Genomic DNA, 57,671 nt, shown 5'->3' with positions numbered 1-57,671 from the left:
GATTCCGCCTGATGCCCCTCGCCGAAACGGGCGGCGCGAACGCGCCCCTTGGCATCGATGAAATAATGCGCGGGCCAATATCGATTGTCGAAGCCGCGCCAGATCGCATAGCGATTGTCGAGCGCGACAGGATAGGTGATGCCCAGATCCTTGATCGCCTTCGCGACATTGTCCGGATCGCGCTCGAAGGCGAATTCGGGCGTATGAACACCGATAACGACCAGCCCCTTGTCGCGATACTTCGCCTCCCAAGCCTTTACATAAGGGATGGTGCGCAGACAGTTGATGCACGAATAGGTCCAGAAATCGATCAGCACCACCTTGCCGCGCAGCCCCTCGGCCGTCAGCGGCGGCGAATTCATCCAGCCGGTTGCGCCGGCCAGTGAGGGGAATGGCCCCATGTCCGCGAGCGTATCGCCGCCCGGCATGGCCTTCGGCATGGCGCCATCAGGGTGCAGACGTTCCAACAGCGATTGTTCGAAGCGCGCGGTACTGGCGAGCGACAGACGGGTCAACAATCCAGTGTCGAGGCCCAGCCCGATGGCGACGACCCCGGCCAGCACAGCCGCTCCCAACGCCTTGCGCACCCATTCGCCCGCCCGGATCGACCGCTTCATCGCCGCGAACACCCGTCCGCCGACCAGCAGTGCGAGCGCAAGCGACGTCGCTGCGCCGAGCGCATAGGCCAGCAACAGTAGCGACGTCTGGGCGCTCGCCCCCTGCAGCGCTGCGCCCGTCAGCAACAGGCCGAGCACCGGCCCTGCACAGGGGGCCCAGAGCAGCCCCGTAGCAACGCCGAGCAGCAGGGACGAGAGAAAGGAAGATCGCGCATGACCGCCCGAAGCGTTCTGCGACAGCCGCGACCCCAGCGCGACCAGCGGCCGCGTCGCACGGTCGGCAAGCGCTGGAAACAACAGCAGCAATCCGAACAGGCCCAGAATGACGAGTGCGGCCAGACGGCCATAATTATTGGCCTCGACAACCCATCCGCCACCGACCACCGCAAGCGTTGCGACGCCCGCGAACGTCACCGCCATCCCCAGGAGCATCGGTAGCCCGCTGCGCACGAACGGCTGATCCGCGCGCGCGAAGACGAAGGGTAGCACAGGCAGGATGCACGGGCTGACGATCGTCAGCGCGCCACCCAGATACGCAAGAAGAAACAGGATCATGATGCACCATATCCCCGCGGCAGGAACCGGCGCCTATGTTCCAGATGTAAGGCCGCTCGTCGAGAGGTCACCCGCACGCGCCTATTCGGCGCGCGACCGGCCTATTCCGCGCGCGTCGGGACGCCGTCCATGAGCTGGTGCAACTCGCCGGCCTCCCACATCTCCATCATGATGTCGCTGCCGCCGATGAATTCGCCCTTCACGTAAAGCTGGGGAATCGTCGGCCAGTCCGAAAACTCCTTGATCCCCTGACGGACCTCCATGTCCTGCAACACATCGACGGTGTCATATTCGATCCCCAGCCGGTCGAGCATCGCAATCGCGCGCGACGAAAAACCGCACTGCGGAAACAGCGGCGTGCCCTTCATGAAAAGCAGGACGGGATGGTCGCCGACGAGCTTGGCAATGCGGTCGTGGGTGGCAGGGTCGCTCATGTACAGTCTCCGGTGGCGCTGCGGCGCCGAACAAGGTTTGCATCTCGTTCCTATGAAGGAACGGCGGTGGTCAATTGCAAGGCATGAAGTTCGCCGCCCATGCGCCCGCCGAGCGCGGCATAGACCGCCTTGTGCTGCGCCACGCGGGCCATGCCGCGAAAGGATTCGCTGACGACATGCGCCGAATAATGCTCGTTGTCGCCGGCCAGATCGGTGATGGTCACGACCGCGTCCGGAAACGCCGCCTCGATCATCCCTTTCAGGTCCTGTTCGCGCATCCCCATGGCGGCAGCCTCAGTTCTGGCTGTCGATGAACTGCCGCCGCGCCTCGGCGGTTTTTTCGTTGAGAACGGCCCGAATTTCCGCATCGCTGATTTCAACCTGCGCAGCGGTGAGGTCGCCCGCCAGCTTGCGGATCACATCCTCGTCCCCCGCTTCCTCGAAATCGGCCTGGACGACCGCCTTTGCATAAGCGTCGGTTTCCTCGGGCGTCAGGCCCATACGCTGCGCCGCCCATTCACCGACAAGCCGGTTGCGGCGGGCCGTGATACGGAACTGGATGTCCTGATCGCGGGCATATTTCGCTTCAAAGGCCCGTTCACGATCGTCGAATGCGCTCATCTTTGTTCCTCGTCGGATATTAAGGGTCTGTCCCCAAATAGGTCGGGGCGCGGACGCGCGCAAGGCGCTGTGCCGCAGATCACTTCCCTTTTTCAAACGATGGGTTTAGGGTCCGCGCCGACGGGAATGGGTCGTACCGCAGCACTGTAAAGACTGCGCCATGCCGCCGGAATAGCGGACGTGGTGCCTTGAGGTTTGGCTTGGGGGATTGGTGATGACCGCTCGACGTCCGCATTTTCTGTCGGTTCTTGCCGCATTACCGCCCATGCTGGGTTTGGTTGCGCCGGGAACCGTACAGGCACAGGTCGGCGACCCGACGCTGCGCGACAGTTTCTCGATCGGCGATCAGGGCGGCTCGCTTTGCGAAGTGCAGGCGACGGTTCGCGATTCCGTGGTCAAGGGCATGTTCGATCGCGCCTGGACGATCGTCTGCCGCGATGCGAGTCAGCCGATCGGCTATGTCCGCGTCCTCCGCGCCCCGCCTGCCGAGGCGCGGGCGCGCATCGAGCAGGGCCGCGCCGGAACCATTCTGTGCGCCGCCGACGGCACCTGCACGGTCAAGGACAGCAATGTCGGCTGGACCACCCGGATCGAGGAGGCCGGCGATACTACTTACACCGCAGAGGGTTTCACCGCCTATGACGACGCGCTGAACCTTGCGCTCGAATCCATCCGCGATCACAAGGTCGCCTCCGGCCAGATCAGGGTCGCAACGACGTCCGTCGGCGGCAACGACGGGTTTGCGCGTACCCTCGCGGGAACGATCGACGTCGACAAGGCGCTGGCCGAGGGATATCGCCGCAACCACAGCGGCGATTACGCCGAAGCCGCCGAATTTTTCGAAGCGCTGTCGCGCCGCGCCGTCGAAGATCAGGCCGCTGGCGATCTCGATCCCACCGAATTCACTCTGAACCGCGCACTTCAGCGATCGAACCTCGGCGAATTTGCCGAAGCCGAACGGCTGTTCGCCGAGGTCGAGGCGATCCCGACCGGCGACCCGGTACAGCTTCGCCTCCGTCGCAATTTCCGGGCGATCCACGCACTCAATCAGCGCGACTATGACGGCGCGGCGGCGTTGCTCCAGACGCCGATCCCGCCACTGACGAACGCGGTGACGGTCGAAGCCGGCGCAGTGACGCTGACTCCCGAGATCGTGGCCGGCGTGAACAGCGGCAACAACGCCCGAGCCGTCCGCCAGACCGGCGACCGCGAGCGCTTGACCCCACTTGAACGCGCCCAGATCATCGATGCGCAGGCCGTTCACCTGCTCGGCACCGTCGAACGGCTGCGCGGTAATCCAGAGGCGGCAAAGGCCGCACAGATCAAGGGGCTGGCCGACGCAATCGCAGTGCGCGAAGGCCGTGTGACCTCGATCGTCCGGCTCCGCTCGCAAATGCTCGGCGAACTTGCGCTGGCCGAGGAGGCGGTCGGCGACACGGCCGCAGCCGACGCGCGCTTTCAGGAGTCGATCGGCGCGCTCGCGGTGGAATATCCCGAAACAAATGCCCTCGCCTCCGCGCGCGCACGCTATGCGGCATTCCTCACCCGCCACGGACAGGACGACAAGGCGCTCGGCATTTATCGCGACGTCGTCGCGGCGCTGGCGGGATCGCAACGTTCGACGACCGGAATGGCGAACATGATGGCGCCCTATTACCGGTTGCTCGCAAACCGCTCGGCGACAGATCCCACGGCGGTAAGCGACTTCTTCGTCGCCAGCCAGTTGCAGGTGCGCCCCGGCGTTGCCGACACGCAGGCGGTTCTCGCCCGCGAATTGTCGGCAGGCGACGGCGACGGCGCACGCCTGTTCCGGCAGGCGACGACGCTCAATCGCGATATCGAGCGCGCGCGGATCGAGGATGCTCGCCTCGCACAGCTTCCCGTCACGCCCGAGGTCAACGCGATGCGCGCCGACCTCAAGACCCAGATCGACAACCTGTCGTTTCAGCAGGCGGAAACGGTCGCGAAGCTGTCGGCCTATCCGCAATACCGCGTCGTCGCATCGGGCAAGCTCGATCTGGCCGAACTGCAACAGGTGTTGCGTCCCGACGAAGCCTATCTGAAGATGCTTGTCGTTGGCGATGCCGTCTATGCCATGTTGATCGACAGCAAAGCCGCACAATTGTGGCGCACCGACGTCAGCAATCAGGGCCTCGAAAACGCCGTCGACAGCATCCGGTCGACGATCTCGATCGTCGAAAACGGCAAGCGCGTTACCTATCCCTTCGACGCGATCACCGCGCGCAAACTCTATACGCAGCTCTTCGCCCCCGTCGCCGACCGGCTGCCCGGCGTTCCGCACCTGATCTTCGAACCCGATGGCGCAATGCTGCGATTGCCGATCAACCTGCTGATCACATCGGATACCGGACTTGCCGCCTATGAGCAGCGGGTCAACGATCCCAATGCCGATGCCTTCGACATGCGCCAGATCGCCTGGCTGGGCCGGGCAACGCGACCGAGCACCGCGGTTTCGGCGCTCTCGTTCCGCAATGCCCGCCAGACGCCGCCATCGAACGGCAGCCGCGAATATTTCGGGCTAGGTCAAAATCTACCCGTGGTCGGGGGCGTCTTGCCGTCGACCGGGACGCGCGGCGTGGCCGGGGGTGCGGCCGACGGCAGTTGCCAGTGGGACGTCACCCAGTGGAGCCGACCGATCTCGGCCGAGGAGCTTGTCACCGCGAGCAACACGATGGATCGCGGTGCGGCGACGCTGCTTACCGGCGGCGCCTTCACCGATACCGCCGTGAAAAACCGCGGCGACCTGTCCGACTATCGCATCATCCACTTCGCGACGCACGGCCTCGTCACAGCGCCCCACCCCTCGTGCCCCGCGCGTCCCGCGCTGGTGACCTCGTTCGGCGATCAGGATTCGGATGGCCTCCTTACCTTCCAGGAAATCTTCGACCTCAAGATCGATGCCGATCTGGTCATTCTGTCGGCCTGCGATACTGCCGGCGCGGCCTCGGTCGCCGCGACGCGCGAAGCCGGCGTCGCCAGCGGCGGCGGCAATGCCCTCGACGGACTGGTCCGCAGCTTCATCGGCGCGGGCGGCCGATCGATCATCGCAAGCCATTGGCCCGCGCCCGACGACTTCGATGCGACCAAGCGGCTGATCGGCGGACTCTTTGCCGCAAGGCAGGGAGAGAGCATCGCCGACGCGCTATGGGCGACGCAGGCAAAGCTGATGGACCAAAAGCAGACTTCGCACCCCTATTACTGGGCGGGCTTCGCCATCATCGGCGATGGCGGTCAGGCGTTGCTGCACGGCCCGACCTCCACCGCGCAAAACGGGGAGGCTGCAGGCCGCGGCGCCCGCTGATCCGATGACGACACCTGCGATCGAACCCGCGACGGAAGAGGCGCGCGCCGCGGCGGTGCCGCTCGGCAAGCGCATCCGTCGGCTGGTCATGGAACTCGGCCCGTCGCGGATGGTCGCCACGATGTTGTTCCTGATCGTCGCCACGCTGTTCGCGCGCTTCAGCTGGCAGATGCCGCTCGTCGGCGACGCCGAACGTGCGCTGTACGATGCGCGCGCGATGGTGATGGCGCCGCATGTCGAACAGGACAAGCGTATCGTCATGGTCACCTATAATGACGAAACCCTGTTCAACACCGGCATTCGATCGCCGCTCGACCGGACGCTGCTGGCGAACGCGCTCGCCAACCTCGACCAGATGGGCCCGAAGGCGATCGGTATCGATATCGTGTTCGATTCACCACGCCCCGACGACGACCTCCTGAAGGCGCAGCTCCGCGCGATGAAGACGCCGACATGGCTGGCCTATGCCGAGCAGGCGAGCAATCCGAACACAATCTTTTATGAGCAGCAGAAATATCTCGAATCCTATCTGGCCGACGTCACGACCGACAGGACGAAGCCGACCAGCGTGCTGTTCCGCACCGACGGCGACGGGGTCATCCGCAATTGGCCCGACCGGCCGAAGAACCTGCCGCCGCTGATGGCGAACGCGCTCGCGCCCGTCGATCCCGGACATGCCAACTATCGGGGCAATATTCGCTTTCTCGTGCCTGCCCGCGTCGCCAAGGGGCAGGAAGAGCCTGTATTCGCGAATATTCCGATCGACACCTTCGCGATGCCGATGGACGCTGAAACGCGCGCGGGTTTTGCGGAACTGGTCAAGGATCGCTATGTCCTGATCGGCGGCGACGTCATCGACAACGACCAGTTCAACATCCCGCTCAGCCGCTTCACCGATCCGATCACCGGCCAGCACGAAACGATGATCGGGTTGGAAGTGCATGCGCATATGCTGGCGCAGCAACTCGACAACGACTGGTCCAATCCCCTGCCCGGCGCCGCGCTGTGGGCGCTTGCCGTCCTCGTCGTCCTGGCCGGCGGGCTCACCAGCCTCGTCGACATGCGCGCGCGCTGGGTGGCCGTCGCCTTTCTGGGCCAGATGGCCTTCTTCGTCGCCTTCCCTTTCTGGCTGCAGGGTCATGGTGTCGATACGACGACCCTTCCCGCCTTCGGCTGGGCGCTCGGATGGCTGCTGGGTTATGCTGCAGTCGGCACCGCCGCGCGCACGATCGGGTCGCGTCAGCGCGCTTTCGCGCAATCGGCGCTCGGCAAATATCTGCCCGCCGACGTCGCGGCGCAGATCATGCGCGACCCCGACCAATTGTCGCTCCACGGGGAGCGCCGCAACATCTTCTGCGTATTCACCGATCTCGAAGGTTTCACGAAACTCAGTCATGCGGTGACGCCTGAAACCGTCGCGCGCCTGCTCAACGAATATCTCGACCGCCTGTCGGACGTCGTGCTCGAACATGGCGGGACGATCGACAAGTTCGTCGGCGACGCGGTCGTTGCCTTCTGGGGCGCCCCGCTCAGCCGCCCGAACGACGGACCGCAAGCTGCGGCTGCGGCGCTCGCCATGTACGAAGCGGGTGAAAAATTCCGCGTCGACCTGGCGGCCGAGGATGTCCCTCCGCTCGGCATGACGCGTGTCGGCCTGCACGTCGGCGACGCGATCGTCGGCAATTTTGGCGGCGAGGATCGAATCCAGTACACCGCGCTTGGCGACAGCATGAACACCGCCTCGCGCCTCGAATCGGCGAACAAGAGCCTCAAGACCGGCGTGCTGATTTCGGCGGAGGCCGCCGCGCGGGCCGACCGCGACGACCTTGTACCGATGGGCCGCGTCACGCTGCGCGGCCGCGCGCAGCCGGTCGATGCCTTGACCCCGCGTCCCGACCTGCCGCCCGCTCAGCGTGCGCGCATCGCCGAACTGGTCGCGGCGCACGCCGCCGGAGATAAAAACGCCTATGTGACCTGCGCCACAGCGCTGGTTCGCGAATTTAGTCAGGATCCATCCATAATGTTCCTGATAGAACGCCTGAACGAGACCGAAAGTGGAGAAAGCTATGTCCTTTCCTGATTTCTCGATGCGCCGCATCGGCCTGACTGCCGCCGCAGCCGTCGCGGCGATTGCCTTCGCCGGTACCGCTGCCGCCCAGTCGATGGTCGTCCGTTCGACGGGCCCGTCGGCCGGAAAATATCCGACTGGCACCAAACTCAAGTCGACCGACAAATTGTCGCTGGTCGCCGGCGACAAGGTCGTCCTGATGCAGTCGGGCAAGACCCGGACGCTGTCGGGGCCGGGTACGTTCGGCGCGACGGGCCAGATCCAGGCAAACCAGAACATGGGCGCCACGGTGACCCGCATGCTTTCGACCGGCCCGACGATGCGGTCGCGCGGCGGGTTCTCTCGCGGCGCCGAGACCGATACCCCGATCAACGTGCGGGCGCCGAACCTGTGGCTGCTCGATTATCGCGAGGCCGGCACCTTCTGTGTCGTCGATCCCGCAACGTTGATGCTGTGGCGCCCCAACATGGAAGGCGACACAGCACTCGAGATCGAAAGCGCTGGCAAGAAGGCGACGGTCGCGATCGTCGATGGCGCCAATTTCCGCAAATGGCCGACCGACACGCTGCCGGTGCAATATGGGGTGGATTATCGCCTGTCGGGCGCCGGCCTTGCCAGGCCCGTGACGGTCCGTTTCGCCGCGATGGGCACTGTCCCCGACACGGTCGAAGGGTCGGTCGACATGCTGATGGCCAAGGGTTGCTCACCGCAGTTAAACCGCCTTGTCGACACGATGTCAGAAACTGAAACAGCGGGTGGTTAACGGAATCCGGTTTGCATTGAACCGTTTCGGGCCATCTGATAACAATCGGACAAAAGCAACCGCAACAAAGCGGTAAGTCCTTTCCTTGGGTCGAAAATTCGCACTGCCGGACCAGCGGCGGGCACCGGAATTTTGGCGCGTCCGCCGCTCGCGGACGTGCGTGTACACAAGGGGTGGTAATGACCGACAAGGGGCCTTTCGACGCCATCGGATTCGCGGCGCGGGCGCGAACCGCCATGCACAGGACGCTAGCCTGTTCGGCTGGGCTGGCCGCTCTCTCAATCTCATTTGCAGCACAAGCGCAGATTGCGCCTTCGGTCCCGACGCGCGAAGAAATCCAGCGCCCGAACCTGCCCCCCGCGACCCCGCCCGGCGAACAGGTGGTGACGGCGGACGACAATATCGAACGCGCGCCCTGCCCGCTCGCCAACCCCGAATTCGCCAATGTCCGCGTGACGGTGCGCGACGTACAGTTTTCTCAGGTCGAGGGCATCGACTCCGCGATGCTCGATGCAAGCTGGCGCGACAAGGTCGGGCAGGACCTGCCGATTGCGGTCGTTTGCGACATTCGCGACCGCGCGGCCACCATCCTGCGCGCCAAGGGCTATCTTGCCGCCGTCCGCGTCCCGCCGCAGACGATCGGCAACGACGGCGTCGTGCGGCTGGACATTCTGTCGGCACGCATGACGCGGATCGAGGTACGCGGCGATGCCGGCGCCAACGAGGGACTGCTGCAACGATACCTGTCGCGACTGGACGACCAGCCGGTGTTCAACATCGTCGATGCCGAACGCTACCTGCTGCTTGCCCGTGACATTCCGGGCATGGATGCGCGCCTCACGCTGCGTCCGGGTGCGGTGCCAGGCGAGGTCGTTGGCGAAGTTACCGTCAATCGCACCCCGATCCTGCTCGATGCCAATATCCAGAACTTCGGATCGAAGGATGTCGGCCGCTGGGGCGGTGTCGCGCGGGTCCGCTTCGCGGGCCTGACCGGGATGGGCGACCTCTCCACCGCGAGCTTTTATTCGACCCCTGACTTCGACGAACAGAATGTGCTGCAACTCGCACATGAATTCCGCGTTGGCGGCGAAGGTCTGCGCCTCGGCGCCAGCTATACCTATGCCTGGACCCGGCCCGATCTAGCCAATTTCCCGGTGAAATCGACGACCCAGATCGTCAGCCTCTTTGCATCTTATCCGCTTGTCCTGACGCAAGCGCGGCGCGTCACGCTGGGCGGCGGACTCGATATCATCGACCAGGACATCGGCCTCGGCGGCATACCGCTGAACCGCGACCGCATCCGCGTTTTCAACCTGCGCGCCGACGCGAACTGGGTGGACCCCGCTTCGGTAGCCGGCAAGAGCGGCTATAGCCCATCCGAACCACATTGGGGCATAGCAACCTCGATCGAGGCACGGCAGGGCGTCAATTTCCTGGGTGCGAGCGATGACTGCGGCCCCGGCGGCGCCACCTGCTTCCTGCCCGGCGCGGTGCCCCTCACTCGCGTCGAAGCTAAGCCCGACGCCTTTCTGCTCCGCGCTACGGCGCAGGCCGAATGGCGCCCGCACAAGCTGTTCACGCTGGCCGTTTCGCCGCGCGCGCAATGGTCCAGCGATCCGCTCGTCGCCTATGAAGAATTTTCGGGCGGCAACTTCACCGTCGGACGCGGCTTCGATCCCGGCACGATCATCGGCGACAGCGGCGTCGCGGTTGCGGTCGAGGCTCGCTATGGTTCGTTCGTCCCGGCCAACACCCAAAGCTTCGCTGTTCAGCCCTTCGCCTTCTTCGACGCTGCCTGGGTGTGGAACAAGGACACGGCGTTTAACGGACTCGACCCGCAAAAGCTCTATTCGGCAGGCGGCGGTGTGCGGGTCGCCTATGGCGATGTCGCGCGGGTGGACATGACGCTTGCCGTGCCGCTCAACCGCGGCGGCTTTCTGGCCCAGAAGCCCGATCCGCGCTTCCTGATTTCATTGACGACCCAATTCGGCGTGAAGGCGCGCTGAGCCATGACGTTTGCATCGAGGACCCATGCCATGCGTGCCACTGTCACCCCCTCGCCCATCCGCAAGGGCAAGCGCCGCCTGCTGAGCAGTTGCGCGATCGCTGCGGGAATAGTGGCGCTGGCCCATGGCGGGCCGGCGTTGGCGCAGGTCGCCGGTTCCGGCACGATCACGCCCCTTCCCAGCGGCCCCACGTCCAATACAGGCGTGAACCCGTCAACAGTAAACGTCAGCGGCGCGCAGACCATCATCGACTGGACACCGTCCAATTCGCCAGTCAGCGGTGTTATCGATTTCCTGCCCACAACCAATTCGCTGACGTTCGTCGGCAACACCCCCGATTACATCGTTCTCAACCGCTTTGTCGGCACGGGGAGCAACCAGGTCGGGATCAATGGCGAAGTTAACAGCTTCCTGAACGTCCCTGGGGTCGGCAACCGGCAGGAAGGCAATATCTGGTTCTACAACGCGGGCGGCATCCTGATCGGCCCCGATGCGGTGTTCAATGTCGGCAGCCTCGTTCTGACCAGCAATGCCATTGATACCACCGACGGCCTTCTTGGCCCCGGAAATACGATCCGATTCAGAGGGGTATCTGGCAATGTGGCGCCCGTAACGGTCCTCGGTACGATCAATGCGGACAATGTGGCGAACCCCGGCACAAGTTATGTAGCGCTCGTCGCGCCGCGCGTCGTGCAGGCAGGCAACGTCGGTGTCTATGGCTCGGCCGCTTATGTGGGCGCCGAACAGGCCGATATCCGTATCAATGGTGGCCTCTTCGACATCAATGTGCTGGTCGGTGCCGAGGGCGGCAACGTCATCACGCATACCGGCACGACGACCGGCCCCGAACAGCAGGCAGGCTCGACCGCGCCGGCACAGCGCATCTATATGGTCGCCATCCCGAAAAATGTCGCCGTCGGCATGCTGGTATCGGGTCAGGTCGGCTATCAGGACGGCGCGATCACCGCGACCACCGATTCGGACGGCTCGGTCGTCCTGTCGGCGGGCTATAATGTTACCGAGGGCGTTATCAATGCGGCGCCCGTCAGCGCCGTCGGCGCCGACATCACCGTGAACGACGTCATCTTTCGCAGCAGCGTGACCGCTCATGCCAGCGGGGCCTTTCTCGGTCAGCCGCTGGCGACGCTGCCGACGCCGGGCGGCCCGGTCTCTGTCGTTCCGCCGCCACACCTCGGGCGCTTCCTTGTCGAGGGCGACGGCACCTTCATAGGCGATACGAGTTCGACGCTGAATATCAGCGGCAATCGCATTGCCGGCGCCACGGGAACACTCACGATCCAGTCGGACGGCAGCGGGACAAGCGTCGGGAACGCCGCCGTCAACGTCGACAATGGCGGCGGCATATTGACCGTCGGCGGCCTATCGGTCGTCGCGGGCGGCCCGGTCGACGCCGCGACGGGAAACCGCCGCGGGGGTAATGCTGCGGTCTCGATCACGTCCGGTGGCCGCGTACAGACGTCCGCGCTGCAGGTCTCGGCCGCGTCCACCGGCGCAATCGGCGCGTCGGGTGCGGGCGGCACCGGAACAGGCGGCACGGCCGGCCTGACGATCAGCGACGCCGGCTCGCAACTTGTTGCCGGAACGGTCAGCCTCGATGCCAGCGGTTTCGGAGGAGGCCTGTCGACCAACGCCAGTGGCGTGACATCCGCCGCAGACGCCTCCGGCAACGGCCAAGGCGGCACAGCGCTGCTGACCATAGGAAACGCAGGCAGCCTGATCACAAGCGCGGGAATCGATGTCAGCGCTTATGGCTTTGGCGAAATCGGCAACGTACAATCGGGAAGCGGCACCGGCGGCACGGCCCGTGTCTCTATCAACGGAACGCCGGGTCTCACCTCGACGGCCTTTCTCACGATCAATGCGGCCGGCTTCGGCGGCGGCATATCGCAGCGGTCGCCAAGCGAAATATATTCGGCGCGCGGAGGCAGTGGCAGAGGCGGCACCGCTGACCTGCTGATCACCGGCGGTGCCTATTCGGGGCTCAACCTCGGCGACGTCGGGCTGAACGCGGCGGCGAGCGGCGGCGGTGCCGGCAACTCCGAAAATACGATCGGTGGTAACGCGGCCGGCGGAACCATCAATGTAACGATCGATGGCGGGGCCACGCCGTTCATCAGCAACCTGTCGCTGAATAGTCGCGCCGATAGCGGCGGATCGACCAGCCCGACCGGTCTGACCGCGCTTTCGGGGAATGCGCAGGGCGGCAGTATCAACGTCACGGCCAGGGGCGGATCAGCCCTGCAAGTCGGCGGAAATGCGACGATCGACGTCGCGGGCCTGTCTGCGGCCAGCGAGAACATCGGGAGCGGTACTGGCGGCAACGTCACAGTGTCGGCGCTGAGCGGCGGCGCGATAACGTTTAGCGACGGCGTCAGCGTGAACGCCTTTGGCGGCAGCCTGTCGAGCGGCCTCCCGCAAACGGTTGGCAGCGGCACTGGCGGCACCGTGACTATTCTTGCCGACACCAGCGGCTCGATCGGTGCCGCCTACTACGACCTCGACGCGCGGGCCAATGTCGTCAACGCAAACGGAAACAACGGCATCGCACGCGGCGGGCGGATAACCATGACCGCGCTGAACGGCGGCCTGGTCGAATCGCTCAGCGACGGCCTCGACTTCATGGGCGTCAACGCTCAAACCGGCTATAGTCAGGGCGGCAGCTCGGCAACCGGCGGGGACATCACCCTGTTCGCGAACGAAGGGACGATCCGCCTTGCCAATCTCATCCTGAGCGCCAGCGGCTTATCGGGCGGCGCACTCGTCCCGGGTGAAGAGCAACCCGTCGGCCTGGGCGGCAATATCGTCATCCGGACCGGGTTCAGTTCGGCCAGTCAAATGAACATCGTGACCTTCAGCGGCAGCGCCGATGGACGCACGCTGGCCTTTGTCGAAGGCAGCGGTGGTGGAAATTTCGAGCCTTCCGGCGACGGCCAGGGCGGCACCATCGCCATTGAGGCGAACGGCGCCGATTTCACAATCTCGGGGGGAGCGAACCTGACGGCCAACGGCTACGGCGGCCTTGGCGGAACCAGCGCCACCGGTCGCGGAGGATCAGCGACCTTCACGCAGATCGCCGGGGACGTCAACGTCGGCAACATCCAGCTCAGCGCCAACGGCATTGGCGGCCAGATGGAAGGTCGCTCGGGCGAAGGCATCGGCGGCGACGCATCGATGATTTTCTCCGGCGGCGTCTTCACAGGCGGCGACGTCAGCGTGACGGCGAACGGGACGGGTGGATCCGCGTTCGACGGCGATGATTTCGATTCTTCCAACATCCTTGCGGCGGGAGCCGGCGGGGATGGACGCGGCGGCAATGCCCTGATCCGGGTCGAAAACGACGCCGTCGTCAACACGGCCGTGCTCGCCGCCTATGCAAGCGGCACCGGCGCCGCCGGCGGCGATTTCTATTCCTACAATGGTATCGCGGGTTCGGGCGCCGATGGCGGCAGCGGTCGTGGCGGCAATGCCGACATCAACCTTCTGTCGGGCGAGGTCAACAGCGACGCGATAGTTGCCGATGCCGGCGGTTTCGGTGGCAGCGGCGGCAGCCTGGTGGATTCCTCCAGTTCGGGTTCCCCAATCGGCGCCAGCGTGGGCGGAAAAGGCGGCGACGGTAATGGTGGCTTCGCCACGATCAACATCGGCTCCACGCTGCTCGACATCAGCGAAAGCCTGTCGAGCCGGGCATCAGGCGCCGGAGGAAACGGCGGCGACGGTTCGATCGGGGGCAGCGGGGGCGCCGGTACGGGAGGCCTCGCGCAGGCGATCGTCGATAATTATGATGCCGGCGACCTCGCACTGTTGCTCGACACATCGGCGCGCGGCGGCAATGGCGGCGATGGAAGCGACGGCAACGGCGGCAATGGCGGCGATGCGATCGGCGGGCGCTCGCGGATCGAAGCGACGGGCGAAGGCGCCTCGATCACCGTATCGCAGGCGAACTTCGAAAACAGCGCCGTCGGCGGCAATGGCGGTTCCGCAGGCACGGCATCCTCCTCGCGCCCCCGGACCGGCGCCACTGGCGGCAACGGCGGTTTCGGCATGGGCGGCGAAATCGAAATCGTCGCGACCGATCGCGGAACCGTGGGATTGGGCATCGGCCGTTCCGGCGGCAACCTGTTTACCAGTACCGGAACGGGTGGTGACGGCGGGCGCGGCGCCGACAATCCGGGCACGATAACGCTGCCCGGTGACGACCTTGTCCTCGGAACGCCGGACGACATCATCCAGGGATTGCAGGGTGGTAACGGAGGCATTGGCGGCGAAGGAAGCGGCGGGACCGTTCGCCTGTCTGCGGCCGGCGGAACAATCACGTCGGGAGGTGCAGCCGTCGAAATCTCGGTGGCCGGCATGTCGGGAGATGGCGGCGCCGGCGGTACTGGATCGGGCGGCGTCGGGAATTGTTGTTCGTCCTTTATCGATTTCGGCGGTCGCGTCATTTTCGAAACGCTGACGACCTCGGCCGGCGCGGGGCGGATTTCACTGGGTGACACGACGATCGAGGCGAGTGGCGGCGCGGCGGGACGCATCGAAATGCACGCCGGCGGCAACATCACGATGTCGAGCCTGGTCGCCGACACCTTCGGTTTTTCCTTCCCCACCAATAACAATACGAGTGAAATCGCACAGGGCATCTTTCTTGAGACCAACGGTGGGACGATCAGCACGACCGGCGAGATGACGCTGCGCGCCAGCGGATCCATCGGCGTTTACGGTCAGGACGGCGGGCTTGTGAGCGCCGGAGGAAACCTGACCATGGCGGCCGACGATCAGGTCGATCTGCGGGGTCAAACCGGGAATCCGACCGTGTCCACGGGCGGCGATTTCCTGATCACGGCGGGCAACAGCATCAGCGGCGCGGACGGCTCATCGCTGGATGCAGACGGAAGGCTTCAGCTGAACACCACAAACGCGAATGCCTATATCGACGTCGATCGCATAAAAGGCGGCGAAATCGTCATCAACACCGCCGGCCACGCGGACGTCGAACATGCCGAAGCAGACGACAGTCTTCGCGCCGAAGTCGGCAGCTTCCGCACAGGTCGCAACTCGATCATCACCGGCGGCGACATCCAGATTACGGCCGCCGGCGCGGTGAATCTCGGTAACTCGACCGCAGGCGGCTTCGTCTCTGTGATCGGCCAGTCGATCGACTTCACCAACATCGACGGAGGCTTCTTCATCGGTTTGACCGCGACAGGAACCAGCCCCGGTTTCGAGGGCATCCGTGGCGGGACGATAACAGGCGACGGCAATGTCTTGCTGAACGGGAACAGCATCGACATCGATTCGATCACCGCGGATGGATATCTGTCGGCCTTCGCGTCAGGCGGCAATGTAGCGATTGATCAGGCGAGCCTCGCGCAAAGCATCGACATACGGGCACAGGGTAACATCACAGGCGTCTATGCAGGGGGCGAAGACGTGTTCCTGCAAGCCGACGGCGACATCGTCGCGTCCGCCAGAGCCATCGGCGACGGCAGCAGCAGTAGCAGCGGCTCCCCCGTCGCGGCGAGCGTATACGCCGAAGCGGGTGGCAACATTTCGCTGACCGACAACCAGGCCTCGGGAATGTTCGGCGTCAACGCTGGCGGATCGGCCAGCATCGACGGCGCAACGGTCGGCGAGGATATGCTTGTCCTCGCGCAGGGCACGGCAACGCTGGCCAACGTCACGGTGGGCGATGACATCGACGTGCGGGCCGCCGGTAACATCCGGGCGACCAATGTGCGCGCGACGGGTCTCGGTCCCGACGGCTTCCAGCTCAACTACTCGCCTTCGAGTGGCTTCACCATCAACCAGGGCGAAGGATCTTCGACGCTGGATGGCGCCGATATCGACATTCGCTCCTCTGGCGGATCGATCAATGCGGCCGAACTATACGCCGGCGACGACATCTTCCTGTCCGCAGCGACGATTGCCCTGAACGGCGCGACGACGTTCGGCGTCGGCATCACGGGCGGCGACAGCAGCATCCGCACCACCGGCGGCGACACCAGCATTTCGGGATTGAACGCATTCAGTGACGTCCTGATCGATTCGACCGGTACGGCGGATGTCACGGGCACCGTCATCGCGGGCCGGAACGTCTCGATCAACGCCGACGCCGTGACCCTCGCCAATCTCGTGACGCCGGGAGGTCAGACCATCGACACGATCAGCGCCGGCGGCAACATCGGCGTTACGTCCGCGACCGACATCACAGGCGGCGCGCTGACGGCCGGGGGCAGCCTGACCCTGACCGCCGACGGCGCCATCGCCATCGATGAGGCCGCGAGCGGCGAAGACGCGGAATTGACGCTGACCGGCGTGGACGGCATCGATGCGAACATTTTGCGCAGCCGCGGCGTGATGACGTTGACCAGCGACGCAGGCGCCGTACGGGTCGGCAGCCTCAGCGTGCGCGATACCGTCAGCGTCGATGCCGACAGCCTGGACATCGGAACCAATGGCCCGGTCGAGTTCGCGAATATCGTGACCGACGTCGGCGACGCGGCGATCCGGGCAAACAACCGCCTGATCATCAACGCCGCCAATATTGCGGGCACGGCGCGCTTCAGCGACACTGGCGAGCATATCATCATTCGCGACCTCACTGCCGGAGCCGCCGATTTCGACGCCAACGAAATGCTGTCGATGACGAACGTCAGCGTGGTGGGCGATCTGGATGCCAACGCGGGAACTACCATCGCAATCGACGGCACCGTGACAGGCCTCGATATCTCGCTGGCGTCGGCCGACATCTCGATCGCCTCCAGCGGCCGCGTGGGGACCGCCGAACGAACGCGGAGCCTGGAAGTCGTCAACAACGACGATGAACAGCAGACCTTCGTCGGCGGTACCGGCAGCAAGAACGGCTATCATATCGATGCCGACGAACTGACGCGCCTGTTCGCCGCCGACATCCAGATCTTCGCGCCCGAGGTCAATACCGTGGGTGGCGGATCGGTCGGCAGCGCCGCTCCACCCGATGTCATCGTCGATACGTTCACGATGACCGGGGGCTCGCCGGGATCGAACATTGGCCCCGGCGGGTCATTGACGATCACCACGCCCGGCAAGATGCGCGTGCTCGGCAACGTCCGGTTGACCGGCCTGTCCGACTCCAATGCCCTGAATCTGGTCGCCAACGACGCGCTGGAGGTCATTCTGGGTCAAGGCACGGTCCGCCTGCTCGGCGCCAATGATGCGCCCGGCGGTATATTGCGCATGGTATCCGACGACGTCATCGTCGCCACGCCCGCCGCAATCACCGACGTCCGAAACGCGAACTCGATCGACGCGATCAGCGCGCGGCTCGCGCAGAATGACGGCATCGTCCTTGACGAGGGTGCGCTGCTCGCTCGCCGCATCGCTTTCGAAGTCGGCGGCGGAGCCTATGTCCAGAACAGTGGTTCAGGCACCGACTTCAGCCAGCGGCGGGGCCTCACGTTCGGCGCCGGAGGACTAGATGTCCTGCCGAGGGGAACACCGCGCATCGTGCTCAACGGCGTCCACCTTGGCGCGAACGGCCTCGTCACCGGACTCGACACCATCCAGTTGCTCACCATCGCCGGCTCGCCGGTCCCCAGCGGCGGCACGGCGAGCGGGCTGGGCTTCGATCCCCGATCGACGCTCAACGGCTGCTTCATCGCCAACACCGGGGCGTGTACGAGCGTCACGATCGAAATAGACCGGATGTTCCCCGTGCAGGATGTGATCGAGGACGAAGACGGCGACGGAAGCGACGGTGACGGCATCAGCCTGCCGACGGCGCTGATCACGATGCGCGATCTCGACCCGCTCTCTGGCGAGCCGCTGCTCGACGATCCAGTGACCGGCGCGGGCAACGACGACCTGTGGACGCCGGCGACCGACACGCAGCAGCCCTGAGCCTTTCGGTTGACGGCATGCATGAGAGCAAGGCATGGGCGCGGTCATGACCGACGTCCCTGCCCCTCTACGGCTGTTCAACAGCCTGACGCGCCAACTGGAAGACTTCCAGCCCGTCCACGCTGGCGAAGCGCGCGTCTATAGCTGTGGGCCCACCGTCTATAACTACCAGCATGTCGGCAACATGCGCGCTTATGTCTTTGCCGACACGCTAGGCCGCACGTTATCCTTCAAGGGTTACAAGCTGCGCCACATCATCAACATCACCGACGTCGGCCACCTGATCTCCGACGCCGATGCGGGCGACGACAAGATGGAAAAGGCCGCAGCGTCGCAGGGCAAGTCGGCGTGGGACATCGCCGCCTTCTACACCACCGAGTTCAAGCGCGACCTCGGCTGGCTGGGGGTCCGCGACCCCGCCAAATGGACCGTCGCGACCGACTATGTGCCGCGGATGATCGAATTCGCGAAGCGCATCGCAGACACCCACTGCTATGAACTCGATAGCGGCCTCTATTTCGACGTCTCGACCGTCGCCGATTACGGCCGCCTCGCGCGCGCCGTCACCGATGAGGGCGAAGCCCGGATCGAAGAGGTCGAAGGAAAGCGCCACGCCGCCGACTTCGCGATCTGGCGCAAGACCCCGCCGGGTGAGACGCGGCAGATGGAATGGGATTCACCCTGGGGGCGCGGCGCGCCCGGCTGGCATCTCGAATGTTCGGTGATGGGCGAAGCCGAACTTGGCATGCCATTCGACATCCATACCGGCGGCATCGATCATCGCGAGATCCATCATCCGAACGAGATCGCGCAGAACCAGGCGTATCACGGCTGCGGCAGCCTGGACTGTGCCGAGCACTCAGGCGCCCGGATGTGGATGCACAATAATTTCCTGATCGACCGCGGCGGCAAGATGTCGAAGAGTTCGGGCGAGTTTCTGCGCCTGCAGTTGCTGGTTGACCGTGGCTATCACCCCCTCGCCTATCGCATGATGTGTCTGCAAGCGCATTATCGGTCGGAACTGGAATTCAGTTGGGAAGGCCTCAATGCCACGCTGACGCGGCTGAAACGGCTGGTGATGACCGCAACGCCGGTGCGTGACGCCGCGGCAACCGAGGTTGCGGATCACCGGCTCACCGACCTGCTCGCGAAATTCGACGCCGCCATGTCGGACGATCTCAATACCGCCGTTGCGTTGACGCTGGTGGAAGAGGTCGCGGCCATGAAGAAGGTCGACGCCGGGCAAAAGCGCTCCGTGCTCGACACGATGGACGCCGTGTTGGGGTTGCAGTTGCTGACGGTGTCGCGCGAAAATCTCCGCGTCAGGCCGAAGGCAGCGACAATCGCGGAAGACGACATCGAAGCCACGCTCAAGCGCCGCAAAGACGCACGGGAAGCGAAGGATTTTGCGACCTCGGACGCTCTTCGCGATGACCTTGTCGCCGCTGGGATCGAGGTGATGGACGGCGACGCCCTCGGCTGGGAGTGGCGTCTTGATGGTTTTTAGGGCTTGTTGGCGAAGGACTTGGTGCTAGCTTCGTTGCATGTCGCAACTGATCTGCTGGCTTCTCCTTGCGCTGGTCCACCTGATCCCGGCGGTGGCTCTGGTCCGGCCGGCGCTCATCACGCGCCTTTACGGTCTGTCCGCTGACGACCCCCTGTTTCCTCTGATGCATCACCGCGCCGCGCTGTTCCTGGCTGTGCTCGTCGCCTGCGTGTGGGCCGCTTTCGATCCCACCGGTCGCCCGCTCGCAACCGTCGTTGCGGCAATCAGCATGCTGGGCTTCCTGCTGCTTTATGGCTTGTATGGACGTCCGGCTTCGCTGAGAAGTATCGCCATCGTCGACCTCGCCGGCCTGCTGCCGCTCGCCTGGGCGGGCTCGCACGCCTTTCAGCACTAGGAGTCCCATGACTGTCACCGTCCTGTCCGGCCTGATCCGTCCGCTTGTCGAGGGGAGATTGCCCGACTGGGTCGAACCGCGTTTCTTCCAGTCGAAGGAAGAGGCGATGAGCCTGGCGCCCGAGGCCGAGATCGGCTGGTTCGACATGTACGAAAAGCGCGACATGGCCGCGGCAATCACGGCGGCAGCGAAGCTCAAATGGTTGAACTCGATCTACGCCGGGATCGACGGCCTGCCGCTCGACCTCTTGCAGGAGCGCGGCACCGTCGTCACCAATGGCGCGGGGATCAACGCGATCACCATCGCCGAATATGTCGTGATGGGAATGCTGACGGTCGCCAAGGGCTATCGCGACGTCGTCCGCGCGCAGGAGCGGCGCGACTGGCTGATGGATTCGCCCGGAAAGGTCGAACTTTACGGGTCGAAGGCACTGCTGCTCGGCTATGGCGCGATCGGCAAGCTGATCGAAGAGCGGCTGAAGGCGTTCGCCGTCGACGTTACGGTCGTGCGGCGCTCGCCGGGACCCGATACACTGACGCCCGACCAATGGCGCGGTCGGCTGGGCGAATATGACTGGGTTATCCTTGCGGTTCCCGCGACCCCCGAAACCGACGGGATGATCGGAGCAGCCGAACTCGCGGCGATGAAGCCGACCGCGACGCTGGTCAACATCGCGCGCGGCGCCGTCGTCGATCAGGACGCGCTGGTCGCCGCGCTCGATGCAAAGCGGATCGGGTCGGCGTTCCTCGACGTGACCACGGTCGAGCCGCTGCCCGCCGACGACCCGCTGTGGAGCCTCGACAACGCGCACATCACGATGCACCTGTCGGGCCGGGCGCAGGACAAGATGTTCATCCGCTCCGCCGAGCGCTTCCTCGAAAATCTGGATCGCTGGCACAGGGGAGAACCGGTCGAACCGCGGGTCGACCTGACGCTCGGCTACTGACCCGGCCGCTCAGCTTTCAATTCGCGGACCAGCGGCTGGAGCCGTTCGTCATATTTGGCGAGCATCGTGTGCGCACCGGCGTGGTCGTAAAAACTCACAAGCTCGCGCCCGTTCCAGCGATGCAGGGCATAGGCGGGATCTTCGGCGACAATCATCGGTCGGTCGTCGGGCCGGTTTTCGTCGATCGGACGCAGGTCGAGCGACACCTGCGGCGCGGTCGAGGAGCAGATCGCGACTGTCCGCCCTTCCCACGCGACCGTGACGCTGCGATGCAGATGACCGCAGATAAGGCCGCGCACCTGCGGATGGCGCGAAATGACGTCGGTAAACACCGCGACCCACGGCTCATCGGGGTCGGTGTTCATCCACTCGATCCCGCTTTCGACCGGCGGATGGTGCATGACGACATAGGTCGGCTTCGCAGGATCTTTGGATAGCTCGGCGTCGAGCCACGCGGCGCGCTGTTCGCAGAAGGCGCCGCCGTGACGCCCCTCCTCCAGCGTGTCAATCGTCACCAGCCGCAATTCGGGCAGTTCGACCGTGTACTGGATAAAGCCGTTGCCGTCGTCGAAGCCCGGAAACTGGGCATGAAAATTGTCGCGGAGGTCGTGGTTCCCGACGCTTGGCCAGACCGGAAAGGGGCAGCGTGAAAAAGCGGTCGCGAGGCGCCGGTAACTGTCGGAGTCTCCACGATCGGTGATGTCGCCGGTTGCAAGCAGCAGGTCGGGCCGGTTCGGCCCCTCGATCAGCACATCGAGCACGTCGTCGAGCCGCTTGCGGTTATATTCGGCCGGATTATCCGGGTCGAAACCGATGTGGATATCGGTGATCTGGGCGATCAGCATGTCGGTTCCCTGCCCCTGCTCCGGCCACGTCTCCCCGACCGCCGTATCAAATCATCCACCCCGCCTTGCGGCCGCCAGCGCCGGTGTGCGCCAGGTCACATCATAAAGGCTTCGCCAATCCCCACCTGTGACCTGCGTCACACCATAGACGTTCCGGGGTGGACGATCGGTAACCGACGCGACATTTTTTTTGCGCTGTCGCTGCGGCATCCACGGTTTGCCGCCATCCGAATGATATTCATGACACATGGCGCAGGGCGATTCGGTCGCGGTTTCGACCTTGACCACCCGCGCGCCCGTCTCCCCGACATGGCAATCGCGGCACTGGCGCAGTCCGGGAACGAGCAGATCCGTCGCCGCCTTCGACGCCGGCGCAGCGGTGTGGCAGTCGGCGCAGTCGGTTTCCTTGTGCGCGTCGTGGTCGAACCAGCCCTTGGTCAGGAAGCGCGGCGTCTGGTCGACCGCCTGAACGCGCCACTTGTTGCCGGCCTGCGGGGCGAAGATGGTATGGCAGTCGTAACAGGCGCCGCCCTTTGAAAAGACAGCGCGCACCGCATCCTCTGCCCGGTTAGGGCGCATCGCAACTTCGCGGAAATAGATATTATACACCTGGCCTTGGGCATAGTCGCCGGGACGACGACGCTCCATGCCGCCGAGTTGCAGCGGACGCGACGGCGGTGTCGAGCGGTAATAGGCGGTGAGGTCGGCGACGACCTGATCGGGCTCGCCATGGCGCAGTGTGCGCGTGACCCCGCCGACGGTCTCGAACGCGAGGCTGTGGCACATCGCACAGTCGCGCTCCATCTCGACCGGCTTGATCCGCACCCCGTCGGCCTCGGGGCGATGGCAATTCCCGCACTCCAGCTTCTTGCCGAAGTCGTACCGGCCGCGGAAGCTTGCCGCCATGCGCGCGACGCCGCCGGTCGCCTGCAAATGTACGTCGTGCGGGAATTTCAGCCCGTCGAAATCGGTGAGCGCCCCCTTGCCCGGCATCGCGCGGACGGGCTTTGCACCCGGCGCCGTACGGACCATCGGGCGGAATTCGGGGTGACTGGTGCCAAAATCGGCGGCATCGGCCACCGTCGGCTTGAACCCCGCCTTCAGCAACCGCGCCGACATGCCGTCATGGCAATCGGCGCAGAATTTCTGCGGTGTCGCCAGCATCGGTCCGGCGCCTTCATGTTCGGTATGACAGGCGACGCAGCGCCCCTGCGGCTTGTTGAACGTCTTCGCGAAGCCCGCGAGAATGCGCTCACCCACCCCCGGCGGATGCCGCGCGGCGAGCAGCATCGCGGTCGGCGCGTTGGCGTGCGCCATGCTCATCGCCTTGTGTTCGCCGGTGTGGCAGCCGACGCACGCCTTGTCGGTCACCGCCACGAACGGCTCGACATGGCAGGATTGGCAATCATTCTTGAGACTGGCGTGCGCGCTCGACAGCGGTCCCGACATCCACGCCTTGTCGGCGTGATAGCCTTGGGGCCGTTCATCGACCGACTTGAAGCTGCTCCACGCCCAGATCGGTCCGATCAGGAAGGCCAGCAGCACCAATATTCCGAAAGCCCAGGCGCCCATGCGCTTGCCGGGCATCACCCCTTGCAGCGAGAAGGCCTTCGCTTCGTCAACATCCTTCGAAGATTGCGACAACTCGTCGATGCGCTCGACCAGCAGGATGACATTGTCGCCTTCGCGCGCGATCGTCAGGCGGTGCCCACCGAAACGCAGTTCGGCCCCGGCGGCGCTATCGACGTCCGCGACATCGACGGTACGCCCGTTGAAGTCGAAACCCAGCCCCTCGCTCGCCAGCACGCGGACATGTCGTCCATCAGCGCTGGTAATCGTCGCGTGTTGCGGGTTCACCGCCAGATCGGCGATATGGATCGTATTGCCGCCTTCGCGGCCAAGCGTGATCGTGTCGCCCGGCAGCGGCTGGTCGCGAACGATCTGCTTGCCCGTCTTCGTCGTCGAGATTCGGCGCAGGATGAAGCTCATGGTTCGCTCCCCGCCTTACCAGTAGAAAAAGACGCTGATGATGTGCGCCGACAGCGCCGCAATCAGCGCAAAGGTCAGCGGCACATGCACGTAAAGCCAGACTTCGAGCAGCGCCCGTATCTTGAGATGCTGGCGCAGGCGCGCAAGCGCCGCTTCCTTCTGTTTCAACAGCCCGACCACCTTATCGCGCGCGTCGGCGTTACTGCTCCGCGAAGTCGCAAGAGCGACGAGCGCGGCGGAAGTGGCGCAGCGCGGATAGCGTCCCGACAACCGCGCCGCGATTCCGCCCGCGAAAGGATCCTCGTCGAGCGCCGCCAGCACCGGTGCGGTATCTTCCGGCGTCAGCGGCTGTGCGGCAGCATGAAGCTGACGGTCGAAGGCCCGGATCGCCTCGAGCATCTGCATCTGCGTCATCTCGTCGCGATTGTTCGAAAGCGCGGCCGGCAGCGTCGCATAGGCGATCACGCCATATAGCCCCGACAGGATCACCAGCATCATCAGCACCCACGCGAGCGTGTGGACATTCCAGCCGAGCTGGAACCCCGTGTGCCAGGTACCGATGACGATCAGGCTGAGCCCCAGATACACATGCGCTGAGGTCCACGCCTTGAGCGACCAGTAATCGCTTGTCATCTTGCGCTTGCGATAACCAAGCGCGGTCAGCCACAGGATCAACAGGGCTCCGATCGTGCCGAGCGTATATCCGTACCAGCTTCCGCCGTTCGGGCGCGGCGTCACGTCGATCAGCGCATAGCTGACGATGATCAGCAGGCACAGCCCGCCCGAAATCTTTGCCCAGCGGAAATTGGCATAACGCAGGAAACCCTCGTGTCGCCGTTCGCGGACGCGCTCGGTCTGGGTCGCCTTCGACCGGCGGCTCAAGAGTCTTTTGGGAAACAGGCTCGCCATCAGCCCGCATCCTCCTGAAGCCGCGCGATCGACAGGAATTCCTCGGGCGACACGCGGATCGCGGCGCCGGTCGGACAGGCGCGCACGCATGCGGGGCCGCCGGCGATGCCCTTGCACATGTCGCACTTCACCGCGATCTTCTTGGGCTTTTCCTCACCCAATTGCTTCTTGGTCCATTTGGGCGACGGCTCGCCCGGGCCGGGCCCGAAGCCAGTGAGCAGCCAGCGCAGCAGGCTGGGTTTTTGCGGCGGCGCCGCCTCCATGCGGATGACACCATAGGGGCAATTGCGCATGCAATTGCCGCAACCGATGCACCCCGGTTCCATGAACACTTCGCCATCGGGGCCGCGGTGGATGACGTTGGGCGGACAGTCGGCCATGCAGTGCGGATGCTCGCAATGGCGGCAGCTTGTCGGTACGTGCAGGTGCGCGAAGGTCTTCCCCGCCTCGCGGTCGAGCCGCGACAGGCCTTCATGGCTGTCGGCACAGGCCTTTTCGCAATTGTCGCAGCCGACGCAGAGATTTTCGTCGATCAGCAGCGCGTCGGTCGCTTCGCCAAGGCCCTCCTTCATGATGAAGCCCGCGGTGTCGGAATAGAGGTCGACCGCGCTCGAATAGCTGGCCTTGCGCGATTCGATGAAGCTGTTCATCTGCGCGCGCTCCGCAACGGCGGCCTCGGTCGCCTCGCGCACCTTGGGCCGCGCCGCGAGCATCTTGCGGAAGCTTTCGCCGGTCAGTTTGATGACCTCGCTGCCGACCGCGGCCTTGACCGTCGCGTTGCGGGGCGCTCCGCTCAGCACGCCCATTTCGCCAAAGAAGCTGCCGGCGGGGAGGTAGCGGAGGAAGATCGACTTGCCGCCGATATCCTTCTCGACCACCATCGATCCCGATCGAATGACATAGACGTCATCGCCCTGCTCGCCCTCGGTCACCACCACCTTGCCGGCCGGGATGCGCTCAACCTCAGCGGTGTCGACGACCGGGCCCAGATCCTCGACGGTCAACCCACCCTTGAAGATCTGGAGCAATTGCCGCTCCAGCGAGATGCGGTTGATCACACGCTTCGCACCCGGAACCGCCGCCATCAGCTTGAGCGCAGCCGTCCGCGACACCTCGACAAAGATGCTGTCTTCGCCCGCGCGAATGGTCGCGCCGCGCTTGCGCCCCGAAATCAGGCCAACTTCGCCAAAGATCGATCCCTGCTCGATCGGCACGGTGACGTCGGGCGCCACCTCGACCTCCGCATGGCCGTCGGCGATGGCGAACAGCGACGATCCGGGCTCGCCCTTCTCGAACACCACATCGCCCTTGCGATAATAAGCGACCTTCGAATCGAGCATGAACTCGCGCATCTGCAGCGGCGATACATCGGCGAAGATGCGAACCCGCTCGCGCAGATATTCCAGCCATTCGCTGACCGACTTCTGCTGCGGCAGATTGGCGAAGATCGCCGCAAGGTCCTTTTCATCGGCGGGGGTCAGGCCGGTGTTGCCGTTGATGAACTCGACGACGTCATAGCCCTGGTTCATGCAATGCTTGATCAGCGGATAGCCCGCGAGAGCGCCGATCACGAAGATGCCGGGCACGGTCGATTCAAAGGTCGGCGACAGCTTTGGAAACGCTTCGCGGTCCGGGCCGGTGAATTCGATCCCCATCGATTCGACGAAGCCGCGCGGCGCGACCGAACCGAGGCGCGCGACAATGACATCGCACTGGATCTTTTCATCGCCCGTCGGCGTCTCCAGCGTCAGCCAGCCGGGTTCGACAAGTTTCGGCTGCGTTTCGGTCCGGATCGACATGAAGCCGTTCTCGCCGGCCTCCATCATGTCGGAGACATTCTTCGCCTTTGCGCGCGCAAAATCCTTTGAACGGTTGAGGATCGTAACGGTGTTTTCCAGCGCCTCTTCGGCAACGCCAAGCGCATTTTCGATCCCGGCATCACCCGATCCGACGACCGTGATGTGCTTGTCCTTGAAATCCTCGGGATCGTCGACCTGATAGATGATGTGCGGCAGGTCCGCGCCGCCACAGCGCATCCGGTTCGGATTGCCCTGCGTCCCGATCGCGAGGACGATGTTCTCCGCATGATAGACATCGCCGCTGGCGGTCTTGATTTCGAAAGCGCCCTTCTCGCCGGTCACCGCGGCGACTTCGGCATGTTTGACGACGTTGACCTTGTTGTTCGCCGCGTCCTCGTCCCAGTTGCCGAGGATATATTCGCGCGCGCCCTCCGCAAAACGGCAATCCGATCGAAGGTCGAGCCGTTCGGGCGTTGCCAGCACGCGCTTGCCCTTCTGGTATTTGAAGATGGTGTCGGACAGATGATCGGTCTTTTCGAGCAAGACATGGCTGAGCCCAAGCTGCCCCGCGCGCGAGGCCGCGCTGAGCCCCGCAGGACCCGAACCGATAATCGCAACCTTGACCGGCTCGCTCATGCGCGCGTGTCCCCGCAGCGCGTGCGCCTGTCTTCGGCCCTGATGCTGACGAACGCGCGAACGGGCATCCTATTCCCCCCAATCGCCTACCCCTAGGCGACCACAATATGGATGCGACCCGGACTTATGTCCTGGACGAAGAGCTATGCCCTTGAAAGCGGGAAAAGGTCAACCGGCGAGGCGGAGATTTCACCTGCTGCGAGACGTTCGCAATAGCGCGGATTTACGCCAGTTCGAACATCGCGGCGATGCGGTCCGAGGTCGCCGGCTCGAAACGCGACCAGCCGTCGGGGCCGAGCTTTTCAAGCGGACGAAAACGCGCCTTGTAGGCCATGCGGCTGGACCCTTCGATCCAGTATCCGAGATAGACGTATGGAAGGCCCGCCTTCGCGGCGCGGAGCACATGATCGGCTATGATGTAGGTGCCGAGGCCCTCGCGCAGCGGATGCGCGGCGTCGAAGAAGCTGTAGATCATCGACAGACCATCGCCCTGGCGGTCGGTCAGACAGCAACCGACGAGGCGGCCGCGGCTGCCGTCGGTCGTCGGCTCGCGATATTCGATCATGTAGCTATCGACCGGACTTTGTTCGACCATGTCGGCAAAATCCTGCTCGTCCATATCCGCCATGCCGCCATTGGGATGGCGCGAGCCGAGATAGGCGCGCAGCAGCGCATATTGCTCCTCGGTCGCCCAGGGCTTGCACGCGGTCGCCACCAGGTCACGGTTGCGACGGATCGTGCGCTTCTGCGAATTGCTCGCCGCAAACTCCCCCGCACAAACGCGCACCGATACGCAGGCTGAGCAATCGGCACAGCTTGGTCGATAGGCAACCGACTGGCTGCGGCGAAATCCGATGCGCCCCAATGCGTCGTTGAGTTCGGTCGCGTTGTTCCCGCTGAGTTCGGTAAACACCTTCCGTTCCGTCTTGCCCTCCAGATAGGGGCACGGCGCCGGGCTGGTTACAAAAAAGCGCGGAAAACGAAACGGTGCGGACACGCGAGAGGAACCTCCGGGTTGGCGAAGCGGAGCCCCCCGACGCGGGTCCGACGCGCTACATGCAGCGGTTATGCCGTCCTGCGTCAATGGTGCAAAGAGGATTTACCATTTTTGCGCGTCCCGATCTGACTCAGAAGTGGAATTTCCTGAATCGCCCGGTAACTTCTGTACCGTGCTGAATCAAAAAGCGCGCAGGGACGCCATCAGCTATAACCGCGCAGTTCGTCGCCGGTGAGGGTCGCGACGTGCAGCACGTTGGTCGATCCCGGTGTGCCGAAAGGGACCCCAGCCATCATGACCAGCTTCGCGCCCGCCCGCCCGATACCATGGCGCAGCGCCATGCGCTTGCCCTTTGCGATCATCTCTTCGAAGCTGCCGATATCCTTGGTCGGCACGGCATGCGCACCCCACAGCAAGCCCATACGCCGCGCGGCGTCGCGTTTCGGCGTCAACACCAGGAGCGGGGCGCCGGGGCGCTCGCGTGCGACGCGGCGTGCGGTCGAACCGGATGCGGTAAAACAGATGATCGCATCGGCGTCGATCGTCGTGATGATGCTGCCCGCCGCTTCGGCAAGTGCATCGGCCGTCGTAGCGTCGGGCGTCGTCTCGGTAAAATGCAGGCGGCGAAAATAGTCGGGGTCGCTTTCGACCGAGCGGGCGATCGAATCCATCATCGTTACCGCCTCGACCGGCCACGCGCCTGCTGCGGTTTCGGCCGACAGCATGATAGCGTCGGCCCCGTCATAGACGGCGGTGGCGACGTCGGACACTTCGGCGCGTGTGGGCGAAGGCGACACGATCATCGATTCGAGCATCTGCGTCGCGACGACCACCGGCTTGCCCATCGCCCGCGCCGTCGCGACGATGCGCTTCTGAAGCGGAGGGACCGCTTCGGGCGGCAATTCCACCCCAAGGTCGCCGCGAGCCACCATCGCGGCATCGGCGATCTCGAGGATCTCTTCGAGGCGTTGAACCCCCGACGGCTTTTCGAACTTGACGAGCAGTGCCGCCTTGCCCCCAATCAGCCGGCGGGCTTCGGCGACATCTTCGGGACGTTGGACGAACGACAGTGCGATCCAGTCGACATGTTGTTCGAGCGCGAACGCCAGGTCCTTGCGATCCTTTTCGGTCAGCGCTGCCAGCGGAACGACGACGTCGGGGACATTGACGCCCTTGCGGTCGGAAATCTTGCCGCCAACCTCGACAATCGTTTCGATGCGCCCGTCCGAGACGCTCTTCACGCGCAGCACCAGCTTGCCGTCGTCGATCAGCAACCGCGTTCCGGGTTCCAGCGCCGCGAACAGCTCCGGGTGGGGCAGGTGGACGCGCGTCGCATCGCCCGGCGCCTTGTCGGCATCGAGGACGAAAACCTTGCCCTTCACCAACTCGGCGGGTCCGTCCTTGAAGGTGCCGACGCGCAATTTCGGGCCTTGCAGATCGACGAGGATCGTCGTCGGGCGACCGGTTTCCTTTTCCAGCGCGCGGATCGCCGCGATCACTTTGGCGTGGCCGGCATGATCGCCATGGCTCATGTTGACGCGAAAGGCGTCCGCGCCGGCGCGATGAAGCGCGGCAATCATCTCGGGGTTGGCACTGGCAGGGCCAAGCGTCGCAAGAATGCGCACCTTGCGCTGGCGGGGAGTGAAACTCTGGACCACGGATGCTCCGCATGACTGGGGAATAGCTGACCGCTTGCCTAGGCGCACTGTCCGCGCCTAGGCAAGCGGCGTATAGCTATTCATAGCGCAGCCAAAGGAAAGCCGCCATGTCGTGCAGCGACGATCACGCCACCCCGAACGACGCCCTCGACGCGCTTGACGATGCGGTCGCCGCCACAGCCTTCCGCCGCCTCGTCCGGCTGCTCCAGCATCGCAGCGATGCCGCCAACATCGACCTGATGGGCCTCGCCGGATTTTGCCGCAACTGCCTCGGCGACTGGATCGCCGAAGCGGGCAGCATGGACAAGGAAACAGGCCGCGCGATCGTTCACGGCATGCCGACCGCGGACTGGAAAGCGCGCTTTCATGTCGCCGCCACGCCCGAACAACTGTCGCGGATGGAAGAAAGCATGGCCAAGAATCCCTGACCCCGCTAGGTGGGCGCCGAGGCGATTCTCGCCACGCAAATCCATTCTTCAGCGGAGTCCAAAATGAGCGAAGCCACCGTGTCCGACGAACAACTGCGCCTTTTCATCGAGCGCATCGAGCGGCTGGAAGAGGAAAAGAAAGGCATCGCCGACGACATTCGCGACGTCTATCTTGAATCGAAATCGCAGGGCTATGATCCCAAGATCATGCGTCAGATCGTTCGCCTGCGCAAAATGCCCATCCACGACCGCAAGGAAATGGAAGCGATCCTGGACGTTTACAAGTCGGCGCTCGGAATCGCCTGAGCCCGCCCGACAGGCCCGAGTTCCATCCGACAGGAGAATGACGATGTTCAGCACCACGACCAACACTGTCGAAGGCCGCCCGGTCCGCGAGTATCTGGGCATTGTTACCGGCGAGGTGATCGTCGGCGCCAACCTGTTCCGTGATCTTTTCGCCAGCATCACCGACATCGTCGGCGGCCGTTCGGGCAAATATGAGGACGTGCTCGCCCGCGCTCGCAAGGAGGCGATCCAGGAAATGGAAGCCGAGGCCGCGCGGCTTGGCGGCAACGCGGTGGTCGGGGTCGACCTCGATTATGAAGTGCTGGGTCAGAATGGCTCGATGCTGATGGTCAGCGCGTCGGGCACCGCTGTGGTTGTCTGACTCGCGGCACCGCGCTAGGGGCGGCGCCAGCTTTCAAAATTACCGATGGAGGGTGGCTTGGCCGGCCATAGCAAATTCAAGAACATCATGCACCGCAAGGGCGCGCAGGACAAAAAGCGCAGCGCGCTTTTTTCCAAGCTCGCGCGGGAAGTCACGGTTGCCGCGAAGATGGGCTTGCCCGATCCCGACGCCAACGCACGTCTGCGCGCAGCGGTCAACGCCGCCAAGGCGCAATCGATGCCAAAGGACAACATCCAGCGCGCGATCGACAAGGCGGCCGGCGGCGAAGGCGACAATTACGAAGAAATCCGCTATGAAGGCTATGGCCCCGGCGGCGTGTCGCTGATCGTCGAAGCACTGACCGACAACCGCAACCGCACGGCAACCAACGTCCGCACCGCGTTCAGCAAGAATGGCGGCAACCTCGGCACCTCGGGCAGCGTCAGCCACGGCTTCGACCGCCTCGGCCTGATCAATTACCCTGCCAAGGCCGGCGACGCCGACACCGTATTCGAGGCCGCGCTCGACGCCGGCGCCGACGACGTCGAATCGTCGGAGGACGGCCACGACATCTGGACCAGCGTCGATAGCCTGCACGAAGTCGCGAAAGCGCTGGAGAGCAAGCTGGGCGAAGCCGAAGGCGTGAAGCTGGCGTGGAAGCCCACGCTGAAGAGCGAAATTACCGACGAAGCGCTGGCGCAGACGCTGTTCAAGCTGATCGACACGCTCGACGACGACGACGACGTCCAGACCGTATGGGGCAATTACGAAATTCCCGACGCGGTGATGGAGAAACTGGGTTGAGCCAAATCCTCCCTGTCGCGCAGCGATGGGGAGGGGGACCGCCGGCGAAGCCGGTGGTGGAGGGGCCGGTGCGCCATCGCCCCTCCGTCAGCCCTGCGGGCTGCCACCTCCCCATGCCTGCGGCACAGGGAGGATCGGGAAGATGATCGTCCTCGGCCTCGATCCGTCGCTCAGTTGCACCGGCTGGGGAGTCATCCGCGTCGAGGGCAGTCGGATCAGCCATATCGCCAATGGGCAGGTAAAGACCGACGCCAAGGCCCCACTGCCCGACCGGCTTGCGCATCTCGACACGGTGCTGGCAGCCGTGATTGCCGATCACGCGCCGACCTGCGCGGCGGTTGAAGAGGTTTTCGTCAACGACAATCCGCAATCGACGCTCAAGCTGGCGCACGCCCGCGGGGTTGCGCTGCTCGCCTGCGCGCGCGGTGGGCTGACGGTCGCCGAATATGCCCCTCGCCTCGTCAAGAAAGCGATCGTCGGCACCGGCGGCGCGGCGAAGGAGCAGGTGCAGGCGATGCTCCGCGTGCTGCTCCCCGGCGCAAAGATCGCCGGGGCGGATGCGGCAGATGCGCTGGCGGTCGCGATCTGCCACGCAAACCATGGCGGCCGGGAAGATCGCCAGCGCTAGGGCCTCACATCGCCTTGCGCGCGAGCGCGATCGCCTGATCTTTCGCGGTTGCGTCGGGCGCGCTGGCGATGGTGATCATCACCATCCGGGCGTCGTCCAGATAGACGTTGAGCTGGTTGATTTTGGGAACGAAAAATGCCGCCTTGCCGACGCCGCCCACATCTTCGACCGGGCGATCGGTGAACGCCTTGACCGTTGCGGCGACGGTCGATCTGGCACCGCTGATCGCCTGATCAGTATTATCGTTGATCGGCGACCAGCGCGTCATCACGCTGGCCCGCCCGCCATCCTTAAAGACATAGGTGCATTCGGACGTGGCGGCATTGCTGCCCGCCGCTTCGTTGACCAGGCCAACCGTCGCCTCGGAAACCTCGGACTTCATCACCTCGGCCATTTCGGCACGGGTCACGATCGAACAGGCGTCGGTTGCGTCCCAGCCGGCGGGCGCGCCACCCGCGGCCGCCGATCCGGAGGCGGCCTTGTCATTGCGTCCGCCCTCGCCGCCGCCACTACACCCCGCCACCATGGGCAGGCACGCCAGCGCTGCAAAAATCATCGCCTTGTTCATGGATAAAACCCTCCCTCGTCCCGCCATGCTAACCCGCAGCACCGGCGATGGACAGATCAAAGAGGAAGATTCCCTTTTCGTTCCCGCTTCGCTATCACCCTCGCCATGATAGCGAAACTGACCGGACGGCTCGACAGCAGCACCGCAGGCCATGCGGTGATCGACGTGGGCGGCGTCGGTTATCTGGTCGAAGCATCGGCGCGCACGCTGGACGCGCTGGGCCCCATCGGCGGCGACGTCACCATCCATACCGAAATGCTCGTCGGCGAGGATTTCCTGCGCCTGCTCGGCTTTGCCAAGGCCGAGGAACGCGACTGGTTCCGCCTGCTCACCAGTGTGCAGGGCGTCGGCGCGAAGGTCGCGCTCGCGATCCTCTCGGCACTCGAGATCGGCGACCTGCAACGCGCGCTCGCCAGCGGCGACAGCGCGATGGTCGCGCGCGCCAACGGTGTCGGGCCTAAACTCGCGCAACGGATCACACACGAGCTGAAGGACAAGGCGGGCGCGCTGGGCGGTATCGCGGGCGGCGGACGTTCAGCACTGCCCGGAGCATCCGGCCCGCTCGCCGACGCTGTCGCCGCCCTCACCGGCCTGGGCTTCAAGCCCGGTGAAGCGAGTGCGGCGGTTGCGGCAGCCAGCGAGGATTTGGGCGCCGGGGCAAGCCTCGATGCTCTGGTGCGCGCGGCGCTCAAAAAGGCCGCGAAATGACGGACCGCGTCCGCAACGCCGCCTGCCGCTGCGGCCAGATTCGCGTCGCCTGTGTGGGCGAACCGATCCGCGTGTCGGTGTGCCATTGCCGCGAGTGCAAGGCGCGGAGCGGCAGCGCCTTTGCCGCGCAGGTTCGCTTTCCCGCCGAACAGGTCCGCATCGATGGCGGAGCGGAAGCGAAGATGTGGCAGTACACCGGTGACAGCGGCAATATCGCCGACTTTTTCTTTTGCGGTACCTGCGGTTCGGGCGTGTGGTATCGCGCGCGGCCCTATCATGACGCCTATGCGATACCGCTCGGCAATTTCGAACCCGGCCATAGCTTCGTGCCGGATTATTCGGTTTATGAGGGGCGCCAAGAGCCTTGGGTTTCGATCACCGGCGAGGCAATAGAGCATTATGACTGAGCCGGCCCTCACCACTCCCATCCGCACGCCCGAGGACGCCGATGCCGCGCTGCGGCCGAAGTCGCTCGCCGAATTTGTCGGACAGGCGGCGGCGCGCGAGAATCTGCGCATCTTCATCGAAGCGGCGAAGACCCGGTCGGATGCGCTCGACCATGTGCTCTTCTATGGTCCGCCCGGACTTGGCAAGACGACGCTGGCGCAGATCGTCGCGCGCGAGTTGGGCGTCGGGTTCCGCTCCACGTCGGGGCCGGTGATCGCCAAGGCCGGCGACCTCGCCGCCCTGCTCACCAACCTCGAGGACGGCGACGTCCTGTTCATCGACGAGATTCACCGCCTGTCGCCTGCGGTCGAGGAAATCCTCTATCCGGCGATGGAAGATCGCGCGCTCGACATCATGATTGGCGAAGGACCGTCGGCGCGCAGCGTCCGCATAGACCTGCCGAAATTCACCCTCGTCGGCGCCACGACACGGCAGGGATTGCTGACGACACCGCTGCGCGACCGCTTCGGCATTCCGGTGCGGCTCAATTTTTACACGCATGGCGAACTGGAACAGGTGATCACGCGCGCAGCCCGCCTGCTTTCGCTGCCCATCGCATCCGACGGCGCTTTGGAGATCGCCCGGCGGTCGCGCGGCACGCCGCGTATCGCCGGACGCCTGCTGCGCCGGGTGCGCGATTTCGCGACCGTCGCGGGGCATGATGTCGTCGATGCCAAGGCCGCCGATTCCGCGCTCAATCGACTGGAGGTCGATGCGCTGGGGCTCGACGCAATGGATCGCCGCTATCTGACGATGATCGCCGACATCTACCGCGGCGGCCCGGTCGGGGTCGAAACGCTCGCCGCGGGATTGTCGGAACCGCGCGATACGATCGAGGATGTGATCGAACCCTATCTGCTGCAGGCGGGCCTGATCGCGCGTACCGCGCGCGGACGCATGCTCAACGCGAGCGCATGGAAGCATCTGGGTCTCAATCCCCCCGCCGGAGTTCAGGACGGGCTATTCGACCAGGGCAAATAGCGCCTCGACGGGCCGCCCCAGCACGCGCGAAAGCTTCAGCGCGACCAGCGTCGACGGCATGAACACACCGTTCTCGATCGTGTTGATCGTCTTGCGACTGACACCGACGCGCTCCGCGAGCTCGGCCTGCGTCCAGCCGAGCCGATCGCGCTCCACACGCAGATTGTTTGACAGCCTGTCGCTCACCGTTGAACCCTAGTCGAACCCGCGTCGTTCCAGAAAACCGAACCGCAGCAGGGCCGCGACGATACCGCCACTGACGATCAGATGGATCGCCTCACGCAGTCCGGTCTCCGTCACTCCGGCAAAGACATACAGCAGGAGAGCCGTAGCCATCGCCACCAGAAAGCCGAGCGACATCGCCTCGGCCCGATTGGCGCGGACGGCATCATCGTTGAGCAGGGCGCGCACCGAACTGCGGTGGCGCCACATGCCGCCGGTCGCGAGAAAGGCGATGAGGACCACAGAAAGGCAAACCCACGCCCCTACCTTCACCTGATCGACCGGACGGGCAAGATGAACGGGCGGCGCGACGAAGAACACGGCCTGCTGAAGCAGAAAAATGACGGCCAGCGCCGATGTCATGCGCGCGCGCCGGCGCCCTGCCCGATCCGCGGCCTCGATATCGTCCGATGTCGTCATCTGCCTTCTCCGAATGTAACCTATAGGTTATATATGTAACTTATAGGTTACATATGTCAAACTCTTTTGCAGGCGAAGATTCGACCGAAAACCGGTATTTTTCTCCGCCAGCCGGCCGCAAGGTGCGACGAACCGTTGAAGAGGGGTTTGCGGCGAGTCCCCCACCCGCTATCGGTCTCAAGGATGGCTGATGTCCCCCCACCCTTCGTACCTGGCGCCTTCCTCGGGGCAGCGCACCATTATCGCGCGCGCGTCTATTTCGAGGACACCGACCTGTCGGGCATCGTCTATCACGCCAATTACCTGCGCTATATGGAGCGTGCGCGATCGGACATGCTGCGCCTTGCCGGCATCGACCAGCGCGCGGCGATGGGAGCCGGCGAAGGCGCCTGGGCGGTCACCGACCTGGCCATCAAATATCGCAGCCCTGCGAAACTCGACGACGACATCCTTGTCGTCAGCACCGTCGAGGCGGTCCGCGGCGCGAGCGTCATTATCGCACAGCGCATCCTTCGCGGTCAGGACGAGTTAACCGATGGGCGTGTTACCGCAGCCTTCCTGTCGCCCGAAGGCCGGCCTCGCCGCCAGCCTGTGGGCTGGGCCGAACGCTTTACCGCCATCATGAATGGAGAGACCATCCCTTGTTAGACAATATCAAGCTGGCCGCCGACGCGGCGACGCTGTCCCCCGTGGCGCTTTTCATCCAGGCCGACTGGATCGTGAGAGGCGTGATGATCGGGCTGCTGCTCGCATCGGTCTATGTCTGGGCGGTGATCTTTACGCACGGGCGCGGCGTCGGCAAGATGATGCGCGCGTCTGACCAGTTCGAGCGCGATTTCTGGCGCGCCGACAATATCGACAAATTCTATGACAAGAACAGCGGCGAAGACCTGCCCAGCGCCAAGGTGCTGGCCGCCGGAATCGGCGAATGGCGCCGTTCGACCAAGGGCAAGACCATCGATCGCGAGGGAACCCGCGAACGCCTGGGCATCGCGATGAATGCCGCGGCCGAGGGCGAAGTCGACCGACTTGCCGACAAGATCGGTACGCTGGCCACCATCGGTGCCGTCGCGCCCTTCGTCGGCCTGTTCGGAACCGTGTGGGGTATCATGCGCAGCTTCACCGCGATCGCGGCGGAAAATAACAGCAGCCTCGCCGTCGTCGCCCCCGGTATCGCGGAAGCCCTGTTCGCGACCGCGATCGGCCTGTTCGCCGCGATCCCCGCCGTCATTGCATACAACGCCTTTTCGCAGCGCCTGAATCGCCTCGAATCGCGGCTCGGCCGCTTTGCAGACGGACTTCATGCAACCTTCAGCCGCGAGCTGGAGGTCGACGCCTGATGGCGATGTCGGGCCCTTCCGGCGGCGCGGGCGGACGGCGGCGCGGGCGCGGCGGACGCCGCGCACCGATGGCCGACATAAACGTCACGCCGCTTGTCGACGTCATGCTGGTGCTGCTGATCATCTTCATGATCACGGCACCGCTGCTCGCTTCCGCTGTTCCGATCGACCTGCCTGAAAGCCGAGCGAAACCGGTCGAAACCGAAGAGCAGGAACCGGTACAGCTATCGATCAACGGCGACGATGCCATCTATATCGGCGACCAGATCGTGCCCGAGGCCGAACTGCCCGCGCGGCTCGATGCGATCGCGCGCGAGAATGAGGGGAAGGACAAGCCGCGCCAGATCATGCTGCGCGCCGACAAGGGGCTGGACTATGGCCGGGTGATGTCGGTGATGGGCGAGCTCAACCGCGCCGGCCTGACACGCATCGCACTCGTCACCACGGGAGCCGAAAGCGGCGCCGCAGCCGAAGCCGCGGTCACCGACGGTTCAGGCAGCGACCGATAGGCTCCGGATCATGGCTGCCACCACAGCATCCAGGGGGAACCAGAATGCCGGCATCGCGATCGCGGTGCTGTTGCATATTGCGGTGATCGGTCTGCTGTCGGTGCAATGGACCAGCGGCGACCGCCGCTTCGACAATCCGCCGATGGAGGTCGACCTGGTCGCGGAGACCGCGCCGCAATCATCAGCGCCGGTGATTACCGAAACGCCGCCGGCCGCGCGGTTGGGCGATGAATATTCTGATGATATCGCCGTGCCCGAGCCCGTGCCGACGCCCCCGGTGCCCGAACCGGTCGTACGCCCGACGCCGGCGCCAGCGCTCAAGCAGGTCGCGCGGCCGGTAGTGACCCCGAAGCAGACCCCGCCCGCCGCTCAGAAGGCAGCCCCCAAGGCGACACCAAAGGCAAACACGCCGCCGAAAAAGACGGCGACACGCCCGACCGGACGGCTCGACGGGATCGTCGATGGCCTCAGCAAGGCTCCGACCAAGTCGACCCAGACCAAGGGTGCCCCTGCGGCCGTAAGCGCTGCCGAGGTCAAACGATCGATCGACGTCGCGATAGACGGCAAGATTCTGCCTTATTGGCGGCGCAACGTGCCGTCAGGGGTCGATATCGACCAGTTGCGCGTTGTGCTGCGTATTCAGCTCAGCCGCGACGGGCGCGTAACCAGCGTCAACCAGGTTGGCGAGCTTACCGGCAAGACCGACAGCAATACCCCGCAGCAAAAGCTCTTTATCGAACGCGCGGAACGCTCCATCCGCCAGGCCTCGCCCTTCGATTTGCCCGACGAATATTATGATCAATGGAAGGTCTGGGACGTGACCTTCCGCGCGAAAGGAATGTGATGAAACCGCTGCCCCTCCGGATAGCCCTCGTCGCTTCGGCACTTGGCGCCGTTTCTGCGCTTCCCGCTGCGGCACAGACCCCACCCGCGACCGCGACCGAAGCGCCGCGGACCGCAGAAGTCGTGGCCGAGGTTTCGACCGAGCGCACCGTCATAGCCGTGCCCGCCTTTGCAACGCCCGCCGTCACCAATGTCGCGGGCCTCCGCACCGACACGCTTGGCCGCCAGGTCGCCGAAGTCATCGCCGCCGACCTTGAACGCAGCGGCCTTTACGCGCCGCTCGGCCCGGGCAGCGTCCGCGCGATCAGCATGACCGAAGTCCGGGCACCGAATTTTGCCGACTGGCAAGCAAAGAACGCCGACAATGTCGTCCATGGCTTCGTGCAGGCAAGCGGCACGGGTGGGCTGGTCGTCGGCTGCTACCTCTACGACACCGCGCTCGGTACCGAACTGGTCCGGCAAGGCTTCGAGATTCAGCCGGGCGACTGGCGCCGCGCCGCGCACAAGTGCGCCGACGCCATTTATTCTCGCCTGTCCGGGGAGTCGCCCTTCTTCGACAGCCGCGTCGCCTATATCGCCGAGAGCGGCCCCAAGGGAAATCGCATCAAGCGGCTTGCGATCATGGACAGCGACGGCGGCAATCACCGTTTCGTGACCAACGGTCAGGCGCTCGCGATCAGCCCGCGTTTCTCTCCCGACTACAAGAAGATCGTGTACGTCAGCTATTTGAACAACCGCGTTCGTGTCTTCATCTACGACGTGACGTCGGGCAGCCAGAAGCTCGTCACCGAAAGCGCCAACGCGACCTTTGCGCCCCGCTGGTCCCCCGACGGACGTCAGATCCTCTATTCGATGGCAGTAGGCGGCAACACCGACATCTATCGCATCTCGGCCGACGGCGGCACGCCCGTCCGGCTGACGAGCACGCCGGGTATCGACGTCGGCGGCAGCTTTTCGCCGGATGGCAAGAAGATCGTGTTCGAGAGCGATCGGTCGGGCAGCCAGCAGATATACACGATGAACATCGATGGATCGAACCAGCAGCGGATCAGCTTCGGCGGCGGGCGCTACGCAACCCCGGAATGGTCGCCACGCGGCGACCTGATCGCTTTCACCAAAATGGGCGGCGGCGAGTTCCGCATAGGGGTCATGACCCCGTCGGGCGGCGGCGCGCGCATGTTGACCAACAGCTGGCAGGATGAGGCACCGACATGGTCGCCGAACGGCCGCGTCATCCAATTCTTCCGCACCTCGCCCGGCAAGGACGGCAAATCGCAGCTCTGGCAGGTCGATCTGACCGGCGTGAACCTTCGCCGGCTACCCACACCGCAGGACGGATCGGATCCAAGCTGGGGTCCGATCCTTCCCTGAACGATGGTGAAACCAAAGGAAGTCCGCCGGGGTTCAACATAGGTTCATCCCGTACACGCACGACTGAAGACGCAACAACAAGAGGACAGAAACCATGACGATACGCAAAACAACCGCGATGATCGCGGCGATCACCATGCTGACTGTTGGGGCTTGTGCAAAGAAAGCACCCGATACGCTGCCGCCGGCCCCCGAAGGATCGGGCGGCGATACCGGCACCGGAACTGGAACCGGCGTCGTTCCCGGATCGCAGGAGGATTTCGTTGCCAACGTTTCGTCGGATCGCATCTTCTTCGATCTCGACCAATATAATGTCGACGCACAGGATCAGACGACGTTGCAGAGCCAGGCACAGTGGCTGGCACGCTATCCCGCCGTGCGCGTCACGCTGGAAGGCCATGCGGACGAACGCGGCACGCGCGATTATAACATCGCGCTGGGCGAGCGGCGCGCCAATGCAGCCAAGAATTACCTCGCTTCGCTGGGTGTGGATTCAAACCGGATTCAGGTGATCAGCTATGGCAAGGAACGCCCGGCGGCACTCGGGTCGAATGAAGAGGCCTGGGCCCAAAATCGCCGCGCGGTGACCGTCGTCATCTCGCGCTGATCAGCGGCCATAACGGCACCGCGGCCCATGCCGCAGTGCACAGGAAAAGACCGAAGGGGACCCGTCGCTCGCCGAGCGTCTGGTCCCCTTTTCGTTGGGCGGCGACCGCCCAGACGATCCCGCCAACACTGGCCAGCAACAGCATCAGCGGCAGCGCCTGCCATCCGATCCACGTCCCCACCGCCGCGACCAGTTTCGGATCGCCGCCACCCATTCCCTCGACCCCGCGCATTCGCCGGTAAATCCATGCGATCGCTGCGAGGATCGCTCCGCCCGCAAGCGCGCCGATCCAGCGGTCGATCAGCGGCGCCCCCAGCAAGGGCCCGGCGACCAAAATCCCCACGACCGCCAAGGCCGCGTTCAACCTGTCAGGCAGCCAGAAATGCCGTGCATCCAGCAGCGCCAGGGGAAGAAGCAGCCAGCCGAAGAGCGCCCAAAGCCAACCCGTTGTTCCTGGCAGCGTCGCCAGGGCGATGACGCCGACAAGGGCCGCTGCTGCTTCGACCCGCCAGTGAAACGGATCGATCTGCCCTCCGCATGACCGGCACGAACCGCGCGCGAGCAATGCCGACAGCAGCGGAATCAGATCGCGGATACGAAGCGTCCGGCCGCAGCCATCGCATTCCGACCGTCCGAGAACCGAACGCCCTACCGGCCAGCGCAGTACAAGCGTGGCGATAAAGCTGCCGGCGACAAGGCCGACCAGCCCGGCCAGACCGACGCCCGCGCCGATGGGCAAGGCGTCGAGGATCGTCACCTCAGAATCGGCCAGAGGTTGCCAACACGAACCCGCCCGCTCCCGGCTTGAAACCCAGCACCGCCAATGCGGCGGCCATGGTGGGGTCGCGATCGACATTGATCGCGAACAGCGCGCGATAATGACCCTTGCCGTCGAACGACAGCGTCAACCTCTCCATTCCCGACTGGCTCGCGAGCGCCGCCTGCGCGCGTCCGCCCGCGCAGCTCAGGGGCCCAGAAAGCCCCTGCGACAGATCCAGACCGGCGATCGGTGCCGCGACCGAGATCTGGACGCGCCCGGCCGCCGCAACGCATTTCCAACTTTCGTCAAAGCGCAGCGCAGCGCCTTCAAAGCGGATCACATCGGCAGGGATCGGGCCAAGTCCTGCGGTGAGGGACGCCGTGCCGGTAACGTCCGACATGCCGCGCGGACTGCTCCCATATAAACGTCCGGTCAACGCACCCAGCCGTTCGTCGGCGCGCTGAAAGTCAAGTTCGGTACCGCCACCAAGCAGGGCAAGCGGCGACAGGCCGGCGCGCACGGTCCCGAGCGGCAACGCGCCAAGCCGTGCATCGACCAAAGTTCCCGACCAGATCGACCCCCGAATTTCGCGGGCGGCAATGCCGGCCTCGGCGGCCCCCGATAGCGACAGCGCCAGACGCATCGGGAAAGTCGCGACGATCAGCAGCAACGCGAACAGCGCAACCGCGACGATCCAGCGTCGGCGTTCGGTCATCGCCCGCCCTTCCGGAGCTCGGCCGTCATTCCGACCGTGCCATCAGCGGCGGGGGTAATGGTGAGTTGATCGACAACGAAACCCTGATCTTCAAGCCCGGCGAGCCAGTCAGTCAGTACCGGCGCCTTGGCGGTGGCGATGGCGATCGTCACCTGCCGGTCACCCCGCGCCTCGTTACGGTCGAGCGTCAGTCCGATCTCGCTGGCCGACTGCGCGAGATACTGGTCGATCGCCACGGCATCGACCGCTGCCGCAACCGATTTCGCCGGACGCTGGGCCAGCAGCCGGACTTTGGCAGCGACGCGGCCTTCGCGTTCGACAGCGGCGCGGTGGCGGTCGTCGAGATCGGAGAGCCCGGAAAGCAACGGTTTGCCAGCCGCCCAGCCCAGTACTGCGGCGGCCAGAACAGCCGCAACGCCGACCAGCCAGCGCTCGCGCGTCGACAGCCCGCTCCACCAGCTTTTCAGACCCTCCATCATGGTACCGCCCGGATGGTTACATTGGCCATCTGCTGTCCGTCGGCGCCTGCCATCGGCTGCGCCGTAATGCGGTAACCGCGCGCTTGCAGAGCAAGCAGCACCTGATTGATATCATCAACGCGCGGCGCCGCGAGGGTGGTCGTCAGCGTGCCGTCGACCCGGTGCGCCAGCGTTTTCAACGACACGCCTGGCGCATCACGCATCGCATCATACAGCGCCGAAGCCGGCACGGAGAAAGCGAGCGGGCCGCCCCCCGCGCTGGCGAGGCGGCGGTCGAGTTCGGCTTCTGCCGTTCCCGCATCGCTGGCGATCACGCCGGCCTTTTTCGCGATCGCGACAGCGGCTTCGTCGGCACGCTTCGTGTCGGCCGCCAGGCGTACGGCATGGATGATCGGGATCAACAGGCTGACGATCACGAGCGCGACCAGCAAACGCTTCGCAAGACGCAGCAGCCCGGCATCGACCACCCAGCCATGCTTGGGCTTCCACGCGCCACTCAACAGGTCAAGCGGAGGCGCCGCAAGCGAAAGCAACAGTGAATCGCGCATCTGTGCCGCATCGAGCGGCGCGATCGACCGTTCGCCCGCGATCAGTCGGTCGATTTCGGGATCCGACAGGAAGGCGCGATCGGCGGTACGGACGATTGCCTCTCCGCCCACCTCGGCAACCCAAAGCGCTTCGGAATCAGGCGGTGGCACGATCGCCGCCGACGGAACGATCGCGGCAGCGGACAGTCCGCGCGTCGTCAGCCAGTCGGTCCACGCCGTCATGGCGGCGTGCGTCGTCACGGCGACAGGGACGGCCTGCCCGGCTACCGCAGGCTGGCCCGCGACGATATGCAGCGCCGCGGAGTCGCCAAGGCTATCCCTGATCGTATCGATGCGCGCCGCGGCGGCCGCCTGCGCTGGCGGCGCGTCGGGATAGTAACGCCAGTGCATCGGCACGTCGGCTGCGGGCGCCAGAGCAATCAGCCGGTTGTCGATATCGCCGCGTGACGTCTCCCACGTATCGACCCAACCGTCATCCTGCCCCGAATCGACGATCACGCCGTCATCGACGCGAAGCCATGCCGGACGCGCTTCCTCGTTACCCGAAAGCGCCGCCACGCGCGGCAGCCAGAGAAGCAAGACATGCCCCATGTCAGTCGACGTCGCCCCAATCGCGGCGGACGATCGCTGGTGCCGCCTGCCCGGCTCCGGCCGCGCCGCCTTGGGCGTCGATGAGCGATCTAGCCGTCAAAACCCCGTCCCCCATCGTCACGTTGGTCGTCAGCGCAAACCATCGGCTGTTCACGCCGGCCTGCTCGGCGACGTCCTGAGGGGGGTCGAGCCCTTCGAACGCCCGTCCCTCCCAGAATCGCACGCTGCTGCCATAGCCGCCCGCAGGCCGCACCGCCAGCGCCGCCCGCGCTGCGGAAAGGCTGATCTGTCCAGGCAGCAGCATCGCGATCAGCGGCGCCTGCTCGGGCGTCAGCGTATTGACGTTGAGCTTTACCGGCTCGGCGACGGGCAGCACGCATATCCATGGTTTGAGCTGCGCATAGATCTTCGGCGTCATCCCGCGAACGGCGCGAAGTTCGCTGACATCGACCATCTTGCGGTTGGCAGCGAGATAGCTTGCCGGCATTGCACGATAGACATCGTCTTCCGCGCCAAGCGGGCCATCGTTGCTGTCGCTGTCGATCCAGTCGGCGGCCGCTCCGGCAATCTGCTGCGCCTGTCCGTCGGCAACGCCGACCAGCTTCATCAATTCGACAAACTGGCCCACCGCCCCCGACCGCTGGCTGAATTTGCCCGGTGTCACTTCGGCGGCGAGGCTGTTGAGGTTGAAGCAATTGTTCGCATCGGTGAGCCGTGCCCGCCCCTGCCCGCCCGGCAGCGGCAGGATGAAATCCCGGCCCAGCCAGTCGCCGGTCAGCGTCAGCCGGGCGGTGTCGCGCGACACGAGGCTGGATACGCGGCGCAGCGCGATCTGTTCGGCCGCGAACGTATAAGCGCGCCCCTGATCGACCGTCGCCGCGCTGCCGGCGATCCGCGTCGCCAGCGTCAGCCGGTCGAGCGCCGTGGCCGCGATCACCGCCATCACCGCGACGAGGAGCAGCACGGTGAGCAGCGCCGCTCCGCGTTCGTTTTCACGCCGGCGCGTCATGGCTGCGGCCCGGCAGCAACCAACGGCGGCGGCGGCGGCGTCGGTCCGGTCAGAAACAGCATCGTCAGCGAGGCGCGGCCGGCGCGGGTCAATCGCACTTCGACGGCGCGCGGCAACCGGTCGCCCGGCTCGCTCGTCCAGCTTTCGGCCCAATCGCCCTTGTCGTCGCGGTAGCGCACCGCTGCGGCCGTTACGTCGCCAATCAGTCGGTCGCCATCGGGCAGCGCCGTGCCATCGAGCATCGGCTGCACCGCGCGGCGCCATTCGCCGCCGGTCATCGCATACCCGACACGCTCGACGGCGGGGCGCGGGTTGCCGTCGAAGGGCGCGGCACCGGCATGGACCAACGCAAAGCCGGTCGACGAGCCGACGAAGGCCGGAACCGGCTCGCCCGCCTGTCCGCGCGTCGAACGCTGCACTGCCTGTGCAAGATCATTGGCCATCACGGCCCGAAGACGATTGATCCCGCTCATGCCCTTGAGGCGCGCCTGCACGGCGTCCTGCGTATCGACGCTGGTGCGCAGCAGGGTAACGCCCATCGCGGCGATCACCGCGAAGATCGACAGCGCGACGAGCATTTCCACGAGAGTGAAGCCGCGCTCGTCCTTCATCGCGACGGCCTGATGATCGTGAGCGCGGCCTGCCCGTTTCCGCTCTCCGGACGGACAAGCAGATCGACACGCAGCAGGCTGTCATCGGCGGTCTTCGCCACCCGCTGCTCGATACGCCAATTGCGTCCGGCATTGGCGACGCTGCTCGCGCTGGCGCCGATGGTGGGCGGCGCCGGATCGGTCCAGAGTTCGACCGCGCGGTTCTGCGCGACGATTCCCGCCATCGTGCTTTCGTCAAGATCGCCCGCGGTGCGCACCGCATAGGCGTCGAGGCGGACGAGCGTCAGTGCCGCGATGCTGATGATGCTGAGCGCGACCAGCATTTCCAGCAGCGTGAAGCCGCCTTCGCGAGACCGGGGCGGGTCACTGCCCACGGCTGACCTCTCCCATCGCCGACACGCGCACGATCTCGCGCGCGTCGCCGCCCGACAGCACAAGGGTCTGCGGAGTCGCGGTTGTGCCGACGCGGTCGAAGAGGATGCGCGCCGCAGCCTGACCGTCGCCCGATACGAACCGAACGCCGCCCGGCCAGTTTCGCTGTTCGAAAGGGCGTCCGGGAAGCGGCTGCCATGCGCCTTCGACCCGGCGTTCGAACCCATATCCCGACGGCACGAAATTGACCGAAACGCTGCGTCCTTCGATCACCGCGATATCGCGCGCGGCGGCTAGGCGTGCCGCGAGCCGGTCCGCCTCGCTACGCACCGTCCGCTCCTCGCCGGGAATCGTGAGCACAACGACCGTCGCGGCAAGCGCCATGATCGCCAGCACGACCATCAGTTCGACGAGCGTGAAGCCGCGTTCGCCGAAGCGCCGCTCAACCCTCTCCGTGGATGTCGGCATTGTCGTCGGTTCCGCCCGGCGCCCCGTCAGCCCCCAGCGACCAGACGTCGAACGCCTTTCCGTTCGCAGCGGGAGCTTGATAATTATAGGGGCGCCCCCAGGGATCGCTCGGCAACTTCTTGATATAGCCACCGCGGCGATAGCGTTCGGGTTGCGCCAGCGCCGGCGGCGCGGTCACGAGCGCATTGAGCCCGTCGGTCGTCGCCGGATAGACGAGATTGTCGAGCCGATATTGTTCGAGCGCGCCCTCGAGCGTCGCGATATCGGTCTTCGCCTTGGTCACCAGCGCCTTGTCCTGCGCGGGCAGGACGTTGATCATCACCACGGTGGCGAGCAGCCCGATAATGAAGATGACGACCATCAGTTCGGTCAGCGTGAAACCCCGCTCGTCGCGTTTGCGACGCGCCCCGGTGGGACGCGAAGGGTCGAGGATCAGGCGAAGGAAGAGCTGCATAAGCGACATGATATTATAGACCTGCAAGGTTCTGCAACTGGAGGATCGGAAGCAGGATCGAGAGAATGATAAGCGCGACGCACGACCCCATAACGACAATTATGACAGGTTCGAGAAGCGCCATCGATGCGGCGGTAAAACGGTCGAATTCGCGTTCGAGATAATCGGCCGCACGCTCAAGCATCTGTTCGAGCCGCCCCGCGCTTTCGCCGCTCGCGGTCATATAGACCAGCAGCGGCGGAAAGACGCCCGCATCGCGGAGCGCGGCCGACAGGCTGCCGCCTGCGCGCACCTGATCGACAATACCTGCGGTTGCTGACGCCAATGCCGCGTTTCGGATCGTCGGGAGCGTCAGGCGAAGCCCCTCGACCAGCGGCAGTCGGCTCGACACCATCGTCGAAAGGGTGCGCGCAAAGCGGGCGGCGTAGAGGTCGCGAAGCAGGCGGCCGAAGAGCGGCAGGCGTAGCAGCCGGGCATCGACCGCGGCCTTGAATGCCGGACGGCGCATCGCCGTGACCCATCCGAAGGTGGTGGCGGCCAAGAATAAGCCGATCAACCACCACCAGCCCGCCGCAAAGCCCGATATTGCGATGACGGCGCGGGTCAGGAACGGCAGTTGCTGCCCGACATCGGTGAACTGCTCGACGACGCGCGGTACGACAAAGATCATCAGGGCGGTCACCACACCGATCGCGACGACCGCGAGCACAATCGGGTAAGCAAGCGCGGCGATCAGCTTGCCGCGCACCTCGGCCTGCCGCTCGAGCAGGTCAGCCAGACGGGCCAGGATCGTCGTCAGGCTGCCGGTCGTTTCACCCGCCGCGACCATCGCGCGATAGAGCGGGGGAAAGCTGCCCGGCTGGCGCGCCATCGCATCGGCGAGCCGTCGGCCTTCGAGCAAACCCGCGTGTACGTCGCCGATGATCGCGCGTGCGCTCTCGGCCTCGCTCTGGCGCATCAGCGTGCGCAGCGCCTCTTCCAGCGGCGCCACCTCCACAAGCGTCGCGAGCTGGCGCGTGAACAGCGCGAGTTCCTTGCGGGTCAACCTGCTTGAGCGGAAGGCAAGCAGGCTGCGGCCACTCGCCGGCTTTGCTCCGGCCTCCTCGACCGTGACGATGTGAAATCTGCGCCGGACGAGATCGGCGCGGGCAGCATCATCGTTCGCGGCGGTCAGCCGTCCCTGCCGCTCGCGGCCCTGCGGATCGATCGCCACATAGCGATAGTCAGGCATCGACATCCTCGCGCCGCGCAATGCGGATCGCTTCTTCGGGCGTCGTCAAACCCTTGGCGACCATCGCACGCGCCGCCGAAGCGAGCGTCGGCGCTTTCAGGAACGCATGTTTCGCGATCATGGCCTCATCGCCGCCGGCATAGATATAGCGGCGCACGGTTTCATCGACCTTGATCGCTTCGAACACGCCCACCCGCCCTTTGAAGCCTGTGCCGCCGCACTGGTCGCACCCTTTCGGGCGCCAGATCACCGTGCCGATATCCAGCCCGAGCACGGCCGCGACGCTATTGTCCGCCTGAACCGGCTCGCGGCAGTTTTCGCAAAGCCTGCGAACGAGGCGCTGGGCGATCACCGCGCGCAGCGTCGAGGCGAGCAGGAAAGGCTCGACCTTCAGGTCCTTGAGGCGCGTGATCGCGCCGACCGCGTCGTTGGTGTGGACCGTCGAGAGAACCAGGTGGCCGGTCAGCGAGGCCTGCACCGCAATATCGGCGGTTTCGCGGTCGCGGATTTCGCCGACCATCACCACATCGGGGTCCTGCCGCAGGATCGCGCGCAGACCGGCCGCAAAGTCGAGCCCCACCTTGTTGTTCACCTGTGTCTGGCCGACGCCGTCGACGGCATATTCGACAGGGTCCTCCACGGTCAGGATGTTGCGCCGCCCGTCGTTGAGCTGTTTGAGCGCCGCATAGAGCGTCGTCGTCTTGCCCGACCCGGTCGGGCCCGTGACGAGGATGATGCCATTGGGTTCGGCCAGCGCTTCGCGCAGGAAGCGGTCGGCCTCTCCCGACAGGCCAAGAACGTCGAAATCGATCCCTGCCGCATCCTTGTCGAGAATACGCATCACGACCCGTTCGCCGGCACGGCTGGGCAGCGTGGACACGCGGACATCGACCCCCTTGCCCGCGAGCGTCAGGCCGATGCGACCATCCTGCGGCACCCGGCGTTCGGCGATGTCGAGCCGCGCCATCACCTTGATGCGGCTCACCACCACCGGCGCGACGTGCGGCGGCATGCGCAGATGCTCGCGCAGGACGCCGTCGGTGCGCATGCGCACGACGAGCCCGCTCTCATAGGGTTCGATATGGATATCGCTGACCCCCTGCCGCACCGCCTCCGCTATGATCGCGTTGATCAGGCGGATGGCCGGCGCGTCGTCGGCGCTATCGAGCAGATCCTCTGCACTGGGCAGGCTGAAGTCGATGTCGTTACCGTCGAGCGACCCCGCCATCGCGGCGGCCGAGGCGTCGACGGCATAGTGATCGGACAGCAGGCGATCGAAATCGGCTGCACCCGCCGTCGCGACGCAGATCGACTGCGCGAGATAACGCTTCACTTCGATCAGAACCGCGGGATCGCTCCCCTCACGGAGAGTAGCCAGCCAGCGGCCGTCGCCATCGAGAGCAATCACCACCCCATGGCTGCGGGCAAAGGCGTAAGGGATATCGACCGGCGCCGGGGGAGGCGCCGCCGGTTCGATGTCTGTCACGGATAATCTCCGGGCGGAGGCGCGGGTGCCTGCGATACCGACGGCGGCACATCGGTGCCGATGACCTTACCATCGGGCGCGCGCAACTCGGGCAGGTTGACCGGGCCGACAGTGACGTCGGCGGCACTCGGTGCCGTCGGAACCGGCGGAACGGTGCCAAGATAATCGCGCACCAGCGTGTCGATCGCGGGCTCTTCATCGGGATTCCGCTGCAGCTGGAAGTCGCGGATATAGCCATAGCGGCGCGCGGTCAGCGCGGCATTATCCTCGCGATTGCGCAGAACCGTTGGCCGGATGAAGACCATCAGGTTGGTCTTCGAGCGGCTGCGGCTGCGCGACTTGAACAGTTCGCCGATCAACGGGATATCGCTGAGCAACGGAATCCGCTCGATCGTCTTGCGTTCATCGTCGTTGAGCAGGCCGCCGATCGCCAGAATTTCGCCGTCATCGACCGTCAGCACCGTCTCGAACGACCGTTTGTTAAGGATGAGGTCGCTGTTGCGCGACGATACCGGCCCCGCGACACTCGACACTTCCTGACGGAGGAACAGCTTGACCTCGCCCGCGCCATTGACCTGCGGTGTGACCTCCAGCTTGATCCCCACTTCTTCGCGCTGGACGGTTCGAAAGGCATTGTCGAAATTGCCGCTGAGCGCTTCGCCGGTGGTGATCGGCACTTCCTGCCCGACGAGGAACTTCGCTGCCTGATTGTCCAGCGTGACGATGTGCGGGGTCGCCAGCAGGTTCGAGGTGGTGTCGGACTTCACGGCGTTGATGATCGCGCCAAAGATCGTGTTCTTGCCGATATCGCCCGCGAAACCTGCAAACCCTCCAGTTGCGGTGAGGAGCGACGATGCCGCGGCCTCCTGCAAGGTGCTGCCGAGCGCGCTTGATGTCTGGGTGACGACCGTGGTCCCGTCGACCGTGGTCTTGTCCTCGGTCAGCTTGGTCGCGGCATAAGCGCCGCCGAGCGTGAAGATGTTCGGCTGGGCGTTGCTGTAGTTCGTGGCGACGAACGGAATATTCTTGCCGCCGAGAAGGAACTGGACGCCAAGGCGCTTTGCCGCATCGTCGCCGATCTCGACAACGATCGCCTCAACCAGCACCTGCTCGCGGCGGCTGTCGAGCTGGCGGATCAGTTCGCCCAGCATGCGCTGCACTTCGCTGTTGGCGGCGACGATGATCGCATTGGCGCCTTCATAGCGGGTGACGATCGCCGGTCCGCGCGTCGCGATGCTGCCGCCGCTTCCGCTGACCGACGTCGGGGTGGTGGTGGTTGCCGCTGCCGCCGGTATCGCGCTGCCGCCCGACGACGAGGTCGACGAGGAGGACGATGAAGCTGGCGGCAGGCCCGCCTTCTGCGCCGGGTCGCTGCCGCCGCCGACAAGTTGCTGCAAGGTCGGGAGCAGCGTTTCGGCGTTGGCATGGTCGAGCCAATAGACGCGCAGTTCGGTGCCGCCCGCCGCCTTGGCGTCCAGATCGCGGGCCATCGAGACAAAGCGCGCGACCAGCGCCTGATCGCCACGCAGCGCGATCGCGTTGCTGCTGTCGATGGGAACGATCGCGACGGGCGCCTTCGCCCCCTCGCCGGCCGCCGGGACCAGCGCCTGGAGCGCCGCCGCGATTTCGCGCGCGCCGGCGTTCTTCAGCGTCACGATCTGGCTGGTCGAGGTATCGCGATCGATGCTCGCGGCGAGCGCCCGGATGCGGCGGATATTGTCGGCGAAGTCCGCAACGACCAGACTGTTGGCATTCCGGTTCGCGGTCAACGATCCTTGCGCACTGACCAGCGGTCGCAGCGTTTCGACGGCCGCGACAGCATCGATATGCTTCAGGCGGATGATTTCGGTAACAAACTGGTTCTGCGCCGCGCGATCGCTGCCGATCCGGCCCGGCTGTGCAGCAGCCCCGTCGATCGGCTGGATGCGATAGGCGCCGTTCGGCCCGGGCACCGCGACGAGGCCGTTCGACCGCAGCGTCGACAGGAAGATTTCGAAATACTCACTCCGCGACAACGGCCGGTCGGTAACGACCGAAACCTTGCCGTTGACGCGCCCGTCGATCACGAAGGTGCGGCCGGTGATCCGCGCCGCATCCTGGATGAAGGCGCGAATATCGGCGTCGCGGACATTCAACGTATATTGCGCGAATGCCGGCCCCGGCGTGGCGGACACGAGCGCGGCGGCGAGCATCAAGGACAGTTTGAGGCGCATAAAACCTATTGTTTAGTCAAAAATAAAGCGATGGGAACGACACTGGCGCCGCGTTCGACTTCGAGCGAAACCCGGGCGCCGGGTACGAGCTGGCCGGCCAGCGAGGCGGCGTCACCAGCCCCACCGATCGAACGCCCGTTGACCGACCGGATCACGTCGCCGGGGCGGAGCCCTGCGGCGCGGAACGCGGCGCCGTCGCCTTGCGGCTGAACGACGAGGCCGGTGACCTTGCCGGCTTCTGCGCGCGGGGTGAAGCCGACGCCCGCTTTCAGCGCCTCGGGCGACAATTCGCCGCTCGGCGATCCGCCACCCGCCGGAACAGAACCGATCTCCGGCGTCGGCGCGGGCAGCGGTGTCCCGGAACCGGCGGTCGCAGCGTCGCCGCTCTGGTCGAGGAACAGGCTTTCGCGTGCGCCGCCGCGATCGAGCAGGACATGGTCGAAAGCAACTCCGACAAGCTTCAGGCCGGGCGCGATTTCGTCGCCGACCGCATAGCTGTTCTGAATTCCGTCCTCGCCGGCGATGATCGCCGATCCGCCACCGGTCGCTTCGTTGATGTTGATGCCGAAGAGGGTAAGGCCCGCCGACGTCACGGTCGCGGTCGCGGCCCCCTGCCCCGCTGAGCGGAAGAAGGGATCGATGCTGATGAACAATGCGCGCCGCTCGGCCGGCGATGCGATCACCGCGGTCTGAGGCTGCCACATGCCAAAGGACGACAGCGGCACAATCAGCGTCCACAACAGACTGACGCTCTGCCAGACAAGCCCGGCGCCGAGCAGCGTAACCCCCAGCACCGGCGCGACATCGCGCGGCGAATGCCGGCCCGCGCGCAACCAGGTCGGTAGCGCGCGCGGAAGCCGAACGGCCGATCCGGACATCAGCGTCGCCATGAACTCTTTCCTGTCCCCCAACTGAAAGGCTGCGTCGCGAATCGCCTAGGGGCGGTCGATGACAATCAGTTGACCGGAAGATTACAGTTTTTTGACAGCCGGGCGAGTCCGCCGGCAACGAACGGCCGCAAAACGCCATCCCGCCCGAAACCGGAGCGGCGCCCGAGCCAGGGGTTCCCTCATTAGAATTTGAGCGAACCGCCCAGCGAAAAGGTGGTGCCCGTCCTGTACAGATTATAATAGATGACGTTATCGCCGTTCTGCTGCATTTCCTTGTATTTGTTACCGAAAATGTTGCGCGCTTCGAACTTCAGTTCCAGTTCCTTCCCGAACAGCGGAACGCCCTGTCGCGCAACAAAGTCGACCTGAACGCCCGGACGTTCGAAGATGTCGGGCTGTCCCGATGGCCCGCGCCGCGTGACGCGATCCGACGCATAGGAGATGAGCAGCGTCTGCTGCGACAGCTTTTCCGTGTCTTCGAGGCCGAACTCCACATTGACCAGATGATCCGACTGACCGGTCAGCGGCGCGCCGTCGCGGAAGAACTGGCTGGCGAATTTCGCCCCGGTGAAGGGAAATGCCTGGACCGGATCATCGGGACCGACTTTCAGTTCCGACTTCGACCAGGTGTAGTTACCGATCAGGACGGCTCGGCGCGTCGCGAAGAACCCGTCGCCCCAGCCGCTAAGGTCGAAATGCTTCTGCACCTCGAACTCGGCCCCGTAGAGGATTGCCTCGGGCGCGTTGGCGAACCGTGCCGTCACGCTGTTCCCGTCGAAGCTGGTATAGGTTTCGATCGGATTCTTGATCTTCTTCCAGAAGCCACCGATCGACACGCGCTGCTCGGGCGCGAAATACCATTCGACGCGGCCTTCGGCATTGTAGAGCTGGCTGTCGACAAGCTGCGGATTGCCCTGGAAATTCCGGTTGCTGTCCGGATCATAATAGGTCTGGAACACCAGCTCGCGGAACTGCGGGCGGGCGATCGTCTTCGACGCGCTGAGGCGTACCTGCATCCGCGGATCGATCTCATAGGTCAGGGTCGCGGCGGGCAACAGATAGCTTCGGTCAAGCTTGGTCGCGGGCGGCAGGATCGGTGTGATATCATAGACCTGAACCGCCGTGACGCGCTGGAGTGCGGTTTCATAGCGCGCACCCAGGTTGAGATTGAGCCCATCGAACAGATCGGCCTGAAGCTGGAAATAGGCCGCATGGTTCCGCAGGATCGCACGGAAGGTCGGGTTCGAACCCGTGCTGTCCACCAGTGAAATTCCCGTAGGGCTGGGATTCGCCGGACAATTCGGATTGACCGGCGGGTTCAGCGGCGGGAAACAGATGACCGTCTGTGACAGCAGCAGGTCCGGGCGCAGGATCGAAATCGCCATCGGAATATTGTTGTTGCCCTGAAACAGGAAGTCGCGGCGCTCGGTCACGCGGCTCGTGTCGCTGTAGGCATAGCCATAGACCGCCTTCACCGTGGGCGAAATTTCATAGGTGAAGTCGATCCCTGCCGAATAGAGATTCTCGTTGAGATCGGAAAAGGCGATCGTCGCGCTGCCCGGCCGCTGGCCCGTGTTCAATGTGTTCGTGAAGAACTGACCATAAGGATCGGTGGGGCTGTTCGAACGGCTATAGAGGAAGCTCAGTTCAAAGGGCGCCTCACGCTGCGAATTCGCATAGCCGGCCCGCACATCGACATCGAGCTGGTCGAACGGCTGGAATTCCCCCACAAACTGAGTGTTGAAAAGCTGGCGCGCGAACCAGGCCGTATCCTGGTACATGAAACTGACACCTGGGCTGGCATCGGCGGTCAGCGGGCGCTCTTCGGCCCCGAGCCGCGCCTGCTTGATCGTGTCGCGGATGTAAAGATTGGTCCAGCGCACCTTGTTTTCGCCGAATTCGGCGCTTAGCCCGATCAGACCGTTCACAACGATGCGATTGTCGGTGATCACGCGATTGATATCGGTGTTCAGCGACGACAGGTCGAGCGCGTTGGCCGTCTGCTGCGTCACATCCCGCGTCCGCCAGCGACTGGTATAACCGGCGGTTGCGATCAGGCCGACCTCGGTATCGCCGAGCGTCCAGGACTTGCCACCGGTGATATTCGCGCCCCAGTTGACCGGCATATTGTCGTTGCGCTGAACGATCGCGTTGCGCGCGGTGACGAACTGGCCGGCGATCGCCTGCTGGTTCACGCTGACATCGTTGATGCGCAGTCCTGAATCCCGCCATGCCCGGTATGCGGACGGCAAGCTGCGCCCACCGTCGCCAAAGCCCGTCCAGTCGCTGCCGGTGCCGTAATAGGTGTAACCAAGTTGCCCCGTGGTTTCCGAATTGCCGCCGATACTGCCGCCAACCTGCAGAAAGGCGTCGCGCGGGACCGCCTTGGTGGTCAGGTTGATGACGCCGCCGCCGAATTCTCCCGGAAAATTCGCCGAATAGCTTTTCTGGACGAGCGACGAGGCAATGATGCTGCTGGGAAAGATGTCGAGCGGAACGACGCGCTTCAGCGGTTCGGGACTGGGCAGCGGCGAGCCGTTGAGCAGTGCGAGCGAATAGCGGTCGCCGAGCCCACGAACATAGACGAACCCGTTACCGACGACGCTGAGGCCGGTGACGCGGCCCAGCGCTCCAGCTATATTGCCTTCGCCCGTACGCGCGATATCGGCGGCGCCGAGGACGGAGACGACCTGCGGCGCGGTGCGTTCGATATTGGCATTGCGACGCCCCGTAACGACGATCTCGCCGCCGGGGATTGAAACATCGACCTCCTCTTCGGTGGGTGCGGCGCCGCTCGCCGTATCGGACGCATCCACCGTGGGGTCAGCGGCGGGGGTCTCGGCCGCCGGATCAGACTGGGCCATCGCCGCGGCTGGCGCCACAAGCGCCGTGGAAATCAACAACAGGCTGGCGAGCCGGATCGGCTTGGACATGACAGTCACCCCTTGGAAACGCGAATATGTAAGCAGGGAGGGAGCGGCGCGGCGCCGCTCCCTCCCATCGGGACAAAGGATCTCAGGTCGTCGGCAGCGAAGTGCAGAGACCCGAATTGCCGGTGCCGAAGTTCGCGGTGCCGCTGTTGCAGGTCCAACCCTGGTACCAGGTGTCGCTCGCATCCTTGACCGCACCGATGTAGGTCGTGCGCTCAAAGAAGCTCGCGCGCGTCAGCTCGATGCCGTTGAATATCTGACCGTTCAGCGTCGAGACGTCGAACGGCGTCACGGCCGTTTCGGTCGCACCGTTGATGTACAGGCTGGTCAGTGTCGGCGTGTAGGCATCGTTGTTGCCATTCGAACCCGAACCAAAGATCGCCTGCACTTCCGCCGCCGTCACGCCGTTGCTGCCGATATATTTGGTGCCCGCGCATTGCATGAGGACCGAACGGAAGATCGGTGCGCCGAACTCGTCGATTGCCGTGCTTTGCGTGCCCGACGCGGTTTGGGTGCGGCTGAGCCGCAGGCAGGGGTTGGTCGGGCTGACGACCACCGAGTTGTAGAGACCATAGTCGGTGCCGCCGCGCAGCAGGATCGATGCCTGATCCGACGAGGAGTTTTGCGTGTTCTGGTAGAATACGAAGTTGGCGACGCGGGTGTTCTGACGAGGGTTGTCGCCATCGGACGTATCGTCCGAGTCCGCTTCGATCAACGCATCGCCAATGTTCGGGCGCTGCACGACAATGCCATACTGCCAGTTCGACTTCGCACCGACGTCGGTGTCGAGATTGTCGTCCTCGGCGCCGACCGCGATGAAATGCTTCACATGAGCGTGGCCACCGAAGACTTCGATCGCGTCGTCCGAGCTGTTGTAGGACATGATGTGATCGAGCTGCGTGCCCGACCCGACGCCTTGCAGCGTCAGCGACTGAAGCTCGTTCGCGCCCGACAGGATGTAGCCCGAGAAGCGGATCTGGACGTAACTCATCCGGCCACTGCTTTCGGTGTTGTTGGCACCGCCATAGAGCGCCGGATTGACGGCCCCTTCGGTCTGACGTTCGCAAGCCGACGTTCCCGGCGTCGGCGTGGTACCGCCGGAGCTGGCGCAGTTCGTGATCTGGCTACGACCGCTGAGCACGACGCCGCCCCACTGACCCGACGAGTTTTCGGTATTGAGACCCTGGACGTTGTCGCGGCTGGTAAAGATGATTGGGCGTGTCGGCGTACCGACGGCCTGGATCGAGTTGCCGCGGTTGACGTTGAGCCACGAAGGACCCGATTCGCCATAGATGATGACGCCCGGCTCGATCGTGAGCACGACGTTGGTGGTCCCGGTGGTCGTCGGCCCCTTGTCGTCGCCGACATCGACGCGGCCGTCCATACGATAGACCAGTCCGGCGATCTTGGGCAGCGTGGTGCTGCCGGTGATGCGCGCCGGCAGCGTGCAGACGCGGAAGCTGCCGATCGAAGTGTTGCTGATCGTGCCGCTGTCGACGAGCGACCCGCCATTGATCGTCGGGCAGCCCGCGGCGGGCGTCACCGATGCCGGGGTCGGCGTGGGAGTCGGGGTCGGCGTCGGGGTCGGCGCCGGATTGATGATGATCGTGCCCCCCTCACCGGGCGACGCGATGTCGTCGGCACCGCAGGCCGCGAGAGTGGAACAGGCCACGCTGGTGAGCATGATCAAACGAATGCGTGCGAAAGCCGCCATGAAATTCTCCGTTCCCGGTGTGCGCCGCCAGAAGGGCGCGGTGAAAAAGCACCGGCAAACGAAGGAGGAGTGCCGCCTCGCCCCCGGTGCCGCCGCACCTAGGGTGATTCGATGACCGTCTGACGCCAGAGCGATGACACTGGCGTGACTCTTTCAGGTCGATTTGGTGACACGCGCCAAAGCCGCGGACCCGCGTCTTCGCGGGAACAGGAAATAAAAGCGGCGAAGCTTGCTTGCATCGCCCGAAAAGCTTTGCTAGGCGCCCGCTCCTACCTGGTACCGGACCTGTTCGGACCATCATGATGTGCGGTCGTGGCGGAACTGGTAGACGCGCAACGTTGAGGTCGTTGTGGCCGAAAGGCCGTGGAAGTTCGAGTCTTCTCGACCGCACCATGAACGCTGATTTTATTCAGCTTTTTCGCCATTTGGCACAATTCTGAGTTGCGTTTGTTAACTACCGCACCAAACTCGCGGACTTCGGCCGGATATTGGCAGTTTGGCACAATGCCGCTGCGTGACATCGCGATCGGATATGTTGCAAACCCTTCATCGGTAATGGCCGGTGCACGAACCACTTCGTGGATTGGCGCTAGCCTCGATGTAAAGCAGCCCTTCGAGCGCCGCGCCTGATTGAACGCGGGCTGCCACAGGCAGACCCTTTCGGCTCCTTTACCTGAGGAGTCGAACGATGAACGAGC

General features: G+C 64.7%; 50 protein-coding genes and 1 tRNA gene (1 of these 51 running past the window's edge). 23 read left to right on the top strand and 28 right to left on the bottom strand.

The features are described from left to right. The 4 genes from JNM03_RS17515 to JNM03_RS17500 all read right to left on the bottom strand — a co-directional run. A protein-coding gene (locus tag JNM03_RS17515) for a cytochrome c biogenesis protein DipZ (protein ID WP_294038605.1) crosses the window boundary here: on the bottom strand, positions 1–1,172 show its 5' portion. 556 nt of this gene lie to the left of the window's left edge; only the first 1,172 of its 1,728 coding nucleotides appear in the window; the start codon lies at positions 1,170–1,172; the stop codon falls past the left edge of the window. A gap of 101 nt (positions 1,173–1,273) precedes the next feature. Further along, on the bottom strand, positions 1,274–1,606 hold the full coding sequence (gene grxD, locus JNM03_RS17510) for a Grx4 family monothiol glutaredoxin (protein ID WP_294038603.1): 333 nt from the start codon (positions 1,604–1,606) through the stop codon (positions 1,274–1,276). Positions 1,607–1,656: 50 nt separating this feature from the next. Continuing rightward, on the bottom strand, positions 1,657–1,890 hold the full coding sequence (locus tag JNM03_RS17505; RefSeq protein ID WP_294038601.1) for a BolA/IbaG family iron-sulfur metabolism protein: 234 nt from the start codon (positions 1,888–1,890) through the stop codon (positions 1,657–1,659). 10 nt (positions 1,891–1,900) lie between these two features. Continuing rightward, positions 1,901–2,227, bottom strand: a complete 327-nt coding sequence (locus JNM03_RS17500) for a DUF1476 domain-containing protein (RefSeq protein WP_294038599.1) — start codon at positions 2,225–2,227, stop codon at positions 1,901–1,903. Between the two features lie 265 nt (positions 2,228–2,492). Between JNM03_RS17500 and JNM03_RS17495 the strand changes: the two genes are divergently transcribed. The 8 genes from JNM03_RS17495 to JNM03_RS17460 all read left to right on the top strand — a co-directional run bounded on the left by JNM03_RS17495 (position 2,493) and on the right by JNM03_RS17460 (position 21,126). Next, the gene (locus tag JNM03_RS17495) at positions 2,493–5,549 is read left to right on the top strand and encodes a CHAT domain-containing protein (protein WP_294038597.1); all 3,057 of its coding nucleotides are present in this window, start codon (positions 2,493–2,495) and stop codon (positions 5,547–5,549) included. A gap of 4 nt (positions 5,550–5,553) precedes the next feature. Then, complete coding sequence (locus JNM03_RS17490) at positions 5,554–7,629, top strand: adenylate/guanylate cyclase domain-containing protein (RefSeq protein ID WP_294038595.1); 2,076 nt, start codon at positions 5,554–5,556, stop codon at positions 7,627–7,629. Then, positions 7,616–8,380: a hypothetical protein gene (locus tag JNM03_RS17485; protein ID WP_294038593.1), complete on the top strand. Its 765-nt coding sequence runs from the start codon at positions 7,616–7,618 to the stop codon at positions 8,378–8,380. The genes JNM03_RS17490 and JNM03_RS17485 overlap by 14 nt, the downstream gene beginning before the upstream one ends. A gap of 179 nt (positions 8,381–8,559) precedes the next feature. Continuing rightward, complete coding sequence (locus JNM03_RS17480) at positions 8,560–10,386, top strand: ShlB/FhaC/HecB family hemolysin secretion/activation protein (protein WP_294038591.1); 1,827 nt, start codon at positions 8,560–8,562, stop codon at positions 10,384–10,386. Between the two features lie 30 nt (positions 10,387–10,416). Continuing rightward, positions 10,417–18,279: a hypothetical protein gene (locus tag JNM03_RS17475; RefSeq protein ID WP_294038590.1), complete on the top strand. Its 7,863-nt coding sequence runs from the start codon at positions 10,417–10,419 to the stop codon at positions 18,277–18,279. Between the two features lie 46 nt (positions 18,280–18,325). Beyond that, the gene (gene cysS, locus JNM03_RS17470; RefSeq protein WP_294038589.1) at positions 18,326–19,786 is read left to right on the top strand and encodes a cysteine--tRNA ligase; all 1,461 of its coding nucleotides are present in this window, start codon (positions 18,326–18,328) and stop codon (positions 19,784–19,786) included. A gap of 37 nt (positions 19,787–19,823) precedes the next feature. Continuing rightward, positions 19,824–20,180: a hypothetical protein gene (locus JNM03_RS17465; protein WP_294038587.1), complete on the top strand. Its 357-nt coding sequence runs from the start codon at positions 19,824–19,826 to the stop codon at positions 20,178–20,180. A 7-nt stretch (positions 20,181–20,187) separates the two neighbouring features. Then, positions 20,188–21,126: a D-2-hydroxyacid dehydrogenase gene (locus JNM03_RS17460; protein WP_294038585.1), complete on the top strand. Its 939-nt coding sequence runs from the start codon at positions 20,188–20,190 to the stop codon at positions 21,124–21,126. On the opposite strand, the gene JNM03_RS17455 is transcribed toward JNM03_RS17460, so the two are convergent. From JNM03_RS17455 to pyk, 6 genes are all read right to left on the bottom strand, one after another. Continuing rightward, the gene (locus JNM03_RS17455) at positions 21,120–21,971 is read right to left on the bottom strand and encodes a metallophosphoesterase (protein ID WP_294038583.1); all 852 of its coding nucleotides are present in this window, start codon (positions 21,969–21,971) and stop codon (positions 21,120–21,122) included. The genes JNM03_RS17460 and JNM03_RS17455 overlap by 7 nt on opposite strands. 51 nt (positions 21,972–22,022) lie before the next feature. Next, entirely contained in the window at positions 22,023–23,960 is a 1,938-nt protein-coding gene (locus JNM03_RS17450; RefSeq protein ID WP_294038581.1) for a cytochrome c3 family protein, read from the bottom strand. A 15-nt stretch (positions 23,961–23,975) separates the two neighbouring features. Then, positions 23,976–24,869, bottom strand: a complete 894-nt coding sequence (locus tag JNM03_RS17445; RefSeq protein WP_294038579.1) for a hypothetical protein — start codon at positions 24,867–24,869, stop codon at positions 23,976–23,978. Further along, positions 24,869–27,304: a cyclic nucleotide-binding domain-containing protein gene (locus JNM03_RS17440; RefSeq protein WP_294038577.1), complete on the bottom strand. Its 2,436-nt coding sequence runs from the start codon at positions 27,302–27,304 to the stop codon at positions 24,869–24,871. The genes JNM03_RS17445 and JNM03_RS17440 overlap by 1 nt, the downstream gene beginning before the upstream one ends. A 223-nt stretch (positions 27,305–27,527) precedes the next feature. Beyond that, positions 27,528–28,301 (bottom strand): arginyltransferase, encoded by a 774-nt coding sequence (locus JNM03_RS17435; RefSeq protein WP_294038576.1) that lies wholly within the window; start codon positions 28,299–28,301, stop codon positions 27,528–27,530. A gap of 203 nt (positions 28,302–28,504) precedes the next feature. After that, positions 28,505–29,959 (bottom strand): pyruvate kinase, encoded by a 1,455-nt coding sequence (gene pyk / locus JNM03_RS17430; RefSeq protein ID WP_294038574.1) that lies wholly within the window; start codon positions 29,957–29,959, stop codon positions 28,505–28,507. A 107-nt stretch (positions 29,960–30,066) separates the two neighbouring features. Here pyk and JNM03_RS17425 point away from each other — a divergent pair, with 107 nt between their 5' ends. The 5 genes from JNM03_RS17425 to ruvC all read left to right on the top strand — a co-directional run bounded on the left by JNM03_RS17425 (position 30,067) and on the right by ruvC (position 32,486). Continuing rightward, positions 30,067–30,387: a DUF1244 domain-containing protein gene (locus JNM03_RS17425; RefSeq protein ID WP_294038572.1), complete on the top strand. Its 321-nt coding sequence runs from the start codon at positions 30,067–30,069 to the stop codon at positions 30,385–30,387. 63 nt (positions 30,388–30,450) lie between these two features. Beyond that, entirely contained in the window at positions 30,451–30,693 is a 243-nt protein-coding gene (locus JNM03_RS17420) for a DUF2312 domain-containing protein (protein WP_237836794.1), read from the top strand. Positions 30,694–30,736: 43 nt separating this feature from the next. Continuing rightward, complete coding sequence (locus JNM03_RS17415; RefSeq protein WP_294038571.1) at positions 30,737–31,054, top strand: YbjQ family protein; 318 nt, start codon at positions 30,737–30,739, stop codon at positions 31,052–31,054. Between the two features lie 57 nt (positions 31,055–31,111). Next, the gene (locus tag JNM03_RS17410; protein WP_294038569.1) at positions 31,112–31,858 is read left to right on the top strand and encodes a YebC/PmpR family DNA-binding transcriptional regulator; all 747 of its coding nucleotides are present in this window, start codon (positions 31,112–31,114) and stop codon (positions 31,856–31,858) included. Positions 31,859–32,000: 142 nt separating this feature from the next. Next, on the top strand, positions 32,001–32,486 hold the full coding sequence (ruvC, locus tag JNM03_RS17405; protein ID WP_294038568.1) for a crossover junction endodeoxyribonuclease RuvC: 486 nt from the start codon (positions 32,001–32,003) through the stop codon (positions 32,484–32,486). Positions 32,487–32,490: 4 nt separating this feature from the next. Here the strand turns inward: ruvC and JNM03_RS17400 are convergent, their stop codons facing one another. Then, positions 32,491–33,054: a hypothetical protein gene (locus JNM03_RS17400; protein WP_294038567.1), complete on the bottom strand. Its 564-nt coding sequence runs from the start codon at positions 33,052–33,054 to the stop codon at positions 32,491–32,493. A 105-nt stretch (positions 33,055–33,159) separates the two neighbouring features. Between JNM03_RS17400 and ruvA the strand changes: the two genes are divergently transcribed. From ruvA to ruvB, 3 genes are read left to right on the top strand one after another with little or no spacing between them, the layout of a single operon-like run. Beyond that, positions 33,160–33,762 carry a Holliday junction branch migration protein RuvA gene (gene ruvA / locus JNM03_RS17395; RefSeq protein WP_294038565.1) on the top strand — a complete coding sequence of 201 codons (603 nt, stop codon included), beginning with the start codon at positions 33,160–33,162 and terminating at the stop codon, positions 33,760–33,762. Continuing rightward, the gene (locus tag JNM03_RS17390; protein WP_294038563.1) at positions 33,759–34,169 is read left to right on the top strand and encodes a GFA family protein; all 411 of its coding nucleotides are present in this window, start codon (positions 33,759–33,761) and stop codon (positions 34,167–34,169) included. Before ruvA ends, JNM03_RS17390 begins: the two co-directional genes overlap by 4 nt. Beyond that, positions 34,162–35,190, top strand: coding sequence for a Holliday junction branch migration DNA helicase RuvB (gene ruvB / locus JNM03_RS17385; RefSeq protein WP_294038562.1), 1,029 nt, complete (start codon positions 34,162–34,164; stop codon positions 35,188–35,190). The genes JNM03_RS17390 and ruvB overlap by 8 nt, the downstream gene beginning before the upstream one ends. On the opposite strand, the gene JNM03_RS17380 is transcribed toward ruvB, so the two are convergent. Continuing rightward, entirely contained in the window at positions 35,170–35,376 is a 207-nt protein-coding gene (locus tag JNM03_RS17380; protein WP_294038560.1) for a helix-turn-helix transcriptional regulator, read from the bottom strand. The genes ruvB and JNM03_RS17380 overlap by 21 nt on opposite strands. 9 nt (positions 35,377–35,385) lie before the next feature. Beyond that, positions 35,386–35,832, bottom strand: a complete 447-nt coding sequence (locus tag JNM03_RS17375) for a hypothetical protein (protein ID WP_294038558.1) — start codon at positions 35,830–35,832, stop codon at positions 35,386–35,388. Between the two features lie 183 nt (positions 35,833–36,015). Between JNM03_RS17375 and JNM03_RS17370 the strand changes: the two genes are divergently transcribed. The 6 genes from JNM03_RS17370 (at position 36,016) to pal (ending at position 40,502) form a co-directional block, all read left to right on the top strand. Continuing rightward, positions 36,016–36,480 (top strand): YbgC/FadM family acyl-CoA thioesterase, encoded by a 465-nt coding sequence (locus tag JNM03_RS17370; protein WP_294038556.1) that lies wholly within the window; start codon positions 36,016–36,018, stop codon positions 36,478–36,480. Then, positions 36,474–37,172 carry a protein TolQ gene (tolQ, locus tag JNM03_RS17365; protein WP_294038555.1) on the top strand — a complete coding sequence of 233 codons (699 nt, stop codon included), beginning with the start codon at positions 36,474–36,476 and terminating at the stop codon, positions 37,170–37,172. The genes JNM03_RS17370 and tolQ overlap by 7 nt, the downstream gene beginning before the upstream one ends. Beyond that, positions 37,172–37,681 carry a protein TolR gene (tolR, locus tag JNM03_RS17360; RefSeq protein ID WP_294038553.1) on the top strand — a complete coding sequence of 170 codons (510 nt, stop codon included), beginning with the start codon at positions 37,172–37,174 and terminating at the stop codon, positions 37,679–37,681. Before tolQ ends, tolR begins: the two co-directional genes overlap by 1 nt. Positions 37,682–37,691: 10 nt before the next feature. Further along, the gene (locus tag JNM03_RS17355; protein ID WP_294038551.1) at positions 37,692–38,525 is read left to right on the top strand and encodes a hypothetical protein; all 834 of its coding nucleotides are present in this window, start codon (positions 37,692–37,694) and stop codon (positions 38,523–38,525) included. Continuing rightward, the gene (gene tolB / locus JNM03_RS17350; protein WP_294038549.1) at positions 38,525–39,895 is read left to right on the top strand and encodes a Tol-Pal system beta propeller repeat protein TolB; all 1,371 of its coding nucleotides are present in this window, start codon (positions 38,525–38,527) and stop codon (positions 39,893–39,895) included. The genes JNM03_RS17355 and tolB overlap by 1 nt, the downstream gene beginning before the upstream one ends. A gap of 94 nt (positions 39,896–39,989) precedes the next feature. Further along, positions 39,990–40,502, top strand: coding sequence for a peptidoglycan-associated lipoprotein Pal (pal, locus tag JNM03_RS17345; protein WP_294038547.1), 513 nt, complete (start codon positions 39,990–39,992; stop codon positions 40,500–40,502). On the opposite strand, the gene JNM03_RS17340 is transcribed toward pal, so the two are convergent. The 15 genes from JNM03_RS17340 to JNM03_RS17270 all read right to left on the bottom strand — a co-directional run bounded on the left by JNM03_RS17340 (position 40,489) and on the right by JNM03_RS17270 (position 56,973). Further along, positions 40,489–41,259: an A24 family peptidase gene (locus JNM03_RS17340; RefSeq protein ID WP_294038546.1), complete on the bottom strand. Its 771-nt coding sequence runs from the start codon at positions 41,257–41,259 to the stop codon at positions 40,489–40,491. The two genes, pal and JNM03_RS17340, sit on opposite strands and share 14 nt — an antisense overlap. A 1-nt stretch (position 41,260) precedes the next feature. Next, the gene (gene gspN / locus JNM03_RS17335) at positions 41,261–41,977 is read right to left on the bottom strand and encodes a type II secretion system protein N (protein WP_294038545.1); all 717 of its coding nucleotides are present in this window, start codon (positions 41,975–41,977) and stop codon (positions 41,261–41,263) included. Then, entirely contained in the window at positions 41,974–42,456 is a 483-nt protein-coding gene (gspM, locus tag JNM03_RS17330; RefSeq protein ID WP_294038543.1) for a type II secretion system protein GspM, read from the bottom strand. Before gspM ends, gspN begins: the two co-directional genes overlap by 4 nt. Next, on the bottom strand, positions 42,453–43,583 hold the full coding sequence (gene gspL / locus JNM03_RS17325) for a type II secretion system protein GspL (protein WP_294038541.1): 1,131 nt from the start codon (positions 43,581–43,583) through the stop codon (positions 42,453–42,455). Before gspL ends, gspM begins: the two co-directional genes overlap by 4 nt. A gap of 13 nt (positions 43,584–43,596) precedes the next feature. Continuing rightward, the gene (gene gspK, locus JNM03_RS17320; RefSeq protein ID WP_294038540.1) at positions 43,597–44,604 is read right to left on the bottom strand and encodes a type II secretion system minor pseudopilin GspK; all 1,008 of its coding nucleotides are present in this window, start codon (positions 44,602–44,604) and stop codon (positions 43,597–43,599) included. After that, a complete protein-coding gene (gspJ, locus tag JNM03_RS17315; RefSeq protein WP_294038539.1) occupies positions 44,601–45,215 on the bottom strand; it encodes a type II secretion system minor pseudopilin GspJ in 615 nt (204 codons plus the stop codon). Before gspJ ends, gspK begins: the two co-directional genes overlap by 4 nt. After that, entirely contained in the window at positions 45,212–45,589 is a 378-nt protein-coding gene (gene gspI, locus JNM03_RS17310; RefSeq protein WP_294038538.1) for a type II secretion system minor pseudopilin GspI, read from the bottom strand. The genes gspJ and gspI overlap by 4 nt, the downstream gene beginning before the upstream one ends. Next, a complete protein-coding gene (locus tag JNM03_RS17305; RefSeq protein ID WP_294038536.1) occupies positions 45,579–46,055 on the bottom strand; it encodes a GspH/FimT family pseudopilin in 477 nt (158 codons plus the stop codon). Before JNM03_RS17305 ends, gspI begins: the two co-directional genes overlap by 11 nt. Then, positions 46,030–46,518 carry a type II secretion system major pseudopilin GspG gene (gene gspG / locus JNM03_RS17300; RefSeq protein WP_294038535.1) on the bottom strand — a complete coding sequence of 163 codons (489 nt, stop codon included), beginning with the start codon at positions 46,516–46,518 and terminating at the stop codon, positions 46,030–46,032. The genes JNM03_RS17305 and gspG overlap by 26 nt, the downstream gene beginning before the upstream one ends. A gap of 4 nt (positions 46,519–46,522) precedes the next feature. Then, positions 46,523–47,740, bottom strand: a complete 1,218-nt coding sequence (gene gspF / locus JNM03_RS17295) for a type II secretion system inner membrane protein GspF (RefSeq protein ID WP_294038533.1) — start codon at positions 47,738–47,740, stop codon at positions 46,523–46,525. Continuing rightward, positions 47,733–49,226: a GspE/PulE family protein gene (locus JNM03_RS17290; protein WP_294038531.1), complete on the bottom strand. Its 1,494-nt coding sequence runs from the start codon at positions 49,224–49,226 to the stop codon at positions 47,733–47,735. The genes gspF and JNM03_RS17290 overlap by 8 nt, the downstream gene beginning before the upstream one ends. Continuing rightward, a complete protein-coding gene (gene gspD / locus JNM03_RS17285; protein ID WP_294038529.1) occupies positions 49,223–51,439 on the bottom strand; it encodes a type II secretion system secretin GspD in 2,217 nt (738 codons plus the stop codon). Before gspD ends, JNM03_RS17290 begins: the two co-directional genes overlap by 4 nt. Before the next feature lie 5 nt (positions 51,440–51,444). Then, on the bottom strand, positions 51,445–52,329 hold the full coding sequence (locus JNM03_RS17280) for a type II secretion system protein N (RefSeq protein WP_294038527.1): 885 nt from the start codon (positions 52,327–52,329) through the stop codon (positions 51,445–51,447). A gap of 182 nt (positions 52,330–52,511) precedes the next feature. Then, positions 52,512–55,262 carry a TonB-dependent receptor gene (locus JNM03_RS17275; RefSeq protein ID WP_294038526.1) on the bottom strand — a complete coding sequence of 917 codons (2,751 nt, stop codon included), beginning with the start codon at positions 55,260–55,262 and terminating at the stop codon, positions 52,512–52,514. A gap of 82 nt (positions 55,263–55,344) precedes the next feature. Beyond that, a complete protein-coding gene (locus JNM03_RS17270; RefSeq protein ID WP_294038525.1) occupies positions 55,345–56,973 on the bottom strand; it encodes a hypothetical protein in 1,629 nt (542 codons plus the stop codon). A 306-nt stretch (positions 56,974–57,279) separates the two neighbouring features. Here JNM03_RS17270 and JNM03_RS17265 point away from each other — a divergent pair. Beyond that, positions 57,280–57,366: transfer RNA gene (locus JNM03_RS17265), tRNA-Leu, on the top strand. Positions 57,367–57,671 lie beyond the last annotated feature (305 nt).

It is taken from the genome of Sphingopyxis sp. (assembly GCF_016793825.1).
GTDB lineage: Bacteria > Pseudomonadota > Alphaproteobacteria > Sphingomonadales > Sphingomonadaceae > Sphingopyxis.
The sequence above is the reverse complement of the archived record's forward strand: the minus strand, read 5'-3'. Positions and strand labels throughout refer to the sequence as shown.

What these genes read in the sequence shown, in the direction of transcription:
- grxD (WP_294038603.1), bottom strand. Translation starts at nt 1,606, where the DNA reads ATGAGCGACCCTGCCACCCACGACCGCATTGCCAAGCTCGTCGGCGAC.
- JNM03_RS17505 (WP_294038601.1), bottom strand. Translation starts at nt 1,890, where the DNA reads ATGGGGATGCGCGAACAGGACCTGAAAGGGATGATCGAGGCGGCGTTT.
- JNM03_RS17500 (WP_294038599.1), bottom strand. Translation starts at nt 2,227, where the DNA reads ATGAGCGCATTCGACGATCGTGAACGGGCCTTTGAAGCGAAATATGCC.
- JNM03_RS17495 (WP_294038597.1), top strand. Translation starts at nt 2,493, where the DNA reads ATGCTGGGTTTGGTTGCGCCGGGAACCGTACAGGCACAGGTCGGCGAC.
- JNM03_RS17490 (WP_294038595.1), top strand. Translation starts at nt 5,554, where the DNA reads ATGACGACACCTGCGATCGAACCCGCGACGGAAGAGGCGCGCGCCGCG.
- JNM03_RS17485 (WP_294038593.1), top strand. Translation starts at nt 7,616, where the DNA reads ATGTCCTTTCCTGATTTCTCGATGCGCCGCATCGGCCTGACTGCCGCC.
- JNM03_RS17480 (WP_294038591.1), top strand. Translation starts at nt 8,560, where the DNA reads ATGACCGACAAGGGGCCTTTCGACGCCATCGGATTCGCGGCGCGGGCG.
- JNM03_RS17475 (WP_294038590.1), top strand. Translation starts at nt 10,417, where the DNA reads ATGCGTGCCACTGTCACCCCCTCGCCCATCCGCAAGGGCAAGCGCCGC.
- cysS (WP_294038589.1), top strand. Translation starts at nt 18,326, where the DNA reads ATGACCGACGTCCCTGCCCCTCTACGGCTGTTCAACAGCCTGACGCGC.
- JNM03_RS17465 (WP_294038587.1), top strand. Translation starts at nt 19,824, where the DNA reads ATGTCGCAACTGATCTGCTGGCTTCTCCTTGCGCTGGTCCACCTGATC.
- JNM03_RS17460 (WP_294038585.1), top strand. Translation starts at nt 20,188, where the DNA reads ATGACTGTCACCGTCCTGTCCGGCCTGATCCGTCCGCTTGTCGAGGGG.
- JNM03_RS17455 (WP_294038583.1), bottom strand. Translation starts at nt 21,971, where the DNA reads ATGCTGATCGCCCAGATCACCGATATCCACATCGGTTTCGACCCGGAT.
- JNM03_RS17450 (WP_294038581.1), bottom strand. Translation starts at nt 23,960, where the DNA reads ATGAGCTTCATCCTGCGCCGAATCTCGACGACGAAGACGGGCAAGCAG.
- JNM03_RS17445 (WP_294038579.1), bottom strand. Translation starts at nt 24,869, where the DNA reads ATGGCGAGCCTGTTTCCCAAAAGACTCTTGAGCCGCCGGTCGAAGGCG.
- JNM03_RS17440 (WP_294038577.1), bottom strand. Translation starts at nt 27,304, where the DNA reads ATGAGCGAGCCGGTCAAGGTTGCGATTATCGGTTCGGGTCCTGCGGGG.
- JNM03_RS17425 (WP_294038572.1), top strand. Translation starts at nt 30,067, where the DNA reads ATGTCGTGCAGCGACGATCACGCCACCCCGAACGACGCCCTCGACGCG.
- JNM03_RS17420 (WP_237836794.1), top strand. Translation starts at nt 30,451, where the DNA reads ATGAGCGAAGCCACCGTGTCCGACGAACAACTGCGCCTTTTCATCGAG.
- JNM03_RS17415 (WP_294038571.1), top strand. Translation starts at nt 30,737, where the DNA reads ATGTTCAGCACCACGACCAACACTGTCGAAGGCCGCCCGGTCCGCGAG.
- ruvC (WP_294038568.1), top strand. Translation starts at nt 32,001, where the DNA reads ATGATCGTCCTCGGCCTCGATCCGTCGCTCAGTTGCACCGGCTGGGGA.
- JNM03_RS17400 (WP_294038567.1), bottom strand. Translation starts at nt 33,054, where the DNA reads ATGAACAAGGCGATGATTTTTGCAGCGCTGGCGTGCCTGCCCATGGTG.
- ruvA (WP_294038565.1), top strand. Translation starts at nt 33,160, where the DNA reads ATGATAGCGAAACTGACCGGACGGCTCGACAGCAGCACCGCAGGCCAT.
- JNM03_RS17390 (WP_294038563.1), top strand. Translation starts at nt 33,759, where the DNA reads ATGACGGACCGCGTCCGCAACGCCGCCTGCCGCTGCGGCCAGATTCGC.
- ruvB (WP_294038562.1), top strand. Translation starts at nt 34,162, where the DNA reads ATGACTGAGCCGGCCCTCACCACTCCCATCCGCACGCCCGAGGACGCC.
- JNM03_RS17375 (WP_294038558.1), bottom strand. Translation starts at nt 35,832, where the DNA reads ATGACGACATCGGACGATATCGAGGCCGCGGATCGGGCAGGGCGCCGG.
- JNM03_RS17370 (WP_294038556.1), top strand. Translation starts at nt 36,016, where the DNA reads ATGGCTGATGTCCCCCCACCCTTCGTACCTGGCGCCTTCCTCGGGGCA.
- tolR (WP_294038553.1), top strand. Translation starts at nt 37,172, where the DNA reads ATGGCGATGTCGGGCCCTTCCGGCGGCGCGGGCGGACGGCGGCGCGGG.
- JNM03_RS17355 (WP_294038551.1), top strand. Translation starts at nt 37,692, where the DNA reads ATGGCTGCCACCACAGCATCCAGGGGGAACCAGAATGCCGGCATCGCG.
- tolB (WP_294038549.1), top strand. Translation starts at nt 38,525, where the DNA reads ATGAAACCGCTGCCCCTCCGGATAGCCCTCGTCGCTTCGGCACTTGGC.
- pal (WP_294038547.1), top strand. Translation starts at nt 39,990, where the DNA reads ATGACGATACGCAAAACAACCGCGATGATCGCGGCGATCACCATGCTG.
- gspN (WP_294038545.1), bottom strand. Translation starts at nt 41,977, where the DNA reads ATGACCGAACGCCGACGCTGGATCGTCGCGGTTGCGCTGTTCGCGTTG.
- gspM (WP_294038543.1), bottom strand. Translation starts at nt 42,456, where the DNA reads ATGATGGAGGGTCTGAAAAGCTGGTGGAGCGGGCTGTCGACGCGCGAG.
- gspK (WP_294038540.1), bottom strand. Translation starts at nt 44,604, where the DNA reads ATGACGCGCCGGCGTGAAAACGAACGCGGAGCGGCGCTGCTCACCGTG.
- gspJ (WP_294038539.1), bottom strand. Translation starts at nt 45,215, where the DNA reads ATGAAGGACGAGCGCGGCTTCACTCTCGTGGAAATGCTCGTCGCGCTG.
- JNM03_RS17305 (WP_294038536.1), bottom strand. Translation starts at nt 46,055, where the DNA reads ATGCCGACATCCACGGAGAGGGTTGAGCGGCGCTTCGGCGAACGCGGC.
- gspG (WP_294038535.1), bottom strand. Translation starts at nt 46,518, where the DNA reads ATGTCGCTTATGCAGCTCTTCCTTCGCCTGATCCTCGACCCTTCGCGT.
- gspF (WP_294038533.1), bottom strand. Translation starts at nt 47,740, where the DNA reads ATGCCTGACTATCGCTATGTGGCGATCGATCCGCAGGGCCGCGAGCGG.
- gspD (WP_294038529.1), bottom strand. Translation starts at nt 51,439, where the DNA reads ATGCGCCTCAAACTGTCCTTGATGCTCGCCGCCGCGCTCGTGTCCGCC.
- JNM03_RS17280 (WP_294038527.1), bottom strand. Translation starts at nt 52,329, where the DNA reads ATGGCGACGCTGATGTCCGGATCGGCCGTTCGGCTTCCGCGCGCGCTA.
- JNM03_RS17275 (WP_294038526.1), bottom strand. Translation starts at nt 55,262, where the DNA reads ATGTCCAAGCCGATCCGGCTCGCCAGCCTGTTGTTGATTTCCACGGCG.
- JNM03_RS17270 (WP_294038525.1), bottom strand. Translation starts at nt 56,973, where the DNA reads ATGGCGGCTTTCGCACGCATTCGTTTGATCATGCTCACCAGCGTGGCC.